Here is a 57,671-nt window from a genome sequence, read left to right on the forward strand (position 1 = left end):
CAGGGCGCGGCAGCGTGCGGCGACGGCTCGGGCCCACGGCCTGCCGGTGGCCGACGCCCACTCGTCGTACCAGGTGGCGGCGTCCTCGGCGAACGAGTGCCTGCCCAGCCGGGCAGCGGCCTCGACCAGGTCGGGCAGGCTGGCGAGGGAGTACAGCCGGTGCGCGCCCGCCGCCACGTCGGCCAACCGGTCCAGCACGGCCTCGTGCCGGCCGAGGCCGAGGTCCAGCAGCGCCGACGCGCACGCGGCCCGCACCGACTGCGGCGTGTCACCGGTCATCGTCGCCACCAGTTCGTCCAGGCGGTCCTCGTCGCCCTCGATGGCGGCCAGTTCGGCGAGCACGCTCGACAGGAAGCCGACGCTGAACTCCTGGCCGATGTCGGCGGCGATGCGCAGGCCTTCCTCGGCGGTGGCCCGCGCGTCCCGGTGCCGGCCGAGGTGCAGGCGGCCCCGGGCCAGGTAGGCGAGGGCGCGGGGCAGCACGCCGAGGGCGCCTTGCGCGCGGGACTGCCGTTCCAGGTCGAACGCCCAGGTGTAGGCGGCCTGGTCGTCGCCGAGGACGAGGTGCCACCACGCGGTGACGGCGTTGCCCGGTCCGCCCACGTACGGGGAGTCCAGCAGTGCGCGCAACGCGGTGATGCCGCCGGGGACGTCGTCGCCCTCCAGGCCCAGGGCGGCTTTGGCCAGGGTGCGGGTGTCGTCGGCGCCCGGCAGGCCTTCCGCGCGTGCCGCGATGGCTCTCAACACCTCGAAGTCACGGCCCGCCCACGCGTTGTTGGCGGCGTTGAACAGCAGCTCACCGGCCAGGTCACGATCGGTGTGCTCGGCGCACGAGACGGCGCGGGCCAACTGCGCCGCGGCCTGCGTGGACCGTCCCTGCTCGCTGGCCAGCCGCGCCTGGATGCGGGCGACCCTGGCGCCGTCCACCGGGTTGCCGACCAGCTCCCAGGCCTGGTCGGCGAGCACGACCGCGCGGTCGAACTGGCCCGCCGCACCCGCCGCGCCCGCGGCCGCCGCCAGCCGGTGGCCGCGTTCGACCGGGTCCGGGGTGAGTTCGGCGGCACGGTGGTAGGCGGAGGCGACGGCGAGGTAGCCGCCCCGGCTGCGGGCGTCGTCGGCGGTGCGGGCGAGGGCTCGGGCGACGTCCTCGTCGGGTGCGGTGGTGGCAGCGGCCAGGTGCCAGGCGCTGCGGTGGGCGTCGTCCAGGACTTCGGCCAGGGCTTCGGCCAGCGCCCGGTGCACGGCGAGGCGGTCCTTGAGGGGCGCGCTCTGGTAGGCGGCGGCGCGGATCAGGGGGTGGCGGAAGGTCAGCCTGCCGTCGTCGGAACGCAGGAGTTGGCGTTGTTCGGCGACTTCGAGGTCGTCCACGGACGCGCCCAGCAGGCCCGCCGCGTGGAACACCACGCCCGGGTCGCCGGTGTCGTCGGCGGCGGCGACCAGGAGGAGGGTGCGGGTGCGTTCGGGGAGGGTGCCGATGCGATCGGCGAAGGTCTGCTGGATGCGGCTGTGGGTGGGGAGGGCGGCGACGCGGTAGGCGTGCGCGGCCGGCAGGTGGCCTTCGCGTTGGGCGGCGGGGAGTTCCAGCAGCGCCAACGGGTTGCCGCGCGCTTCGTGGGCGATCTGGTCGCGGACGTAGCGCGGCAGGTCGGCGGCGTGTTCTTCGAGGAGGGCGGCGGCGTGCTCGGGGGCGAGGCCGGTGAGGCGCAGTTCGGGCAGGCCGGGTGCGGGGAACGGCGGTGCGTGCAGGTCGCGGGCGGCGAAGATCATCGCGATGCCCTCGGCCTGGAGGCGGCGTGCGGCGAAGACGAGGGCGTGCGCGGAGGCCGGGTCCAGCCAGTGCGCGTCGTCGACCAGGCAGAGGACGGGGCTCTGCTCGGCCAGGTCGGCGAGGAGGGTGAGCACGGCCAGGCCGACGAGGTGGTGGTCGCCACCGTCTGGCGGGGCCAGGCCGAGGGCGGCGCGCAGGGCGGACGCCTGGTTGGGCGATAGGGCGTCGACGCGGTCCACGACGGTGCCGAGGAGCAGGTTCAACCCGGCGAACGGCATGACCGACTCGGACTCCACCGCCGTACCGCGCAGAATCCGGAACCGCACCGCCAAGTCCGCGCCACCGCCACCGCTGTCACCTCGACCACCGCCGGCACGGCTGCCGCCGCGACCACCACCGGCGCCGAACGCGGAGGTGGTGGACGCGCCAGTCCCGGCCGATCCGCCAGTCCCGCTGCCCCTGGTGCCGATCGCGCCGCCAGTCCCGCTGCCGCCGGTGTCGGTCGCGCTCGGGTTGTTGCCCGGGGCGCCGGGCGATCGCTTCGCAGAGGTCCCCGCCAGGGGGTCCCCTGCTTTCATTGTGCCGAAGGGGTCTGACAATTCCGGCGTTCGCGAGGCGCGGTCGGGTGAGGCCGAGGTCGACAAGCCCAGGTCAGGCGAGGACCAAGGCGGCGAGGCAAGGGGCGGCGAGGAGAGAGCCGGCGCGGACGGGGGCGGTGAGGTGGCGCGGGTGGCGGCGTAGGTCAGCAGGGCGGACTTGCCGATGCCCGCCTCGCCGCGCACCACGAGCACGCCGCTGCGGCCGGTGCGGGCGGTGGAGAGGAGTTCATCCACCAAGGCCTGTTCGGCGGACCTCCCGTGCAGCATGTCCCCGACCCTAGCCGGCGTCCGGGAGCAGGACGACCTTGCCGACCGTGTGCCTGCTCTCCATCGCCTCGTGCGCCCGCGCGGCCTCGGACAGCGGGAACGGGTGGATGAACGGGGTCAGCCGGTGGGTGGCCGCCTCACGCAGGGCACGCGCCTCCAGAGCACGCAGCCCGCCCGAGCGCTTGGCCACCTGCGGACCGACCGCGACCGTCGCGGTCAACGCGCGGGCGAACAGGTCCTCCGAGGTCAGCCGCACCAGCTCACCCGACGACGACCCGAACATCACCAGCCGGCCGCCCGGCGCGAGCAGGTCCACCGCACCCCGCCCCAGCACGCCGCCGACGCCGTCCAGCACCGCGGTCACCTCCCGGCCGCCCAACTGCCCCAGCACCTCCCCCTGCCACCCTTCCTCCAGGTAGTCGACGGCGATCGCGGCACCCGCGCGCAGCACCGCCTGCCGCTTCTCCCGGCACCCCGCCAGCCCCACCACCAGCGCACCGGCCCGGGACGCCGCCTGCACCACCATCGTGCCGACACCTCCGGCGGCGGCGGTGACGACGACCACGTCGTCCGGGGCCGGCGCCGCCGCGTCCACCACGCCCAACGCCGTGCTGCCGGTGCAGATCATCGCCACCGCCGCCGCGAAGCCGAGCCCGTCCGGGATCACGTGCAGCGCGCCGACCTCCCGCACCGCCAGCTCGGCGTACCCGCCGCCGGCCAGACCGAGCTGCGTCACCACCCGCTCCCCCAGCCACGACTCGGCCACACCGGAACCGACCGCGTCGACCACACCGGCCACCTCGGACCCCGGCACGGTGGGCAGGTCCGGCAACGGCACCCACTCGGAGATGCCGCGCCGGATCACCGAGTCCACCAGGTGCACGCCCGCCGCACGCACCGCGATCCGCACCTGACCGGGCCCCGGCGACGGGTCCTCGACCTCCTCGCAGCGCAGCGCCGAGCCGAACGCGTGCAGCCGCACGGCGAGCACGTCAGGCCCCGTAAGGCTGCTTGGCGCGGGCCTCCTTGAGCGCCGTGCCCCACCAGACCAGCTGGTCCAGCATGGTCGTGGCGGCGTTGTTGACAGCCTCGGCCTCGACCGGCGCGCCCTCGTCGTCGAACCGCGACCAGGCGCCGTGGAAGCTGACCGTGTCCCGCACGGTCACGGCGTGCAGCTCGGCGAAGACCTGCCGCAACTGCTCGACCGCCCGCAGCCCGCCGCCGACGCCGCCGTAGGAGACGAACCCGACCGGCTTGGCCTGCCACTCGGTGAAGTGCCAGTCGATGGCGCTCTTCAGCGGCGCGGGGAAGCTGTGGTTGTACTCGGGCGTGACGACGACGAACGCGTCCGCGTCACGCAGGCGCGGCGAGACCAGCGCGACCTCCGGCGCCGGGTCCTCGCCGAAGCCGTGCAGCCGGTCGGGCAGGTCCAGGTCGTCCAGGTCGAGCACGTCCACGCTCAGGTCGTCGCGCTGCTTGGCGCGGTCGGTGAACCAGTTCGCCACGACCGGCGCGAACCGGCCCTTGCGGGTGCTGCCGACGATGATCGCTAGCTTGATCACGGGTGTTCCCTCCCTCGGTGTGTCGGTGACGACGCTAGGAGCGGGCGGAGGGCACGGGCATCTGTCACGTGACTGGTCGTCCATCAGTCGCAGGAGGTGCGGGACGACCGGTCACCTGACGGATTCGACCGGTCCGCGTGCGGCCGTAGCTTCGCCGGCATGACACGGGAAGCGCAGGTCAGGACGCGTTGGGCGCCGGTGGTGGCGTTGGCGGTGGCGATGTTGGTGGTCACCACCGAGATGACGGTCGCGGCGGTGGTGCTGCCCAGTCTGGGCAGCGAGTTGGACGTGGGGCCGGCGGCCACGGCGTGGGTGCTGCTGGCCTACACGCTGCCCATGGCGGCGGTGGCGATCCCGGCCGGGCGGTGGGTCGACCGGGCGGACGTGCGGTCGGCGTTCCTGCTGTCGTTGATCGGTGTCGCGGTGGCGAGCGTGCTCACGGCGGTCGCGCCCGCGTTCTGGGTGCTGCTGGTGGGACGGGTGCTGCAAGGCGTGGCCGGGTCGCTGGTGCTGGCCGGGTACATGCCGATCGTGGTCGCGGCGGTGCGGCCGGAGCAGCGCGGGCGGGCCATCGGGTACGTCATCACGATCATGACGGTCGGCGGGCTGGCCGGTGCGCCGCTGGGCGGGTTGGTGGCCGGTGCGTTCGGGTGGCGTGCGGTGTTCCTGATGAAGCTGCCGGTGCTGGCGTTCGCGTTGTGGCTGGGGTGGCGGTCGCTGCGCGGTGACGGGCGCGGGCTGCCGCTGCCGGACCGGGGGCTGGTGCTGGAGGCGGTGCTGCTGGGCGGTGCGGTCACGTCGGTGCTGCTGGCGTTCGAGGACCGGGTGTGGCTGCTCGGGATCGGGTTGGTGCCGGCGGTGTGGTGGGGGCGGCTGCCCGCGTCACGGCCGGTGCTCACGGTGGTGCGGCGGCGGTTGTTCGGGCTGCCGCTGCTGACGTTGTCGCTGGTGTCGACGTTGGCCGGGGTGATGTTCTTCCTGGTGCCCTACCACGTGGCGGACGTGCTGGGCGGTTCGCCGGAGGACGTCGGGGTGGCGCTGCTGGTGTTCGTGGCCGGGGTGGCGGCGCTGGCGCTGGTGTCGGGTTCGCTGACCGACCGGTACGGGCCGTGGCTGGTGGCGATGGCCGGGTCGGTGGTGAGCGCGCTCGGGTTGGGGTTGCTCATGCTGCCGGTGACGGGGTTGGTCGACCTGTGCTGGCGGCTCGGCGTGCTCGGTGTCGGCCAGGGCCTGTTCAACACGGCGATGAACACGCTGGTCATGGCCGGTGCGCCGGAAGGGATGGAAGGTGCGGCGGGCGGGTTGAGCGCGACCGCGCGGATGGTCGGCGCGACGGTGGGTCCCGCGGTGGCGGCGTTGGCGGCGGGCTTGGCGGGCGGTGGTGAGGCCGGGTTCCGCACGGGTGTCGCGGTGTTGGCGGCGGTGGCCGTGGCGGGGGTCGTGGCGCTGGCGGCGGGTAGGCAGCGCTAGGCGAGCAGGGCCAGGACTTCGTCGGCGTCCTCGACGCGGCCCTGGGCGCGGAACAGGGTGAGTGCTCGTTGCCGTGCGTCGCGTGCTTCGTCGTGCCGGCCCACGGCGGCGAGCACGTCGCCGAAGTGCCGCAGCACGCTGGCCTCCTCGTAGGAGTTGTCCAGCTGCCGGTACAGCTTCAACGCGTGCCGGTAGTGCTCGACCGCGTCCGCGTCACGCCCGTGGTGGTGGGCGATGTAGCCGAGGCTGTCCGAAGTGGCCGCTTCACCTTCGACGTGGCCGAGTTCCCCGCTGAGCGCCAACGCTTCCCGGCAGTGCTCCTCGGCACGCACGTAGTCGCCGAGCCGCGCCATCCGGAAGCCGACGTCGTTGAGCGCCTCCGCCACGCGCACCGGGATGTCCAACGCGCGGAACAGCTCCAGCTGCGCCTGCGCGTGCTCCAACGCGCCGGCGACGTCACCCCGGCGTTCCATCGCCCATGCCATGGCGCGGTGCGCGGCGGCCTTGCCGTAGTCGTCCTCCACCAGCTCCAACGACCGGCGCAAGTGGTGGTCGCCCTCGTCGTAACGGCCGACGTCGGCCAGCGCCATGCCGAGGAACTTGTGCGCGGAAACCTGCTTGAACCGGTCCTGGAGGGCGTCGGCGGCCACCAGCGCGGCACCCCAGACCTCGATGTCCTCGGCCGCGTGACCGCGGCGCAGGTGGTAGTTCGTCAACGCCCACGCCAGGTGCCAGGCGACGTCGTGCCAGCGGTGGGCGCCGGCCAGCCGTTGGGCGGCCAGCAGCGACTCGTGCTCGGCGTCGAACCAGTCCATCGCGGCGGTGACGTCGGCCAATGGCGCCGGGTCGCCGTCCGGTGGGGTGATCGGCGGGCGGTGCGGCTCGATCAGCCGGTCACCGTTGTGCGCGGTGGCGGCGAAGTACCCGATGAACGCCTTGAGGTTCGCGTCGGCGTGCGCGGGCCCGACCTCGGCGGCGTAGAGGCGGACGAGGTCGTGCATCCGGTAGCGGCCAACCCGGTGCTGCTGCACCAGGTGCGCGGCTTCGAGTTCGCGGAGCAGCCGGCGCGTGTCGGCCCGGCCGGTGAGGGCGGTGATCGCCTTCAGGCTCAGGTCCGGCGCGGAGGTCAGGCCGATCAGCCCGAACAGCTCCTCCGCCTCGGGGCTGAGCACCCGTAACGAGCAGGCGAACACCGTGCGGAGGTCGGCGCTGAGGTCGTCCAGCGCGTCGAGCCGCTGGTCCTTCAGCTCCTCGGTGAGCGCGGACAGCGGCAGGTCCGGCTGCGTCACGGCACGGGCCGCGATGATGCTCAACGCCAGCGGCAGGCCGCCGCACAGCTCCAGCAGCTCGCGGGTGACGTCCGGCTCCGCCTCGACCCGTTCCGCGCCGAGGCGGGAGACGAGGAACGCGCGGGACTCGTGCTCGTCCAGCACGTCCAGCACGACCGAACGCGCGCCGTGCGCGGTGAGCAGGCCGAGCAGCTGCAACCGGCTGGTGATCAGCACGGTGCAGTGCGCGCCACCCGGCAGCAGGGGCGTGACCTGGGTCGTGTCACGGGCGTTGTCCAGCACGACGAGCATCCGCTTGTCGGCGACCAGGCTGCGGTAGAGGGCGGCCTGGGCGTCGAGGTCGGCGGGCGGGTCGCCGACACCGAGGGCTTCGAGGAAGCCGCGCAGCGCGTTCTGCGGCGTGACGGGGTCGCCGACCGGGTCGAAGCCGCGCAGGTTGACGTAGAGCTGGCCGTCCGGGAACTCGTCCGCGTGCTGGTGCGCCCAGTGCAGCGCCAACGCCGTCTTGCCGATACCGCCCGCACCGCCGATCGCGGTGATCACGACGGTCGACGACGGCTCGGTGAGATCGGCGATCTCCTTCTCCCGCCCGGTGAACCACCGTTGCGGCGCGGGCAGCTGCCGCGGCACGGCCTTCGTGGTCTCCGGCGGTGCTTGCTGACCTAGAAGTCGCAGGTAGAGGTCTTGCAGCGGGGTGCCGGGGTCGGTGCCCAGCTCGTCGGCGAGGGTGCGGCGCAACGCGTCGTAGTGCCGCAGCGCCTCCGACGACCGGCCGCTGCGGTGCAGGGCGAGCATCAACTGGCCGGCGAGGCGTTCGTCCAGCGGGTGCGCCTGCGTCGCGTCGCGGAGGGCGGGCAGCAGGGCGGCGTGGTCGCCGAGCCGGATCGCCACGTCGTTGCGGTCGAGTTCGACGGCCGCCCGTTCGGCCTGCAACGACTCCCTGACCTGGGCGAACCACGGCGAGTCCAGCCCGTCCAACACCTCGCCGCGCCACAGCCGCAACGCCCGGTCGTACAGCTCGGCGGCCTGGTCGTCCGGCGCGGTGCGCGCCCGCTTGGCCAGGGCGCGGAACTCGACCAGGTCGATCCGGTCGGTCTCCAGCAGGTAGCCGCCCGGACGGCGCCGGATGTCGATCCCGGCCGACCGCAGCTTGGACACGTACCCGTACAGGGTTTCCTTCGCCCGCAACGGCGGCCGATCGCCCCAGACGCGGTCGACGAGCCGTTCCGCGGGCACCGGCCGACCGGCTTCCAGCAACAACGCCGCCAGCACGCCGCGCCGGCGGGTGTGGCCGATGTCGAGGTCGGCGCCGCCGACGCGGGCCCGGACACCACCGAGCAGCCCGAAGTCCACGCCCACCCCCCTCGACCAGCCGGTTCAAGGTTCATCCTAGGTTCGCTCACGTTCGCCCGAGCAGGGTGTCCCCATGACCGCGGATAGGTGAAGTGACCCGGCGGAGTGCCCCACACCCCCCGCCGGTTTCGAGGGGTCGACGTCCCGACCGGTGCTCCCCCTGCCGGTCGGGACGCCGCGGCGTGTCCGCCCCTTTCGAGAGGACGCGGTCACCTCACGCTCACGAGGACGGTCGACCTGGGGGCGGCCGTCCTCGTGTCCCGGTGCAGTGGCGTGGCGGCCGAAGTGGCGTGGAAGCCGGTTGGAAGCGCGGTTGCCTAGCCTGCGCCGGTGAGCAGACTTCTGGGGTTGGTGCTGGTCCTGGCGTTGATCACGCCGGTGCCCGCGTGGGGCGGTGGCGTGCCGGGTTCGCCGTCGTCCATCGGTGTCGAGCACGTCTTGTTCAAGGCCGGTACCGGCGGGTACGGGTGTTATCGGATCCCCGCGCTGGTGCGGACGGCGGCGGACACGCTGCTGGCGTTCGCGGAGGCCAGGGAGTCGCCGTCGTGCGCGGACCGCGGTGACATCGACATCGTCGTGCGGCGGTCGACCAACGACGGGCGGACGTGGGGACCCGCCCGGGTGGTGTTGAGCGGGGTGCCCGACGACTTGGAGAAGCCGTTCACCAGGGGCAACCCGGCGCCGGTGGTGGACCGGGAGACCGGGCGGGTGTTCCTGCTGTCCACGTCGAACGAGGCACTGCCCGGCGGCGTGCGGCTGCCGTGGGTCCAGCACAGCGACGACGACGGGGTGACCTGGTCGGCGGCACGGCAGATCCCCGCGTCGTTCGACGGGACCACGCGCGGCTGGTTCGCCACCGGGCCGTCGCACGGCGTGCAGCTGCGCAGCGGGCGGCTGGTCGTGGGCGCGCACCAGGCCGTGGGCAACGTCGTGCGGGCCGGCGTCCTCTACAGCTCCGACCACGGTGAGACCTGGCAGGCGAGCCAGACGCCCGACTCGTTCGTCGAGGGCGAGGTCACGCCCGGCGAGATGTCCGTGGCCGAGCTGCCCAACGGCGACGTGCTGGTGCTGGGCCGCAACGACATCGCCACCGGGCACCACCGCACCCGCGCCATCAGCACGGACGGCGGCACGACGGTGTCCGCCTCCACCCCGATCCCGAGCCTGGTCACGCCGGCCGTGCAGGGCGCGGTGCTGGCGCTGCGCAACGGGATCCTGCTGTTCTCCGGACCGTCCGACCCGCAGGACCGCGAGCTCATGCGCATCCGGTACTCGACCGACGGTGGCGTCACGTGGGGCGCGGGCGGCCTGATCCACGCGAGCCGGGCCGGCTACTCGGACCTGGCCGAGCTGTCCACCGGCGAGATCGGGTTGCTGTACGAGGGCGGCCAGTCGTTCTCGGCGGACGAGATCCGGTTCAACCGGTTCACCACGCAGCAGGCGCAGGTCCCCGGCGGCACGAACCCGTCCGCGGACGCGACACCGACCGCCGGCCCCACGTCACCGGACACGACGGCGCACGCCAACGACGCCTACGTGCGCGGAACCGTGAACGCGGGCCTGACCGGCCAGGCCGACGTGCCGTACTCGCGGTCGCTGGACGTCGGCGCGCAGGACTTCACCGTCGAGACCTCGTTCCGGCACGGCGGGTCGACCGCCGCCCAGGCGTTGTTCTGGGGGTTCGGCCAGGGCGTGGAGGTGCCGCAGGTGTGGGCGCGGATCCAGTCCGGACGCCTGGTCGCCTGGGTGAGGGGAACGACCAGCGGTGCCACCGTGTCGTTGGACGGCGCCTACGCCGACAACGCCTGGCACAAGCTGACGCTGGCCCGCGTCGGCGACCGGGTCACCCTCACCGTGGACGGCGTGTCGGCGTCGGCGACGGGGGTGGTCGGCGCGGTGGCGAAGACGCGCACCGGGCTGCGGCTGGGGTCGCGGCTGGACGGCGCGGACCCGTTCTCCGGGGTGCTGAAGGACTTCGTCGTGCGCAAGGCGGGCGTCGCGGTGCTGAACCTGCCGTTCCAGGTGGTGGACGGCGCGGTGGCGCCCACCCGCACGAAGGTCGCGCTGACCGACGACCTCACCGGGCACTGCCTGGCCGGCACGTTGCTCGGCGGGCACCGGCCGTTGGTGCCGGGCAAGACCGGGACGGCCCTGGACGTCGACGCCACGCGGCCGGGGGTGGAGGTGCCGTACTCGCCGGCGCTGGACCCCGGTGCGGGTGACTTCGCGTTCTCGTTGTGGTTCCAGCGCCAGGGCACGGTGAACCAGGCGCTGCTGTGGGCGTACGGGGCGACGACGGGCAAGCCGTCGGTGTGGGTGCGGGCACAGCCCGGCTCGGACCGGCTGTTCGGGTGGGTCGAGACCGATGCCGGGCACGTGTCCGTGGCGGTGACCGACACGTCGTCGGCGACGGCGTTCGGTGACGGCGCCTGGCACCAGCTGACGCTGCGCCGGGTCGGTGACCGGGTGGAGATGAGCGTCGACGGCGGCACCCCGGCCGTGGCGACCGGGTTGACCGGGTCGGTGTCCAGCACGCTCGGTGTGCGCGTCGGGTCGAAGCCGGACGGGACCGACGTGCTGGACGGGCGGCTGGACGACGTCCGGCTGACCGTGGGCACGCGGGCGACGCTGTGGTGGGGCTTCGAGCACCAGAACACGCAGGCGCACGACGTCGTCCGCACCCCGCCCGGCCCGGCGACGGCCGACGTGTCCGCGCACTGCCACCACTCGGCGGTGCAGGGCGGTGCGGTCACGACCACCGGCGTGAGCGGGCGCGGCTTGGCGTTCGACGGCGTGGACGACTCGGTGGTCGTGCCCTACCAGGCGTTGGACGGCGACTTCTCGATCGACTTCCGGATGCGGTACGTCGCGGGCACGACCGACCAGGTCCTGGTGTGGGCCTACGACGTCGGTGCGACGGAGCGCTCGCTGTGGTTGCGCGCGCAGCCGGGCCAGGGCCGACTGCTGGCCCGGGTGCAGACCGATGCGGGGCCGACGTCGGTCACGTCGGTGGGCGCGTTCGGGGACGGCCAGTGGCACCACGTCGTGCTGCGCCGGGTCGGCGGGACGCTGGAACTGCTGGTCGACGGCACGGTTCGCGGCAGTGCGGCGATCAAGGGCTCGCTCACGTACGGCGACACGTTCGCGGTGGACGGCCTGCGGCTGGGCGCGAGGCCGGACGGCGCCGACCGGTTCAAGGGCACGCTGGACGAGTTCCGGGTCCAGCGCGGTGGCACGACGATCACCCACCTGCCGTTCGAGGTGGTGACACCGGGACCGTTCGCCCGGGGGTGATCAGGCGGGCCGGGCTTCGAGGGCGGCGAGGCCCTCGGTCAGCTTGCCGAGCAGCTGGCCGAGGGCCTCGCCGAGCACGAGCGTCACGCCGTTGGTCACGCCGAGGACTTCGCTGCACTCGCCGACGAACACCTCGCCCTGGTCGTCCGGCAGCAGTTCGACGCGAGTGTCTGGGCCGAGTTCTTGAAGCGCAGCAAGTGAGAACGGGCCGGGGCGTGGGTGCCCCGGCCCGTTCTCCTGTCAGCGGCTAGATCCTGCGGTCCACGAACCTCGGGGTGCCGTTCGGGCTGCGGAAGGTGACCAGCCACGATTCGCCGTTGGCGTTGGCGAAGGGGACGGCGGTCGGGTCGGTGGCCGAGGGGTCCGAGATGCCCTCGATCAGCCAGGCCCAGTCGCCCCAGGTGTTGGAGCCGACCGAGGTCTCCCAGACGCGGTGGATCTCATTGTCGGTTCCCCGGACCACGACGGCGACTCGGCCCAGGGCCGGGTCGAGGACGGCGGACGGCGCACCTGCCGGGGCGACGGTGCCGGTGCCGACGTCGGTCCAGTCGCCCGGCCACGTGCCGGCGGCGTCCTGGAGCTTGGTGACGATCGTGCCCGCCGCGCCCCGCACGAAGACCTGCAGCTGGTAGCCCGGCCGGACGACCACGGCGGGCGCACCGGACGAGCCGGCACCGCCCAGGTTGGTCCACGGGGACACCGAACCGTCGTGGTAGAACTGCACGCTCTTCACCACACCGGCACCGTCGAGACCGAAGATCCGGACACCGTCGCGGACCGTGACCACGGTCAGGGCGCCGACCAGGTTCTGGTCGCCCAGGTTCCGCCAGAACGGCACGGTGCCCTTCTGCTGGTACACCCACAGCTTGCCGTCGACGTCGACGGCGAACTGGGCCGGCGTCCCGTCGGCCAGCTTCGCCACGGTCGGCGCGGCGGCCATCGAACCGCCGAAGTCCCTCCACGCGCCCCACGTCACCGCGCCGGCCGCCGTCTGGGTCACCGCCCACACGTCGCCGTCACGGCGCTGCGCCGTCACCTGGATGCGACCGTCCGACAGCTGCGCGATCGCGGGCTGCCCGGTGAACGCCTCGTTGCCCGAGATCACCGTCCACTGGATCGAGCCGAAGTTGTCCACATCGGACTGGTGGCCGTAGACGACCCGGCCCGCGTTGTCGGTGTAGGCGTACTCCAGCGTGCCGACGCGCGCACCGGCGACCGGGGCGGCCTGGAACACCGTCGTGCGGCTGTTCTGCACCGTCGCCACCGCGGGCAGCGGCTCGGCGAACCAGCCCTGGAGGTCCACGATCACGTGCATGGTGTCGGAGCTGCCGTTGCGGATGCGGATCTTGCCGTCCGTGCCCGGCTTGAGCACGATCGAGTTGGTCCGGCGGCTGATGCCGTGGTCCATCATCGTCAGCCCCGGCTCGGGCTCGCCCAGCGGCCACGCCTTGACGTAACCGGCGGCCTCCGAGGTGGTCGTGATCGACAGCAACGCGCCCGCGATCCCGCGGGTCGGCAGCCCGAACGTGCCGCCGACCTGCACGTCGAGGCTGCCGTTCGCGGCCACCGGCAGGCCCGCGCCCGCGGTGCGGGTGTTGATCAGACGGCCGTCGTTGGCCCGGAAGCCGCTGCCGGTGGTGGCGGAGCCGGTGAAGTAGCCCTCGACGTTCAGCATGAAGTGCGCGGCGGCGGTGCCCTTGTTGGTGAAGGTCACCTTGCCGTCCGCGCTCAGCTGCACGACCGCGGCCTGCTGCGTGGTGCCGGTCATGTAGTTCAGCACCGGCCGGGTGGCCAGGCCCGAGGGCGCGTAGGCCATCCAGCCCTTCGCCGACGCGCCCGGCACGGCCAGGTTCACGTACGCGGCGGACGCGCCGGCCGGGATGAGCCCGCCGGTCAGCGTCACGGTCCGGGTGCCGCCCGCCGGGATCGTCCCGGTGGACACGCCGAGACCGCTGCGCGTGTCGATCGTGCGGGTGTGCGCCACCGGCACGAACCCGCCGCCGTTGGTGCCCTGCGCGGACTTGAAGTAGCCGTGCACCTCGACCACGATGTGCGCCTTGCCCGCCGCCTGGTACACCGCGAGCTTGCCGTTCGCGCCGACCTTCACCGCGACGAACGCGGACAGGTCCTCACCCGGCCGGGCGGTGACGGCGGTGCCGTCCGCGCTGCGGGGCGTGCCGTCCGGCCACAGCTCCAGCCACGTCTCCGCGGTCGGCGCGAGCACCACCACCCGCGCCATGACCGAACCGACACCGCTGGTCGGCACGCCGCCGATGCCGAGCACCGGGAACGTCGTGGTGGTCTCCGCACCGCGCTGGCCGGTCACCCCGCCCGTGCCGTCACGGGTGTCCAGCACGTGCGCGTGCCCGTTCAGCGAGACGTAGTCCCCGCCGCCGCCGGACGAATCCGCCTGGGCCGGTGGCGCGACCACCATCGCGAGCACTGCGGCGGCGACCGCCAGCAAGCCCACGCCGGATCTCTTGGACAACTCGTTTCCCCTCACTCGGAACTACCGGTGGCTCTTGTTGGTCTTGGTGGCGTCGTGCGACATGTCCCAGGCGCAGTTGGAGGCCATGATCAACGCGGCGGTGAGGCCGATCGCGGTCTGGTCGAGGGCGTAGCCGATGCCCGCCGCGGAGAGCGGCCTGCCGACGCACTTGCGGAGCGCTCGGTGCCCGTTGGTGATCATGTAGATGCTGGTCCGCTTGACCTCGACGCGCGCCTTGCGCGCCACGGTCTTGCCGATGTTCGCCACACCGCGGCCGACCGCCTGCACGCCGCGCCCGACCGCACGGGCGCCGTTCGCCACCGCCTTCGCACCGCCGACCACGCCGTTCTTCACCGCGGTGGCGCCCGCGCGCACCTTGGCCAGCGCCTTGCCGCACTTGCCCGTGTTGTGCACGAGCACGTCCGCGGCACCGGTCACGACGTGGAAGGTGTGCACGGTGTCGACGGTCAGGTTGTGCACGGTCCGCTGTTCCGACCAGTACCGGACACCGACGACCGTGCCTTCCGAGAGCTTCTGCCCGGCCACCAGGTCACCGGCCTCGACCCACTCGCCGCCCGCCCAGAACGGGTGACCGTCGGTGGCGGTGAGGGTGGACGTGCGGCCCTCGGCCTCCACCGTCACCTCGACCATCTGCTTGACGCCGGTGCCGGTGATCAGGTCGGTCACGGTGAAGGCGCCGGTCCGCCCGGTCGTCGGATCGGTCGCCGCGACCTGGTCGCCGACCCGGACGTCCGCGATGGGCTTGGTCGAGCCGTCGCCCATGCGCACCGCCGTGTCACCGGTGAAGCTGTTCGACGCGACCAGCGCGCACGCCGCGCCCACGATCTCGTCGCCGTGCTTGGCGCCCATCCGCACGCCCTTGGCCGCACGCACCGCGCCGACGCCGTACGGGCCGGCGAACAGCGACAGCGCCGACACCCCGGCCCAGATGCAGCTCTCCGTGTCGCCCTCGGTGACGCACCGCTTGCCGTCGTTGTAGCCGCTGATCTCGGCGAGGCCGTTGAGCAGGGCCTTGCCCTCGGCCTTCCAGCCCTGCCACTTCGGCCACTTCCACGCGAAGCCACCGCCACCGGCGCCGGACTTGCTCGCCGCGGACGTGTTGCTCACCGGGTTGCCGGCCTTCTGCACGGCCGCGTCGTAGATCTTGTCCGTGCCGCGCTTGGCGTCGGCCACCACGTCGCGGTTCGCGCCGACCTGGTTCGCGGGCAGCTTCGGGTTGGAGGACACCGTCTTCGGCATGTTCGTCACCGGCGCGTGCGCCGCGCCCGACACGGTCCTGGGCGTGTGCCGCGCCGAGTACTGCGCCGCCGCCTTGGCCTGCGCGGTCACCCGCCGCTTGCGCTCGTACTCCGCCCGCCGGGCCGCCTCGGCGCGTTCCGCCGCGGTGGGCCCGCCGCCGCCACCCCTCTTGTAGCAGTTGCCGCAACTGCCGCTGCCACCCGGACCCGAGTACGCCGGGCCGCGCGCGTAGTCCGGGTAGGTGCCGCCCGCGCCCGGCGACTTCTTCCGCTTCGTGCCCGACAGGTTGTCCGCCTGCCGGCGGATCAGCCACGACAGGTCGGAGGCGTAGTCGCAGAAGATGATGCACTCGTAGGTCTCGACCCACTGGGACGGACCGTCGTCATCGTCGTCGAACCAGTCCCACGGCCACGACCAGTGCCCGTCCGGGTCGACCTGGCCGACCGGGTCGCCCGCGCCGTAGGTGTAGCGGTTGGCGCGGATGCCGTCGCCGCCCTGGAACGGGATGTCGTCACGCGAGTCGAACACGCCCGTCGACGGGTCGTACCAGCGCGCGCCCATGTCGACCTGGCCGGTGGTCGGGTCGGTCCAGTCGCCCTGGTAACCCAGCGGCCCGGTGTCGCCGGTCTTCGCGGTGACCTTGCCGAACGCGTCGTAGGACGTCCGGTCGGCCAGCGCCTGACCGTCCGGGGCGATGCCGCCGATCACGTCACCGTGGCCGTTGGTCACCGGCACGCGGGACGTCCCGCCCTTCTTGGTGGCCAGCACCTCGTCACCGGGGCCGCGGGCGAACGTGGCGGTGCCGTCCGACACCACCTGGTCGTCCAGGCCCGCGTAGGTGAACGCGGCGCCGTTGCGGGTGGCGACCCGGTCCAGGCCGTCGTAGGTGTAGGTCTGGCCGGTGGCGCCCACCATCCGGTCGAACGCGTCGAACGCGAACGGCTCGGTGTGCCCGGAGCTGGTGCGGCTCGCCATCGTGCCGCGCGGGCTGTAGGTGTAGGTGTAGTCGCCGTCCGACAGCAGCCGGTTGCGCTCGTCGTAGGTCGCGGTCTTGGCGCCCGCCTTGGTGCGGTTGCCCGCCGGGTCCCACTCGTACGCCGTGGTGACGCCGCCGGTCGTCGCCGACTTGAGCCTGCCCGCGGTGTCGTAGGTGTAGCCGGTCTCGACGCCGTTCTCGGTCTTGCTCGTGACGAGGTCCAGCTCATCGCGATTGTATGCAGTAGACGAAATGCTCTGCCCGGCCGAACCCGCGAGGATATCTGTATACAGTCTACCGTAGTCATCATACGAGAGCGTCCTGGTGCGACCCGCGCCGTAGCCGATCGTCTTGAGCGCACCGGCCGCGTCGTAGCCGTAGGTCTGGGTGACGCCCGCCAGTCCTTCGGCGACTGTATGCAATCGACCCTTGAGGTAGGTGTAGGTGGACGTGCCGGCGGCGTCACGGCGGGTGGTCTGGTTGCCGTCGCCGTCGTAGCCGAACTCCGCCGTGCCACCGGGGCCGGCCGTGGTGAGCAGGTTGCCGCGGTCGTCGTAGGTGTAGGTGTCGGCGCCGACGCGGGTCACCTGGCCGAGCAGGTCGTAGACGACGTCCCGGCCCGTGGTGGGCTTCTCGGCGCCGCTGCCGGTCTCGGTGGTGAGCTGGTCGGCCGCGTCGTAGGTCCGGGTCCGCACCACGCCACCGGGCGCGGTCAGCTTCACCTCGTTGCCGTTCGCGTCGTACTCCGACGTCCACGCGCGGTCGGTCGGGTGCGCCGCGGTCGCGGGCTCGATCACCTTCTCCGGCAGACCCCACGCGTTGTACGTGGTGATCGTGCGGTGCCCGCGCGGATCGGTGTAGCGGGTCAGGTTGCCCGCCGCGTCGTAGCCGAACTCCTGTACCACACCTTCCGGCTCGACCTGCCTGACCAGCCTGTTCCCGGCGTCGAACTCGAACGTGGTGGTGTTGAGCTTGGCGTCGGTGACGGACGTGCGGTTGCCCGCCGCGTCGTAACCGGACTTCGTGGTGCGCAGGACCGTGCCGTCCGGCTTCAGCTCCGACTGCGCCACCTGGTCGCCGAACAGGTCGAACGCCAGGCGGGTGGTGCGGCCGAGGCCATCGGTGACCCGCACCGGGTTGCCCGCCGCGTCGTAGCCGTGGTGCGTGGCCACGCCCGCCGGGTCGGTCTCCTTGACCAGCCGGCCGAGCGTGTCGTAGGCGAATGCCGAGGCGGCGCCCGAAGGTGCCACGGTCGAGATCACGTTGCCCAGGTCGTCGTAGCGCTGCCACGCGGTGAACGTGCCGGTGGTGGGCTTGCGCTCGTACTGGGTGGAGGTGATCTCGCGGTCGAGGTCGTCGTAGGTCGACTCGGTCCGCGCGCCGTCCGGGCCGGTCGTGGACAGCACCTGCCCGGACCGGGTGTAGGTGAAGCGCCAGATCGCGCGGCCGGTGTGCGCGGGCTCGTCCCAGGTGACCAGGCGGTCCAGCTGGTCGTAGGCGAACCTGGTGGCGTGGCCGCGGGCGTTGACGACCTCCTTCACGTTGCCGTTGCCGTCGTAGGACGCGGTCACCCTCGGCGTGACGCCCTGATAGGTCGGCGACATCGTGGCCACCACCCGGCCGAGGCGGTCGTACTCGGTGGTCGACACGTGGCCCAGCTCGTCGGCCGACGCCACGACCTCGTCGAACGTGTTGTAGCCGGTCTTCGTGGTCGGCTTCACCGTCGTCGGCGCGCCGCCGTCACGTTCCACCGCCACCGCCGCGCCCGTGGCCGTGACCTGGCGGCCCAGCTCGTCGAACCCGTACGTGGTGGTGTTCAGCCGGGGGTCGGTGACCGAGGTCTGGTGCCCGCGCTGGTCGTAGGTGAACTTGCTGACCCGGTTGGTGGTGCCGTCGGTGACGGTCTCCTCGACCACGTTGCCCACGTCGTCGTGCCGGTAGGTCACCGTCTCCGGGGTCTCGGAGACCTCCCACGGCACGTTGGACGCCTTGCCGCCGGTGACCGCACGGGTCACGTTGTCGCCGCCGTCGTAGGAGTAGGTGGTGGTGCGGCGCAGGCCGGTCGGGTCGACCACGACCGTCGCCACCCGGCCGAGCCGGTCGTGGGTGTGCTCGGTGACGGACTTGCCGTTGGCGGTGACCGAGCGGGTCAGGTTGCCCGCGCCGTCGTAGGTGTTGTCCGCCAGCACGAAGTCGCGCTTGCCGCCATCGGGGTTGTCGAAGTCCTTGAGCACCTTGCGGCGCAGCAGGCCGTCACCCCAGTACTGGAACTCGGTGCGGCGGCCCATCGCGTCGGTCTCGCTGGCCAACCGGCCCGCGAAGTCGTAGGACAGCGACTTGACCAGCAGGTGCCCGTTGGCCGGCGCGGGCGCGCCCGCCGGGTCGCTGCGCCAGTCCCGCAACCGCACCTCGGCCAGGGCGCCGCGGCTGGTGTAGGCGAAGTCGACCCGGTTGCCGTTCGGGTCGGTCTGCGAGGTCAGGTGGCCGAACGCGTCGTACTCGTACGACGTCTCGTTGCCCTCGGCGTCGACCTCGCGGGTCACCCGGTTGTGCTGGTCGTGCTCGTACGTGGTGACGCGCGGCTCGTCGTTGCCCTGGGTGTCGGCCTCCTCGACCCGGGTGAGGTTGCCGTCCACGTCGTAGGTGTTCGTGGACCGCCGCTGGTGCTTCTCGCCGGTGACCGCGTCGGTGGTGAGCGGGCCGGTGGTGGTCTGCGGCCGTGACATGGCGTCGTAGGTGAACGTGGTGACGACGCCGGCGGGGAAGCTGTCGGAGACCTCCTTGACCGACGCGCGGCGGCCCAGGTTGTCGTAGGTGTACTCGATGACCAGCCCGCTCGGCTGGGTCACCCGGGCCAGGTCGCCGTTGTTGTAGTAGGCGTACCGGGTCGTCTTGCCCCGCGCGTCCACAGTGGACGCGAGCAGCGCGGCGGGCGGTGCGCCGCCGTTGACGGCCGCCTCGGCGCCGTTGGTGTAGGTGTGCTTGACGAAGCTGCCGTCCGGCGCGGTCTCCTGCAGCACCTGGCCGGTCGGGTGGTAGCTGAACGAGGTCCGGTAGGCGGGGTCGGTCGCGCTCGCCGACCGGCCGTCCCGCGTCTCCAGCGGCAGGAAGTTGCGCGGGTCGTGCTCGTCGGTGACGGTCGTCGGGTACGTCTGGTGGCTGGTGTGGCACTGGGTCGCCGTGCGGCAGGTCTTCTGCGACGTGATGTTGCCGCGCGCGTCGTAGCCGAGCGTGACCGTGTCGCCGTTCTCGTCGGTGACGACGCTGAGCTGGCCGTTGTCGTCGTAGGAGTACGAGCGGATGCTCATGCCCTCGGCGCCGTAGCGGACGAACACCGGGCCGCCGGAGCTGTTCGGGATCGTGGTGCAGAACGACGGGTCGTTCGGGTCGGGCTTGCTGCACGTCTCCGCAGGCGGTGTGGGTGTGGTCGTCGGCTCGCCGGGCCGGTCCTCGGGACGTGCCTCCAGGCCGAGCGGTTGGCCCAGGCGCAGCAGCCAGCCGCCCAGCGCGTCGTACTCGTACAGGCTCGGCCGGTTCGCCGGGTCCAGCACCTCGACCGTGCGGCGCAGGTCGTCGTCACCGCCGTAGACCGCGGGCGGGCCGATCCGCCACGTGCCGCCGTCGTCGTCGGTCTGCTCCTTCACCCGGTCGCGGGTGGTGTCGTAGGCGATCGAGGTGGCCACCTTGCCGCTGGGCAGGGTGATCTTCGACAGCAGGTCGGCCTGGTTGTCGGCGTTGCGGTGCGCGGTCGTCGACTGCGGCCCGACCGGGCCGGAGTAGACGGCGACCTCGTCGATCACGCCCGCGAAGTGCCGCTGCGGCGTGGTGCCCCAGGCGGGCCACGTGCCGGTGGCGTAGGCGGCGCCGATCTGGTTGAACGTCAGCTTCTCGTGGTCGACCTGCCTGCCGGTCAGCTCGCCGACCTTCGCGCCGTCGAGGAACAGCGCCTGCGTGGTGCCCATCGAGCTGAGCACGACGTGGTGCCACCTGCCGTCGTTGACCAGGGTGCCGCTGGTGATCGGGGCGACCGCGCCGACGCCGAACTGGCCGCGCAGCTTGCCGTCCGTGCCGACGTACAGGATCGGGACGCCGGTGGTGGACGCGCTGCCGAGCGCCTTGTCCTGGTAGCCGAGCAGCGGACCGCCCGAGCCGGTGACCGAGGACTTGAACCACAGCTCCACCGCGCCGTCACGGCTCTTCTTCAACGTGCCCTTGGGCAGCTCGACCGCCGACGTGGTGCCGTTGAAGGACGCGGCGGTGTCGGTGGCGTTGATGCCCGGCGTGTTGAGGGTGACGTTGCGGTAGGTGCCGGTGTCCTTGCCGAGGTTGATCGACACCTCGCTGGCGGCGGCCGTGCCCTCGGGTTCGCCGAGCCGCCAGTACGACTCGGGGCGCGAGTCCAGCACGGTGGTGCGGTAGTGCGAACCGGCCGCGTACTCGTAGGTGGTGCAGGCGGTGCCCGCGCAGGCCTTGGTGAGCAGGTCGCCGGTGTAGGTGTAGTTCCACGTGGTCTGGTCGGCCTTGACCGCGGTGACGTGGTTGCCGGTCCAGGTGAACGTGACGAACCGGCCGGCGGTGTTGGTCTGGCTGTTGGACACCTGGGCCTTGAGCAGCTTGCCGGTGGTGGTGTCGTAGGTCAGCACGACCGCGCGGTTGGCGCTGTCGGTGATCCGGTTGAGCCTGCCGTTGAGGGAGAACTGGTAGGTGGTGCCGGACAGGTCGAGCAGGCGCCACGCGGTCGCGTCGACGGTGAGCTTGGCCTGGCGGCCGAACGGCGCGGCGAACGTGCCGTCCGCGTTGCGGCCGAACCGGACCTGCTGCCCGTCCGGGTAGGTGATCACGACGTTGCCGGAGCCGTCGTCGTCCGGGACGAGCTTCATGTCGTACCGGGTCGACCAGCCGGCGCCGAACAGGCCGTCACGGCGCGGGTCCAGGCTGTTGTACGTGCGCACGACGCGCAGCTCCGGGCCGACCGTGGTGACCGAGGCGTCCACGGCGGCGGTGGAGTAGTTGCCCGTCTGCGGGTCGAACTCCTGGTCCTTCGTGCCGTACGGGCCGCCCGCCAGGCGAGAGGTGATCTCCGGCTGCGGCACGCTGGTCAGGATCGTGGAGTACGGCGAGATGATCTCGTTGGTGGCGTCCTTGACGTACGCGCGCCAGTCGTAGGCCTTGCTCCACTTCAGCGTGCCCGCGGGGACGGTCCAGGCGGTCTTGGCCTGGTAGCCCGAGTTCACGCAGTTGACCGGCTTGTTCGCGGCGTCACGCTCGCAGACCTCGAACTTGAACTGCACGGTGACGCTCGGCGGCGCGTCGACGTCCAGCGCGCGGGCCCACAGCTGCGGGGTGAGGGTGGGCGTCTGGTAGCCGTTCGGCGGGTACAGCTCCTGGACCACCGGCGGGATGTCGAAGACCTCCAGCACGATCCGGCCGGGCGGCACCTGGTGGTCGGTGAACACCGGGCCGCCGGTCTTGACCATGGTGAAGTCGAGGAAGTACTTGCCCGGCGGGAGCGCCTTGACGGTGGCGTCGAGGGTGACGCGCTGGTTGCGGCTGACCGTGGCGGTGAGGTTGGCCGAGCGCTGCTGGACGACCGACGCGCCGGTCTTGGCGTGGTAGGCGCGGTAGGCCAGGTAGTAGTCGCCGGGTGCCCAGGCCGAGGCGCTCTTGTTGGTGACCGCGATCTTGACCTTGCCGTCCTGGTTCTGCAGGACTGGCGGGTTCGGCACCGGGTTGGCCAGCGCGTACGTCGCGTTGTACGGGCTGTGCGTGACGTAGAGGCGGGGCGGGTTGGCGGTGGCGGGGCCGGTGAACTTCTTGCCCGAGCCGTCGCCGCTCGCGCGCAGCGAGATGCCGTGGTTGGCCTGCTCCCCGTTCACCCACTTCTGCACCAGGGCGCGCCCGCCGCCGCCGAGGTTGATCAGCTCGCCCGCGGTGGGGCACGCGGAGGACGACTGGCCGAACGCGATGTGGCCGTGGGCGAAGGAGCGTTCGGCGAGCTGGCGGCCCGTGGCCGGGCCCGGGAAGTCGACGTCGTCGCTGGACGCCCAGCTCTGCGTGACCGGGTGCACGGTGACGGCGCGGGGACGGCACGAGTCGGCGTCGTAGTTCACCAGCCAGAGCTGCGCGCCGAAGATCGTGTGGTGGCGGAGCTTGTCGACCAGGCTGCCGAACCGCAGGTAGGAGGCGGCGTTGGGGCCGACCACGAGCGTGTTGCCGCCGGGGGACGACGACGTGCCGTTGACGTACAGGCTGCTGTCGGCGGCTTCACCGGTGACCGGGAGTTGGACGGTGGGGTCGACCGCGACCGGGTAGGCGGCTTGGTCCAGCCAGCCCCGGTCGAGCGTGAGCTGGAGGGCTTGGCGGCCGTGGTGGCTGGTCAGGGTGTAGGTGACGGCGGTGGAGCGGTTGCCGTTCGCGTCGACCATGTCGCCGGGCGGGATCACCGCCCTGGTCGTGTTCGACCTGTCCTTGAGCAGCACCTGGTTGTGCTCGACGTGCGCGGTGAGGTTCTTGAGCGTGAGGGGGAACGTGAAGGTGGTGGCGCCGGGGCGGGTGAGGACCAGGGTCTCCTTCACGCCGCCCGGCTGCGACTCCAACTCCAGGTCCACGCCGGGCTGGACCTCGGTGTAGGCGGCCGTGCTGCCGTTCGCGGCGCCGTCGACCTTCTGGGCACCGGCCAGGCCGTAGGAGACTTCGTGGTCGGCGTCGACCCGCAGCGTGGTCAGGTGTTCGGCGTCGGCCCGGCGGGCCACCCGGACGTCCACCTGGTCGGCGGCGTTGTGCCAGCCCTGGTCGTCCGGGACGAGCCGCGGCTCGATCGGCTTCCACCGGTCGCCGTCGCGGTAGTTGACGGGACCGGCGGAGAACTCGGTGGTCTCGGTGCCGTCCGGGTTCGTGTAGACCTTCTCGTACTTGGTGCGCGCCTCGGGCTTCTCCTGGCTCTTGCCCTCTTCGAAGCCCTTGGCCTCGGTGACCGGCGGCGCCTCGACCGACGCGGTGTTGTGCGGCCGGACGTCCCACTCGACCTTCGGGTAGCGGGATCTCAGCGACTCGGGGACGGTGTTGTTCCCGGGTACGCCTTCGAGGTGGTCGGGGTCGGCCTGCGCCTCACCCCACCGCTGCCCCGGCCCCGGCACCAGCGCGGTGTCCGCCGCGTAGGTCTCCGACCGCCCCCAGCCGTTGACCGCGTCACCGCCGCTGGTCGCGGTGACCGCCAGCACCGCCGCGACCGCGACCACCTTCGCCGGACCCGACGCCCACAGCGCTCCGAGCAGCCCGGCTTTGCGCACACGCGACGACATACCGCTCCCCCAGTCGACTCAGCAGGCCGACGGGGACGCTAAGCACCCTCACTTCCACCCGACTTCCGTTCCACTTCCACCCCCGAGTCGAACGCTCAAGCCCCGCGTGTCGAACGCTCAGGCCCACCGAGTCGAACGCTCAGGTCCCCCGGGTTCAACGTTCACGACCGGCGGGTGCCGTCCTGGAGGCAGAACTCAGCGGTCCTGGAGGTTCGACACGCGGGACCTGGAGGTTCGACTCGCGGCTTCGGCTTCGGCGAGTTGCCAGGGTGAGGACCAGCGGCGGGCCAGGGAGACGGCTTGGTGGTGGTGGGACGCGGCCTCGCGGTGGTGGCCGGCGGCCGACTCGGCGTTGCCCAGGGCGATCAGCGCGCCCACCTCGGTCTCCCGGTTCTCCTCGCGGCGGGCCACGGCCAGGGCCTCGGTGGCGGCGCACCGCGCGCGGTCGACCTCGCCGGCGTCGGTGTCGACCAGGCTCAGGCCGATCAACGCCGACGCCTCGCCGTAGCGGTTGCCCAGGTGCCGGTGCAGCGCGCACGCCGCCATCAGGTGCTCACGCGCCCCCGCCAGGTCGCCGTACGACCGCAGCACGTGCCCGAGGTTCACCCGCGCCACGGCCTCGCCCCACTGCGAGCCGTCCTCGGTGCCGATGGCCAGCGCGCGGCTCAGGTGCTCCAGCGCCTGGTCCGGGCGGCCGGACTGGCGTTCGGCGAAACCCAGGTTGTTCAACGCCATCATCCGGTCGGTCCGCGTCCCCGCTTCCAACGACCGGGTGAACAGTTCACTCGCCTCGGTGAACCGGCCGGACGCCAGCAGCGCGATACCGAGACTGTTCGCGGTCGCCGCCTCGCCCTCCGGCCAGTCGGCCTCGCGGTGCGCCAGCAGCGCCGCCTCCAGGTGCCGGATCGCCTCGTCCCGCCGCCCGAGATGCACGCACGCCGCGCCGATGCCCTGCCGCATCAACGCCTCCACCCGCGGCACCCCGCGCGCCGCCTCCAGCACCGGGAACGCGACGTCCAGCCACTCCGCCCGCAGCCCACGGTGCAGGAACACCGACCGGATCGCGTCCGCCAGGTACCACGCCGCCGGGTGCGGGCCGTGCACGGCGGCGTGCCGCAGCACGGCGGTCAGGTTGGCGTGCTCCGCCTCCAACCACGCCACGGCCTCGGCGGACGACGCGAAGTCCACTTCGGACGCCGGGTCCGCGTGCCGGGGCAGCCGCAGCGGGTGGCGGCTGAAGTGCCGGTCCACCGCGTCCGCCGCCGCCAGGTGGAACTCCACCAACCGCTCCCACGCCCCGTCCTCGCCGCCCAACGTCCGCGCGTAGTCGCGCACCAGGTCGTGGAACCGGAACCGGCCCGGCCCGTGCCGCTCCACGAGGTGCGCGGCGGCCAACCGGTGCAGCCGCCGACCTGCCTCGGCCACCGGCACGTCCAGCAGCGCCGCCGCCACCCGCGGCGTGAAGTCGGCACCTGGCACCAGGCCCAGCAGCCGGAACAGGCGTTGCGAGCACGGCTCCAGCGCCGCGTACGACACGGCGAACGCCCTGGTCAACGGGCTCTCGTCGGCACCGTCCACGGTCAGCCCGGTCAACGGGTCGGCCCGCAGCGTGGCCACCAGGTCGTCGACCCGGTGCGCCGAGCCCTCCGGCCCGAGGTTCGCGGCGGCGACGCGCAACGCCAGCGGCAGGTGGCCGCACAGGCGGGCCAGCTCGTCCAGCGAGTCGGACGACTCGACGCCCAGCACGCCGGTGAGCAGGGCCCGGGAGTCGGCGGCGGGCAGCACGGCCAGCGGCAGCGACCGCGCGCCGGTCCGCGCGACCAGGTCGCCCAGCCGGTGCCGACTGGTCACCAGCACCATCCCGGACGGCGGCAGCAGCGGCCCGACCTGGTCGGCGTCACGCGCGTTGTCCAGCAACACCAGCACGTCCCGGTCCGCCAGCACCGTCCGGTACAGCGCGGCCAGCTCGTCCACCCCGGACGGCAGCCGCTGCTGCCCCAACGCCCGCAGCAGCTGCGCCAGCGCCGCGGCGGGCGGCACGGGCTCGTGGTCGGCGTCGAACCCGCGCAGGTCCACGTACAGCTGCCCGTCCGGGAACCGGTCCCGCGCCCGGCGCGCCCAGTGCACGGCCAGCGCGGTCTTCCCGACCCCCGCCGCACCCGTGATCACCCAGATCCCGGCGTCGTCCAACCGGGCCAGCTCCGCGTGCCGCCCGGTGAACCCGCGCACGTCGTGCGGCAGCTGGGCGGGACGCACCACCGGCGCGGGCGCCGGCTCGTCACCCGCCGGCGCGTCGCCCTGCAACACCTGGACGTGCAGCTCCTGCAGCTCGCGCCCCGGCTCGATGCCCAGCTCGTCGGTGAACCGCCGCCGCGTCTGCGCGTACACCGCCAACGCCTCGGACGTGCGGCCCGACCGGTGCAGGGCGAGCATCAACGCGGCCTGCAGCCGTTCCCGGAACGGGTACTCGCCGCAGGCCCGGCGCAGCTCGCCGATCACGTCCGCGTGCCGCCCGGCGCGCAGCTCGGCGTCGAACAGGTCCTCCACGGCGGCCAGCCGCCGTTCGTCCAGCAACCGGCTCTCCCGGTCCTGCAACGCCTCCGTCACCCCGCCGAGCACGGGGCCCTCCCACAGCGCCAGCGCGTCCCGCAGCCGGGCCGCGCCCGCGTCCAGCCGTCCTTCGGCCAGGTCGACCCGGGCCGCCGCGACCGCGTCGCCGAACACCTGCACGTCCAGCTGGCCGGGTGCCACCTCGATCAGGTAGCCGGGCGAGCGGCGCACGATCGCGGACCGGCCGAGGAGCTTGCGCAGCTCCCAGACCCGCACCTGGAGCTGGCCGCGCGCGCTGATCGGCGGCTCACCGTCCCAGACGAGCCCGATCAGCTGTTCCTCGGAGACCACGCGGTTGGCGTTGAGCAGCAGCGCGGCCAGCACGGCGCGTTGCTTGGGCCCGCCGAGCCGGACCGGCTCGCCGTCGAGGTGCGCCGCGACCGGGCCCAACAACCGGTAGCGAACTCCCCCCTCGACCACGGACGTCATCCTGCCACCGAATTCCGCGAATTCAGGAGGGAAAAGTCTCGTAAATCACCTCGACCCGTTGTTCTATATTCAGACGGATTTCATTAAGTTGCAAGTCACCTGTTGTTCACCAGAACGCGGGTGGACGCCGTGCCGAGACCTGTGGGCCCGCGCAGCGCTTGCGGCGCGAACGCGATCTCCCCGCCGCCGAAGTGCTTGGCCAGGTCCGCGTCGTGGTAGCGGACGACCTCCCGGTGCCAGTTGAGGATCCCGGCCAGCCAGTCCTCGAGCTCGGCGGCGTGCGCGGTGAGCGCCTGGCGCACCTCCGGCCCGAGGTCGTATTCCTCGAACAACGCGGGCAACTCGACCGCGACCGAGTGCCGGAACTGCTTGAGCCGGGCGTTCGCCAGGTCGGTGGCGATGCCGAACGCCCGGTCCAGGTCCACGTCGAGGAAATTGCGCACGACGAGCACCAGGTTGTGCACCTCGCCCTCGAACTGGATCTCCTTGCGGTACGAGAAGAGGTCGTTGAGGATCGTGGCGTAGTCCATCGCCGAGTTCTCGATGTTGCGGATCGCACGGGTCCGGTAGATCTCGTCGGGCACCAGCCGCCCGTGCCCGAACCGGGCCAGGCTCATGGTCAGGTCCGAGCCGAACGTCCGGCGCCGCATCTCGACGTAGTCGACCGGGTCCGGCACCCGGTTCTCGTGCTGGTTCTTCAGCTCCCACAGCCAGCTGTCGAGCATCAGCTCCACGGCGTGCCGCAGCTGCCGCCGGTTCTCCGGCGGCATCGGGCCCGTGGTGCGCTGCCAGACGTCGGCCAGCCCGCGCTCCAACGGGGTCACTGGGGACGGCGGAGTGCCGTCCAGCGGCATCATCTGCTTGAGCCGGTCGGTGGCGGCCTTCGCGACGGCCAGGTCGGGTGTCCGGCCGAACACCACCGGGTAGTAGTCGTCGCCGTAGGTGCCCCAGGTCAACCACAGCGCGTTGATCTCCAGCTCCTCCGCCGTGGCATCCGGGGCGATGCCCGCCGAGCACAGCGCGAGGTCGATGTCGCGCAGCCTGCTCTCGGTCCAGACGCGCGGCACGTCGTCGAAGATGCCCATGGCGCGGGCCCAGTCGACGCTCTTCTCCCGCGCGTCCGCCCAGTGCGGGCTCAGCCGCAGCTCGAACGGCATGTCCAGCGCCGGTTCCGGCATGGGCGGTACCTCTTCGAACGGCACGTGGCTGAAGCTGCGCAGGCGTTGCGGCGCGGTGGCGACGAACGCGCGGACGGCGCTCGTGCCCAGCCCGGTCGGGCCGCCGAGCACCGGGTTCGCGGTCACCGCGCCCTCGTTCATGTAGCGGCTGGAGCGGGCGTGCCACTCGTGGCCGCCGGACTGCCAGTCCTGCAGGCCCTTCACGTACGCCAGCACGGCGAGCCTGCCCGCCGGGTCGACGGCGTGCTCGTCCAGCAGCAGCGGCACCTCGGTGACGGCGGTGTGCTCGAACTGGTGCAGGCGGGAGGTGAGCAGGTCGTTGACCGCCTCGGCGGCCTCCTGGGTCGGGATGTCCAGGAACTTCTCCAGCACCAGCACGCCGTTGCTCAGCTCGCCCTCGTCCAGCACCTCGCGCTCGTAGGAGAACAGGTCGTTGCGGAGGTGCACGGCGTCGGCGAACGTGTCGCGCAGGACGCCGATCGGCCGGCTCAGGGCGATCCGGGCGGGCACCTCCAGGCCGGTGACGTGCTCGACCAGGTTCGCCGACCACGGCGCGCCACCCACCTTGCGGCGCATCTCGATGTACTCGATCGGGTTGCTGAGCCTGCCCTCGGAGATGTTCAGCAGCTCCCACATGGACTCGTCCAGCAGGTGCTTGGTGTTGTCCGCGAACCGGCGGCGCCAGTCCGCCGAGTGGCTGCCGACGGTGCGCTGCCACAGGTCCGCCAGGCCCTTCTCGACCGGGTTCGTCGGCTCCTCGGTGATCGCGCCGTCGACCGGCATGAACAGCGGCAGCCGGTCCAGGTAGGCCTTCGCGCCCGCCACGTCCGGGTGACGCTTGTAGAGCTCGACGAAGTGGTCGTCGAAGTAGAAGACCCACACGTACCAGTCGGTGACCAGGTCGAGGTCGTCCGGCGAGGCGTCCGGGTGGGTGTAGGCGCAGAGCAGGGCGTAGTCGTGCGAGTCGAGGTCGCGCTCGGTCCAGATCACCGTGCCGTGCTGCGGCACGTCGATCATGTCCATCTCGTACGCCCAGGTCTTCGTGTGCGCCCGCGCCCGTTCCAGGTTGGGGTTCAGCCGCGCCGGGTGGGGCAGGTAGAAATCCGGCAGCTGGAACGGCTGCGCCATCGGCTCGCACCTCTCGTCGGGTCACCTGCTGGGTGTACCGGGTGTACGCAACCAGTGCCGGGGTGTGACGGCCAAGAGTTCCCGGTGCTGATCCACACGTTCGGGCACCCGGGTCCGCCCGACCGGCTCAACGCGGTACTGCTTTGGGTGGTCGCCGGGTGGGCGGGCGAGGCGGCGAGCGGTGAAACCGCCACGCAGGCTGCACACTGGACGACGTGCCCCGCTTGGAGCCGTTCGACGTGGACTTCTTCGACTCGGCACCGCAGCGCCACAGCTACGTGCTGGACCTGCCGGTGTCACCCGAACGTGTGTGGCGTGGGCTGGCCGCCTCCAACCCGCTGTGGTGGTGCCGGCTGCTCTCGTCGGTCGAGTACACCTCGCCTCGCCCGTTCGGGGTGGGTACGACGCGGACCGCTGCGGTGCTGGGCGTGCTGCGGCTGCGCGAGGTCTTCATCCGCTGGGAGGAGGGGCGGCGGCAGTCGTTCGCGGTGGACTCGGCCAACCTGCCGGTCTTCCGGCGGTTCGGCGAGGACTACCTGGTGGAGCGGTCGGGCGAGGGCTGCCGGCTGACGTGGACGTTCGCCTACGAGCCGGCGTTCAAGGTGGGCGGCCGGCTCAACGCCGTCGTGTTCGGCTCGCTGGTCGCCGACACGAAGCGGCACTTCAGCGCCTGAACGTGCTTGCGGAGTGTTACTCACTAGGCCGAGAAGTGCAGTAGATCACGCCCAGATGGGTGATTCACGGGATTAGGTTAGGCTCCCCTCATGTCCAAGGGAGACGCGCTGCTCGCCGGTGAGGAACTGGTTCTCGCGCACCACGACCGCGCGGTGGTGCACGGTGTCTCGCTCGGGCTCCGCGCGGGCACCGTGACGGCGCTCGTCGGGCCCAACGGGTCCGGCAAGTCGACCGTCCTGCGGTCCCTGGCGCGACTGCACCGGCCGCGCGAGGGGAACGTCCGGGTGGGCGGGCGGTCGGTCTGGGGGCACTCCGCGTTGTCCGGCAAGGAGTTCGCCCGCAACGTCACCCTGCTCACCCAGCAGCGGCCGACGCCGTCCGGCGTGTCGGTGCGCGACGTCGTCTCCTACGGCCGGTACCCGTACCGGACCGGGTGGCGCGGGGTCGACCTGGAGGGCGGCGCGGCGATCCAGCGCGCCATGGACCTGACCGGCGTGACCCCGATGGCCGACCGGGGCGTGGACGAGCTGTCCGGCGGCGAGCTGCAGCGCGTGTGGCTGGCGTCGTGCCTGGCGCAGCAGACCTCCGTGCTGCTGCTGGACGAGCCGACCAACCACCTCGACCTGCGCTACCAGGTCGAAGTCCTCGACGTGGTGCGCGACCTGGCGGACGACCACGACGTGGCGGTCGGCGTCGTGCTGCACGACCTCGACCACGCGGCGATGATCGCCGACGAGGTCGTGCTGCTGAGCGAGGGCCGGGTCGTCGCGGCGGGCGGGGTCCGCGACGTCCTCACCGGCGAGCACCTGACCCGGGCCTACGGCGTCACGGTGCACGTCGCCGACGACCCGGTGACCGGCGCGATCCACTGCCGCCCGCTGGGCAGGCACACCCCGCGACCGGCCTGACCCCTTCCCCCTTCACCCCTGAGAGGTACCAGCGATGCGCTTGCTTGCCCCTGCCCTCGTGACGGCGGCCGTGCTGCTGTCCGCGTGCGGCACGACCGAGACGCCGACGTCCACGCCGACCGAGTCCGCCGGCGGGCCGGTCACCGTGACCGACTCGCGCGGCAAGGAGGTCAAGCTCGACTCCCCGGCCAAGAAGGTCGTCACGCTGGAGTGGGCCGAGACCGAGACCGTCGCCTCCCTGGGTGTCATGCCGGTGGGTGTCGCGGACGCCGCCGGTTACAAGACGTGGGACGCGGTGGTGCCGCTGACCGGCGACGTGAAGGACGTCGGCAAGCGCAACGAGCCCAGCGTCGACTCCATCGTCGCGCTCGACCCCGACCTGGTGATCATGGCCAAGGGGCGGGACGAGACGCTGGTCGGCCAGCTGGAGAAGTACGTCCCCGTGATCGTCACCAAGGCCAGCGACGCCTCCCGCAACCTCGACCGGCTGCGCGAGGACACCAAGATGATCGCCCAGGCGATCGGCAAGGCCGCCGAGGGCGACAAGCTGCTGTTCGAACTGGACACCGCACTGGCCGACGGCAAGAAGGCGGTCGAGGCCGAGGGCGCGACCGGCACGCCGTTCGTCATGGCCGACGGCTGGCTGCAGGGCAGCACCGTCAACATCCGCCCGTTCGGCAAGGGCTCGCTGGTCTCCGACACCGCCGAGGCGGTCGGCCTGAAGAACGCGTGGACCGGCGAGGTCGACCCGCAGTGGGGCCTGGGCGCCACCGACGTCGAGGGCCTGACCGCGCTCACCGACCCGAAGACGATGCTGTTCTACAGCGCCTCCGAGGACGACGTGTTCACCACCGGCCTCGCCGCCAACCCGGTGTGGCAGCGCCTGCCGTTCGTGGTGAACAAGAAGGTCGTCAAGCTGGAGCCGGGCACGTGGACGTTCGGCGGGCCGAAGTCGGTCATCAAGGTCGCCGAGCAGTTCGTGAAGGCTGCCACCGCCTGATGATGCGCACCGCCGTCGTGACGGCGGGGATCGTGGCGCTCATCGCCGTGCTCTCCGCCGTCCACCTCACCCAGGGCACCGCGTCGACCGGTGTGCTCGACGTGCTCCAAGCCCTGGTGGGCAACGGGGACGCGCAGACCCTCGCCGTGCTGGAGGGTTCGCGCGTGCCGCGCCTGCTGGCCGCGTTGCTGCTCGGTGTCGCCCTGGGCGTCGCCGGTGCGGGGATGCAGTCGGTGGCGCGCAACCCGTTGGCCTCACCGGACACGCTCGCCGTGAACGCGGGCTCGCACCTGGCCGTGGTCTCGATCGCGGCGTTCGGGCTGAGCCTGCCCACCCTGCCCGCGGGCGGGGCGGCGTTCGTCGGCGGCCTCGCCGCGTCGGTGATCGTGCTGGGGCTGTCCGGCGGCGGTTCGACCAGCCCCCGGCTCGTGCTCGTCGGCTCGGCGGTCATGTTGACGCTGCAGTCGGCGACCATCCTGCTGCTGCTGATGTACGAGCAGGAGACCACGGGCCTGTTCGCCTGGGGCTCCGGCTCGCTGACCGTGAGCGACCTGAACGCGACCGCCCAGATGACCCCGGTCGTGCTCGTGGCGGTCGCCGCGCTGATCGTCATGGGCCGGTCTCTCGACATCCTGGCCCTGGGCGACGACAACGCCACCGTCCTCGGCCTGAAGGTGCGCCGGACCCGCGTGGGCGCCGTCCTGCTGACCGTCGCCCTGACCGCCGCGGCCGTCACGGTGGCCGGCCCGATCGGTTTCGTCGGCCTGAGCGCCCCCGTGATCACCCGCCTGCTCACGCCTTTCGTCCCGGGCCTGGGCAAGCACCGGGCACTGCTTCCGGTGTCCGGCCTCGTCGGCGTCGTGATCGTCCTCGGCGCCGACGTGCTGCTGCGCGCCATCATGGGCTCCGCCGCCGCCGTCCGCGTCCCGACCGGCGTCATGACCACCATCGTCGGCGCCGTAGTGCTGATCTGGCTGGCCCGCCGCGGACGGTCCAGCGGCACACCGCGCCAAGCCCCAGCGGGCCGCGTCGGCGTCGCCACCTCCTCCCGCCGCCTGGTGATCACCTCGACCGTCCTGGCCGTCCTGCTGATCGCCGCACCGACCACCGGCCTCATGCTCGGCGACCGGTTGGTATTGCTGGGCGACCTGGCCAACTGGTTCGCGGGCCGCACGGGCACCGCGCTGACCTTCGTGGTCGACCAACGCCTACCCCGCGTGCTGGCGGCCCTGGTGGCGGGTGCCGCCCTCGCCGTCGCCGGCTGCGGCATCCAGTCGGTGAGCCGCAACCCCTTGGCCGAACCGGGTCTCCTGGGCATCACCGCCGGTGCAGGCCTGGGCGCGATCACCCTGATCACGGCCGTGCCGATGGCCGGCGCCTGGCACATCGCGGGTGCCGCCGGCGCCGGCGCGATGGTCGCCTTCGCGCTGGTCTACGGCCTGGCCTGGCGGTCGGGCCTGGACTCGGACCGACTGGTCGTCATCGGGATCGCGATGTGGTCGGCCGGAATGGCACTGATCACGCTGCTGATCGTGACCTCCGACCCGTGGAACACGGCCAAGGCACTGACCTGGATGTCCGGCTCCACCTACGGGCGCACCCTCGAACAGGTCCTCCCCACCGCCCTGGCCCTGGCCCTGCTGACCCCGATCCTGTGGGCCCGACACCGCGAACTTGACCTGCACAGCCTCGACGAAGACACACCACGCGTGCTCGGCATGCGAGTCGAACGCTCCCGCCTGGTCATCCTCGTGGCAGCGGGCGTCCTCGCCGCCACCGCCGTGTCGGCCATCGGCGTCGTGGCATTCGTCGGCCTGGTCGCCCCACACCTGGCCCGATCCTTGGTCGGCGGCCGCCACAGCCGCGTCCTCCCGGTCGCCGCAGCGGTCGGCGCGGTACTCGTGAGCGCGGCGGACACGGTGGGCCGAACCGTCATCGCACCAGCGCAGGTACCCGCGGGCCTGGTGATCGCCCTGATCGGCACCCCGTACTTCGTCCTCGTGCTCTGGCGAACCCGCGAAATGCGCACCTGACCACCACCCCGACAACCACGCCACACGCCTCCCCGCCGCCGGCCGGCCGTTTTCTCCGGCTAACGTGAGTAATGCGATTCAGGTTGTCACCGGTTGCATCCTTCACCCAGAAGAATGACACGATGCAGGAGCCCGCACCGGGCACCGGACGCAGTCGATAACCGCCGTTCGCCGGGTTCGACACCTCGGGGCCCTCACCGACGCAGAGACCGGAGTGCACGAGCCGAATCGGCGGTACCGGGCGCAGAATCGGCGGCGTCCCGGACTTCCGGCGGTGCCAACCCTTCCACTCCGGTACCTCCCCCGAGGCCGGCCGCCGGCATGGCACAACGGCTCAACGCATGTGTTCAACCCAAGTGCTCGCGCAGCAGATACCCGGTCTGTTCGTCCAGCTCAACCGCCGCCCGCGCGAGCAACGCCCGCAGCACCGGTGACTCCTCCACCCCCACCTCCAACGGCGCGACGGTCCGCCGCCGCCACGGCACCGACTCCAGGGCACGTGACATCCGCACGGCGTCCGCCCGACCGCGCCGCGCCAACCGCTCATCCTCCCCAACCACCACCGTCAACGCCGCACGCAGCTCGGCCACCGGCCCGATCCGCCGCGCCAACCGGTACCCGGCCAGCCGCACGGCTCGCCGTTCGTCGGCCAGCAGTTCCCACGGCAACTCCTCCGGCACCGACCGCACCGCCACGGTCGCCTCACGCACCACCGCCGACGACGGGTCGCGCAGCATCGGCCGCACCCGGTCGTCCGGCACCTGCTCCAGCAACCGCAGCGCCCGCACCGCCCGTGCCCTGATCGTCGCCGACGGGTGCGCCAACAGCTCCACCAGGTGCCGCCCGTCGCCACCCACCTCGGCGAACCCGTCGATCGCACCCGCCGTCACGCGCGACCGGTAGTAGGCCGGCACGTCCACGCCTTCCCGTGACGCCACCGCCCGTGCCAACGCGCGCACCAGCGACGACGTGTCGTCCAAGTACGCCACCACTTCCGCGTCACGCCCCGCCCGCACCAGCCCGGTCAACGCCTGCACCCGCACCTCGGCGTGCGGCGACGCGGCCAACCGCCGCAGCACCTCCACCCGCCCGGTCCACACGCAGTCCCGTGCCGCCGCTTCCGCCGCCGCGGACCGCAACCGCACGTCGGGAGCCGTCAACGCGACCGACACCTTCCGGTCCAACCGCCACGTCCCCACGCCGAACGCGAACGCGCGCACCTCCCGGTCCGGCGACTCCAGCAACGACTCCAACGGCGCACGGGCGTCCACCGCGGTGGCGAGGAGTTGCTTGCGCACGAACGACCCCCGCAACCACCGCTCGACCCGCAGACCCACCCCCAGCGCGGCGGGAAGGTACCGGGCGGGATCGTCGTGCAGCAGTTCGGCCAGTCCCGCACCGGCCGCGGCACGCACCTCGCGCACCCAGTCGCCGGACCGCAGCACCAGGAACGGCACCAGCTCGGGCAGCGGTCGGGCGATGACCTCCCGGACCGCCCGTTCCCGGATCCGCCCGTCGCCGTGCGTGGTCGCGAGCGCGATGCCCAACGGCGACGCGATCCCCTCGCCGAACCGGGAAAGGCTCCTCGACACCTCGGGCCGCCTGGTCCACTTCCACCACAGCGCCCGCCGGGCCACGGCGTCCAGCCGGATCAGCTCACGTGGCCGACGCGCCAGGGTCGCCAACGCCGCCGAGCCCGCCGCCTCGTCGCCCGACGCGTCGATCCCGGCGAGCAACAACAACACCGGCTCGACTTCGTCCCACCCCACGCGGTGCGGCTGGTCGAGCAGCCGTTCCAGTTCTTCCACCACCGCATCGTGACGCACCCGAGCCCCACCGGCCGCCCGATTTCCGGGTCATAACCAGACGGCATGGGCACAGGTCTTGGACACCACACCCGTCCGCTGCCGACGATCGGAGCCATGGACGACGGGCAGAGCGTGCGCAGGCGGACGTTGTTGGCAGGCGCCGGAACGGCGGGTCTGGTCGCCGCGAGCATCGGCGTGGCCCGGGCACAACCCGACCACGGACAGCCCGCTCCGGGTGACCTGCGGGCCAGGTCGCCCTGGTCACCGGCGCGGCGCGGGGCATCGGCCGGGCCACGTGCCTGGCGCCGGCCCGGGCGGGCGCGGGCGCGGTGGAGCAGTTGATCACCCCTCGAACGGCATCTGGAGTGCACATGACCGAACACCTGTCCCGGGCCGACGTGCTGCGCGGCCTGGGTGCGACGGCGGTGGGCGTGGTGGCGGGCTCACTGCTCGGCACCGGCACCGCGTCCGCCACGGTCGACCACCCGAACGTGAAGCTGATCAAGGACTACTACGCGGCCTACGCCTCCGGTGACGTGGCCGCCCTGCGCCGGTTCTTCGCCGACGACATCCGCTGGACGATCCCCGGCCACCACCCGCTGTCCGGCACGAAGGTCGGCATCGACGAGGTGCTGGCGTTCTTCGCCGAACTCGCCGAAGCCGGCTTCCGCGCCGAGCCGATCTTCCTGGCCGCGGACGGCGACTGGGTGGTCGACCTGCACCGCGGCTGGAGCACCCGGCCGGCGGGCCTGGACATCACGTGGGCGCTCGCGTTCCGGATCCGCGCGCGGCGGATCGTGGAGGCGGTCAACTTCGCCGCCGACCAGCACGCGGCCGACCGGTTCTTCTGGCAGGCCTACCCGTTGGCCCCCATCCCGAACCGGCTGGCCGCGCGCTGACCGGCACCGGTCGCGCGGGGGTCAGTCCCGCCCGCGCGACCAGGTCGCCGGGTCGACCGCGGTCTGCTCGCCGGTGGCCAGGTCCTTCACCTCGTGCGGCCGACCGTCCTCGAACGGCGGGAACCACACGAACGGCACACCCTTGCGCGAGGCGTACCGGACCTGCTTGGCGACCTTGTCCTCCTGGTGGTACAGCTCGACGTTGAAACCCCTGTCCCGCAACGCCTTCGCCGTCCCGGTCGCGACCTGCCGCCGGTCCTTCGGCAGCACGACCAGCACGTCGGCGGGCGTGCTCGGGCCGGTGCCGAGCAGCCCGGCGGACAGCATCTTGGCGAAGATCCGCGAGAACCCGATCGACATGCCCACGCCGGGCAGCCTGCGCCGGATGAACGACCCGGCCAGGTCGTCGTACCGGCCGCCGGAGCAGATCGCGCCGTACTCCGGCCAGTCCGCGAACTTCCCCTCGTAGACGGTGCCGGTGTAGTAGTCCAGGCCGCGTGCGATGGAGAAGTCGACGACGACTTCGGGCAGGTCGGACAGCTCCCGCAGCACGAAGTCCAGCTCCGCCAGGCCTTCGTCCAGCAGGGCCGACCGCACGCCCAGCCGTCGCACCGCCTCGACGTCCCGCAACCGCGCCAGCTCCAGCACGGCGTCGACCTGCCCCGGTTCGAGCCGGTCGGCCAGCAGGCCCGCGACACCGTCCGCGCCGATCTTGTCGATCTTGTCCACGGCGCGGATGACGTCGACCGGGTCGGCGATGCCCAGACCTTCGTAGAAGCCCTGCAACACCTTGCGGTTGTTCACGTTGATGGTCCACGCGGGCAGGTCCAGCGAGGTCAGCACCTCGTGCACGATGCGCGGCAGCTCGGCGTCGAAGTGCAGCGGCACGTCGTCCACGTTGATCACGTCGAGGTCGCACTGGGTGAACTCGCGGAACCGCCCGTCCTGCGGCCGTTCGCCGCGCCACACCCGCTGCACCTGGTACCGCTTGAACGGGAACACCAGCTCGTTGAAGTGCTGCGCCGCGTACCGCGCGAGCGGCACGGTCAGGTCGAAGTGCAGTCCGAGCTGCCCTTCCTCCTCGCCCTGAGCCCGCCCGAGCGCGTAGACCTCCTTCGAGGTCTCCCCCTTGGCCACCAGCACTTCCATGCGCTCGACCGAGGGCGTCTCGATGGAGCAGAACCCGTACCGCTCGAACGCCGCGCGGATCCGGTCCAGCCACCGCAGCTCGACCAGGCGCACATGGGGCAGCCACTCGGGGAAGCCGCCGACGGGCACCGGTCTCACCAGGGGCTGATCGCTCATGACCGGAAGTGCACCGGATTCCGCCCCACCACGCCAACCGGATTTCCGATCGGGTGTACGTCGGTCCGCGTACGCGGGAGGACCGCTCCCGGGCCGACGCGGGTACCGGCGCGCGACCGCCACGATGGGCCGACGTCCGAGGTCAGGGGGTCAGGTCATGGGAGAGATCACGCGCCGGGTCGTGCTCGGCGGGATGGCGGGTGCGGCGGCGCTGACGGCCACGCCGTCACGGGGGAACGCGGCTGGAGCGGCTGAGATCCGGGGCCCGGCGGCTGACGACGACGTCGCCGGCACCATGAACCTCACCGCGGCCGACGCCGTGCTCCAGCGGATCGCCGATGCCTTCCCCCAGACCGCGCTGAACGGCCTGCGCGGGCAGTTCGAATCCTCGGCCACGCACAGCGAGCTCGACTGGACCAGCACCACCTACCGCGCCACCCGGCCGCTGCTCTACCAGTTCGACGTGTCCGCCGTGATGTGCCGGTGGCTGGACGACGTCGGGCTGAACCACAGCAACTGGGCGCGGTTCCGGGTCGCGCCGACACCCGTGCCGGTGAACGCGGTGGTCCGGCCGGACGGCACCCGTGACCTGGGGTCCGGCCGGCACCGGCTGACACGGCGACTGGGCCGGGACGTCGTGGTGGGCGGCCACTCGGCGGATGTCGCGCCGAGTGGCCGCCCACGGTCGACTATGCCGGGCGGGCGACGATCCGGGGAACCGTCTGCAACGCGGTCATGATGTCGTCCACGGCCGCGCCCAGCTTGGCGTACTTCTCGGTGTAGAGCACCGGGAAGACGCCGGGGCGGTTGGCGGGCCGGTAGGTGTCGACGTAGTCCGTGCCCAGGTTGGAGAACACGACCACGATGTAGTGGCGCCTGCCGTTGCCGGGCAGGGCCTTCACGATGCCCGCGTCGCTGCCGGTCGTGTCGACCCAGCCGGTCTTGTGGCCGAACGTCACCTCGGCCACCGCGTCGCACGGCCGCACGTCGCTGTCGTACACGGCGTCGCCGACCTTCATCGTGCCATCGGGCTGGACCCAGCGCGGCGGCGTCCGCTGCGCGATGCCCTGCACCGGGTAGGCGCGACCGCAGTGGTTCGTGGTGGACAGCATCTCGTTGTGGCCCTGGCCGGCCAGCGACTTGAGGAACTGGACCCGGGACGCCAGGCTCAGCTCGTCACGGGTGACGACCTTGCCCGCGTCGGTCGTCCACAGCGTGCCGGTGGCGCCGTTGACCAGCAGGAGCAGCTTCGCGGTGTCGATGCTGCTCATGTTCGACCCGATCCACCGGCCGCCGTTCTCCGGGTTGGTGCCGGTGACCATCAGCGTGGGCATGCCCAGCTCGACGAACGTGCGGTTGATCTCGTCCCACGCGCCGAGGTCGTGGATCATCTTGATCAGCGCGCAGGTCGACTCGTTCTGCGACTTGGTGATCATCTCGTCGAAGTGCTGCCGGATCACCTTGCTGGACGCGGCACCGCACACCGGGTGCGGCGTCACCGGCACGTAGTCGTAGACCGCGTTCAGGTCCACCCGGCCCTGGTCGGCCAGCCGCAGCACGCCGAAGCCCACCATCAGCTTGAGCACCGACGCCGGGTACGGCGAGGAGAAGTCGATGGGCGCGCCCTCCCGGCCGGCGAGCACGTCGCGGGTGCCCCGGCCGCCGTTGACGTCCCACTCGGTGTCGTCCCACCAGCGGTAGCGCACCTTGTCGGTGGACAGCTCGCGCCGGTCCAGCGGCACCACGACGCCGTTCGGGTACTGCGGGCTGAGCAGCACGTCGGCCATCGCGCTCGGCCGCCCGAAGCGGTCCAGCTCGATCACCGCGATGTCCAGGTTCGGCGTCTGGTGCAGCGGCCTGGCCGCGGCGGCGTCGAGCCGGGCGGTGCCCGCCTCGGCGGCGGACAGCGGGTCGTACTTCTCCGGCGCACCGGCCTTGGACGCCGCGACCCGCTCCGGCGGGGTCAGGTCGAGCACGTCCCGGAAGTCCTGCGCCACCACGGCCTGGCGCAGTTGCTCGGCCAGCAGGGTGTTGACGTCCTGCGCGACCGCCCCCGCGGTCGTCACCGCGGTCACCGAGCTGACCAGCGCCGCGGTCGCCGTGAGGGCGGTGGCGGCGAGCAGCCTGCGTCGGAAGGATCTCATTGCGCTCCCCCATGAAGTGATCCGTTTGCGCCGCCGACCGTAGTGCATCCGCCGCTGTGGTGCGGTACCTCGTATTCTAGCGCTAGAATAGGCCTGTGGACCTGACCCCCGCCGAACTCACGCTCCTCGGCCTGCTCGTGGAAGCACCACGTCACGGCTACGAGCTGGAGGAGGTCATCACGGCCCGCGGCCTGCGCGAGTGGACCGAGATCGGGTTCAGCTCGATCTACTACCTGCTCGGCAGGCTCCGCGACCGCGGGCTCATCGCCGAGGCTGGGTCGGACGGGCCGGCGCGCGGCAAGGCGCGCAAGGTGTTCGCCCCGACCCCGGACGGCGTCCGCGCCTGCGCGCGAGCCGCCGAGGAGGCCGTCGCCACGCTCCGGCCGGTGTTCCCGCCGGTGCTCGTCGGCCTGGCGAACCAACCGGTGATCCCGCCGGAGCGGCTGCGCGCCGCGCTGGCACGGCGGGCGGAGGCGTTGGCGGCCAAGATCGCCGAGGTGCGGGCCGCCGCACGGCCGGACGCACCGCCGTTCGTCCGCGTGATCTTCGACTACTCGCTCGGCCAGCTCGAAGCCGAACAGCGGTGGCTCGCCGCGTACCGAGGAGAACCCGATGCCCCACGACGTGAAGCGTGAGCTGAAAGAGCTGTACGCGCCGAAGAACCGCCAGTGGGCGCTGGTGGACGTGCCCACCCAGCGGTTCCTGGCGGTCGACGGCGCCGGGGACCCGAACACGTCGCCGGACTACACGCGTGCCGTCGAGGCGTTGTACTCGGTCGCGTACACGGTGAAGTTCGCGAGCAAGCGCGCCGGCCGGGACTTCGTGGTCGGCCCGCTCGAAGGCCTGTGGTGGGCCGACGACCCGAGCGTGTTCACCGCGCGGGCCAAGGAGTCGTGGCACTGGCGGATGCTGATCAGCTTGCCGGACTGGGTGACCACCGACCAGGTGACCGACGCCGTCGCCACCGCGTCGGCGAAGAAGAAGCAGCCCACGATCGCCGACGTCCGCCACGAAACCCTGGCGGAGGGCACTTGCGCGCAGGTGCTGCACATCGGCTCGTACGACGACGAAACCCCGCTGCTCGCCGAACTCCACGACGAGTACGTGCCGGGCAACGGCCTGACCCTGGCCGGCCCGCACCACGAGGTCTACCTCGGCGACCCGCGCCGGACCGACCCGGCGAAGCTGAGAACCGTGCTGCGCCAACCGGTCCGGCGGCTCGGCTGAACCGGTCGCGGCACTAGCGGAACGCGGTCAGGAACTGGTCGCGGAAGGTGTTCATGGGCCGCACGGGTGCCTGAGGGCCCGGTTCGAGGCCGTCCGTCCAGCCCCAGTCGGCGGTTCTGGCCCGGACGGCGGGGTCGCGGGACACGATGGTGATCGGCACGTCGCGGCCCGCGTCGGGGCCGGTCACGAACGGCGCGGGCTGGTGGTCGCCGAGGAAGACCAGCACCAGGTCGTCGTCACCGTAGGTCTCGACGTAGGACACCAGGGTGTTCACCGAGTACTCGACCGTGCGCGCGTAGTCGGCCCGCACCAGCGCCGGGTCGCGGCCGAGCATCGCCTCCGCCGGTGCCTCGCCCGAGGTCATGGAGTGGTAGATCGAGCCGTCGCCCAGGTTCTGCCAGCCGATGGTGGTCGGTGCGGGTGACCACGGGGCGTGGCTGGAGAGCAGCGGGATGACCGCCATGACGGGGTCGTCGCCGCGCTCGAACTGCTCGAACCTCGCCAGGGTGAACTCGTCGGGCGCGGTGGCGTAGCCGAATCGCGGGCCTCGGTAGCCGAGGTCGTCGAACGCGTAGATCCGGTCGTAGCCGAAGAACTCGCCTTCCGGCCACGCCTTCGTGATCCCCGGCATGACGCCGACCGAACGCCAGCCCGCACGGCGGAACGCGCCGCCGAGCGTCAACCGGTCGCCGGCCAGCAGGGTGCGGTAGCGCTGCTGGTTGTCGATCCACAGCCCGGACAGCAGGGTGGCCTGGGCCAGCCAACTGCCACCGCCGGAGGTAGGGGAGGTCAGGAACGCGCTGCGCGAGGCGTAACCGGCATCGGCCAGGCGTTCGGTGCCCGCGTCGAGCGCGGCGGTCACGTGGGGCGCGATGTCGGGGTGTTCCACGGCGGAACGGCCGTAGCTCTCCACGAAGGCCACGATGACGTCCTTGCCCCGCAACGCGGTCAGCAGCTCGTCGGTGGCGAACGGGTCGACGGCCGACTCCGCGGCGAACTCGGCGCGGTCGCGCAGGCTGTCCTGGACCCGGACGGCCTGGTCGTGGACGAACGTCGTCGTGTCGTGGGAGGCCAGGGCGGGTGCGGCGAAGGTGCAGGCGGTGAGGACGGCGACCGCGCGGGTCACGGCGAGGCGGTGGCGGCCGACCGCCCGGGTCAGCCGTGCGGCGGAACGTGCCGTCAGGTAGACGATCACGGCCGTCAGCAGCACGGCGGCGACGACGGTCGCGACGGCGGCGAACCGGCCCGCGGTCACGTTCACGTAGTCCACCGCGGGCACCAGCAGCGGCCAGTCGAGCACCAGGTCGAACGGCCGGTGCAGCACCGCGTCGAAGCCCAGGTCCAGGATCTTGACCACGAGCAGGCCGCCGAGCACCGCGCCGCCCACCGCGGCTGCCGGGTCGCGCGCCCGTTCCGGCAGCACCGGCACCAGCACGACGGCGAGCAGCGCCTCGACCGGCAGGCGCAGGAACGTCGCCGGTGCCAGCGAGTCGACGTCGGCGGGCATGAGCAGGGCGAGCAGGACGAGTGCCCAGGCTGCGAAGGTCATGCGGTCCTCTCTGCTCGCTTTGCCCGGTACAACGTGCGCCGGCGGCGGCCCGGTTCAGCGATGGCCCACTCGGCGACGGCGACGTTGATCACCCAGCCGAGGCCGAGCAGGAGCGTCCTGGTCAACCCGGTGGCCGGGCCGACGAGCACGACCCACGCGATGGTGACCAGCGCCTGGGTGCCCGCGCCCTGGGCGAGCGCGTAGCCGCGGATCATCCACGCGCGGTGGCGGGGCAGGTCGCGGCGGCGGATCGCGAGGAAGCCGAGGACCAGCGCGAGGGTGGTGACCGAGCCGGTGACCAGGCGGAACGCGGCCAGGAGGTCGCCGTCACCTTCCGGGTAGGGGTAGAAGAGGGTCATCCACAGGCCGGTGAGGGACATGAGGAGGCCCGCGGGGATGAGGACCCGGCCGAGGTAGCGGTGCGTGCGGGGCTTGCGCCGGCGGAACCCGGGCGAGAACTGGAAGGCGCCGCCGAGGCAGTACGCGACGGCGCCGAAGATGTGCAGCACCACCGGCACGGGCGCGGCGAAGAACCTCGCGTTCTCCGGGGTGACCTCGCCACCGGCCAGGTCGGTGAGGCGCAGGGCGCCGCCCGCCACCGGGATGAGGGTGAGCGCGACCAGCGCGGTGGGGAGGAGCCAGCTGCGGGAGGAGGTCATGGTGGAGGCCCTTCTTGACGTCCGGGTGCCGGTCCGAGTCTGCGGACCGGCGCGGCGCGGGACATCGGGAGAAAGGCCGGGGCCGGGCGGTACTCCTGACCGGCGGCGGCTAGTACTTCCGGCCGGTCTCGTAGGCCCACAGGGCGATCTCGACCCGGTTGCGGGCGCCCAGCTTCGTCATCAGGCTCGCGACGTGCGTCTTGACCGTGCTCAGGGTGATGTGCAGCTCGTCGGCGATCTCGCGGTTGGTGCGTCCCCGCGCCACGGTCGCCAGGACCTGCTCTTCGCGGTCCGTGAGCGGTTCGAGGGGTTGCGCGGGTGACGCCGCGGGTTCGGCGGTGGCGAAGGTCTTGAGCAGCCGGGCGGTGATGCTCGGTGCGATCAGCGCGTCGCCCTCGGCGGCGGCGTGCACGGCCTGGGTGAGCAGCGCCGGTCCGGCGTCCTTGAGCAGGAAGCCGACGGCACCGGCGCGGAGCGCGGCGTAGACGTACTCGTCCAGGTCGAACGTGGTGATGACGACGACCGCGAGCGGGTCGGCCACGTCCGGTCCGGCCAGGAGCCGGGTGGCTTCGATGCCGTCCACACCGGGCATGCGGATGTCGAACAGGCACACGTCGGGGCGCAGCCGCCGGGCGAGCTCCACGGCCCGCCGACCGTCCGCCGCCGCGCCGACCACCTCGATGCCGGGTTGGGCGTCGAGGATCATGGTGAGGCCGGTGCGCACGATCTCCTGGTCGTCGGCCACGACCACGCGGACGCTCACGCGGCCGATCCCGTCCGGGGCAGGGTGGCGGTCACGGTCCAGCCGCGGTCGCGGCCGGGACCCGCGGCGCAGGTGCCGCCGAGCAGGTCGACGCGCTCGAACATGCCGATCAGGCCGTAGCCCGGGGTGGTCTGCGCGGAACCCTCGCCGTCGTCGCTCACGCGCAGGTGCACCGAGGTGTCGTCGGCGGCGACGCGGACCTCGATGCGGGTGGCGTGCCGGGCGTGCCGCTGCGCGTTGGTGACGGCTTCCTGGGCCAAGCGGTAGACCGCCGCGTCGATCGACGGGTGCACGCCGTCCAGGTCGCCGGTGATGCCCACCTCGACCGCCGGGCCGGAGCGGTGCGCCGCCGCGAGCTGGTCGAGGTCGGCGATGCGCGGGCTCGGTGCGAGGTCGACCGATTCGCCGCGCCGCAGGACGCGCACCATCGCGCGCATCTCGGTGAGCGCGCGGGTGGCCTCGGCCTCGATCAGGCGCAACGCGTCGGTCGCGGCGTCCGGTTGCGCCACGGCGAGGCCCGCCTGGGCGCGGATCGCGATCGCGGACACGTGGTGGGCGACCGTGTCGTGCAGGTCTCTGGCCAGCCGTTCCCGTTCCAGCAGCTTGACCCGGTCGAGCTCACGGGTGCGCAACCGGGACCGGTAGCGCATGGCGACACCGAGGGCGGTGGCCGCGAACAGCACGGTCAGCCCGCCGATCGCGTCGACGAGGGGCAGGTCGCGCAGGACCATGGACAGGCCCGCGGAGCCGGTCACCAGGGCCAGGCCGAGGACGGCCTCGCGCCCCGAACCCCACCGGACCACGGCGTACACCAGGATCAGGATGAACGCCGCCGTGTGGGGCTCGTCGCGGTCGTGGCCGGTGACCAGCGACACCAGGCCCGTGACGCCGAAGGCGACGACGAGCACGAGCAGCGGTCGGGTGCGCCGCCACAGCACCGCGGGCACCAGGCCCACCACCACGGCCGCCCACAGCCACCGCCACGGGAAGTCCGTCCGGAGGGCCGCTTCCAGCACCGCGAGCGATACGAGCACGCCGACGAGCGCCCAGTCACGCCACACCCGCGGCGGCGGCTGGTGTGGCCGGGGTTCACCCCAGGTGGCGCGGAGGACTGGCAGCACCCGCTGATCGTACGAGCGCCGGGCCCGCGTCGGATCGGCCTAAAGTACGACGGACCCCGGTCTGGTGGGCGTCGGTACGGTGGGCTCGTGACCCGCCCGTACGTCCTGCTCAGCGTGGCCGTCAGCGTGGACGGCTACATCGACGACCGCGGCGCGCGACGGTTCCCGCTGTCCAACGCCGAGGACTTCGACCACGTCGACCAGGTGCGCGCGGAGTCCGGCGCGATCCTCGTCGGCGCGGCGACGATCCGCCGCGACAACCCGCGCCTGCTGGTCAAGCACGCGCACCGCCGTGCCGCCAGGGTGGCGCAGGGCCGTCCCGAGTACCCGGTGAAGGTGACCGTGACCGGGAGCGGCGACCTCGACCCGGCGCTCGCGTTCTGGCACCACGGCGGCGACAAGCTCGTCTACACGTCTTCGGCCGGGCACCGGCGTGCCGTCGCGGCCGTCGGCGACCTGGCGGACGTGGTGTCGCTCGGCCCGACCGTCGACTTCGGCGCATTGCTGGACGACCTCGGCGCGCGCGGCGTGGACCGGCTCATGGTGGAGGGAGGCGGCACGATCCACACCGCGTTCCTGTCCGCCGGGTTGGCCGACGAGATCCGGATGGCGGTGGCACCGATGCTGATCGGGCAGGCCGCCGCGCCCCGGTTCGTCAACCCGGCCGAGTTCCCGGGCGGGCCGGCCCGCCGCTTCCACCTGGAGGACGTGACCAAGCTGGGTGACGTCGCCGTGCTGCGCTACTTCCCGAAGGCCTGAAGCAACGCCCGGATCGTGTCCCGGCGGAACCACGCCACGACGGCGGCGAGGACGAGCAGTATCGCGGGCAGCACCGCGCCGTCCGGGTCACCCAGGACGAACAGCTCTGTCGCGACCGCTCCCGTCATCACGCCGACCAGGCCCAGCGCGGCGAGCCCGCACAGGCGTGGCACGAGCAGGCCGAGCGCGCCGGCGAGCTCCAGCACCCCTGTCACGTAGCGGAGCCACTGGCCGGAGCCGATCTTGTCGAACTTGCCGACGAAGTCGTCGCCGAGGAGCGACACCCCGCTGTAGACGAAGTACGCGGCGAGCAGCACCTGCAACAGCCAGAGGGCGATGTTGCCGACGTTGGGGCCGACGTTGGCTCGAGCTGCGTCAGACATGGCTGATTCCTTGATCGTTGTCCGGATGGCTTGGAAGATCAAAAACGTCCTTGGTCATTCACGACACGGGAGCATTGCGCCACAACCACTCCACGTCCCGGCCGAACGACCAGACGAGCGACACCAGCGCCAGTCCGACCAGGACGGACGGGTGAGGCGGCAGGCCTGACGCGGCGACCACCAGCGCGATCCCCTGCACCGCGGCCACTACCTTCCGCGCGTAGCTCGGCGGCAGCGCGCCCCGCAGTCGGGCCAGCACCCAGGACGCCACCACGAACGCGTACCGCAACGCGCCCATGACCAGTACCCACGGCCCGAGGCTCAAGGCCACGTGCACGCTCAGCACCAGGATCAGGAACGCGTCGACCTCCATGTCGAACCGCGCGCCCAGCGCCGACGCCGTGCCCGTACGACGGGCTACCTGCCCGTCCACGAAGTCCAGCGCCAGCGCGACGGCGGCGAGCGCCACGAGCAGCGCCGTCTCCCGGCTGCCGTCGGCCACCAGCGCGGTGACCGCGCCGACCAGCAAGCCCCTGGCCGACGTGACCCGGTCGGCGGGACCCAGCACCCCGCGCGCCGACCGCTGCACCGCGCCGCTGAGCAACGCCTGCGTGGCCATCGCGTACGCGATGCCCGCCAGCCACCCGGCCGTGCCCAACCCGACCGTGCCCTCCAGCACGCCGAGCAGGATCACCTGGAGGCCGGCCCACGCGGACGGTTCGGTGGTGGTGGCCGCGCTGTGCTGAAGTGTGGTCATCGTGCCCCTCGTCGTCCGGAGGTTGTACAGATGACACGCTCTGCGAGGGCCCTCTGGTTCACCGCATCGGGAAAAAGTGAGATCCGGACCGTGCCGGTGGCCGAGCCGGGACCCGACGACGTGCTGGTGCGCACCCTGTACTCGGGGATCAGCCGGGGCACGGAGAGCCTGGTCCTGCGTGGTGGGGTGCCGGAGAGCCAGCACGACGTGATGCGGGCGCCGTTCCAGGACGGCGAGTTCCCGTGGCCGGTGAAGTACGGCTACCTCAACGTCGGCGTGGTGGAGCGCGGACCGCTGCTCGGCCGCACGGTGTTCTGCCTCTATCCACACCAGACGCACTACGTGGTGCCCGCCGACGCGGTGACGCCGGTGCCGGACTCGGTGCCCGCCGCGCGGGCGGTGCTGGCCGGGACGGTGGAGACGGCGGTGAACGCCCTGTGGGACGCCCGGCCGTTGATCGGTGACCGGATCGCGGTCGTCGGCGGCGGGATGGTGGGGTGCGGCGTGGCCGCCCTGCTGGCCCGGTTCCCGGGCGTGCGGCTGCAACTGGTGGACGCCGACCCGGGACGCGCGCCGGTGGCCGCCGCGCTCGGCGTGGACTTCGCGTTGCCCGAGGAGGCCGCGGGCGGCTGCGACCTGGTCGTGCACGCGAGCGCGTCCGAGGAAGGGCTGGCCCGGTCGTTGGCGCTGCTCGCACCGGAAGGCCAGGTGGTGGAGCTGAGCTGGTACGGCGACCGGCGGGTCTCGGTGCCGTTGGGCGAGTTCTTCCACTCGCGGCGGCTGCGGTTGCGCAGCAGCCAGGTGGGCGTGGTCGCGCGGCCGGACCGCACGTACGGCGAGCGGATGGCGTTGGCGCTGGACCTGCTCGCCGACCCGGCGTTCGACGCGCTGATCACCGGGGAGAGCCGGTTCGAGGACCTGCCGTCCGTGCTGGCCGGCACGCTGCCGCCGCTGTGCCACCGCGTTGACTACGGTGCCGGGCATGTACCTGCCTGACACCACCGAGGACGTGCGGACGCGGGCGGCGACCGTGGCGGTGCTGCCGGTCGGCAGCCACGAGCAGCACGGCCCGTACCTGCCGCTGGCCACGGACACGGTCGTCGCCTGCACGATCGCGCGGGCGATCGCCGACGCCCACCCGGTCCAGCTGCTGCCGCCGATCACGATCTCCTGCTCGCAGGAGCACGCCGCCTGGCCCGGCACGGTGAGCATCTCGGCGCGCACGCTGTACGCGGTGGTGCGGGACGTGGCGGACTCGTTGCGGCGGGCCGGGGTGCCGCACCTGGTGCTGGTCAGCGGGCACGGCGGGAACTACGTGCTGGCGAACGTCGTGCAGGAGTCGGAGGGGATGGCGCTGTTCCCGGGCAGCGGCGACTGGGCCGCGGCACGGGACGCCGCCGGGATCGGGACGACGTCCCGCAGCGACATGCACGCCGGTGAGCTGGAGACGTCGATCCTCCTGCACGCACACCCCGAGCTGGTGCGGCCCGGTTACGAGACGAGCGACCACCTGGCCGACGACCGGCCGCACCTGCTCACGCTGGGGCTCGCGCCGTACACGTCGTCGGGGGTGGTGGGGCGGCCGTCGCTGGCGTCAGCCGACAAGGGTCGGGACGTGCTCGCGGCGCTGGTCGAGTCGTTCGGGCCGTACCTGGCGGTGCTCTGAGGGCCACCGGACCAGGGTGAAGATGCCGGGCAGGCTGCTGATCAGCGCCAACACGCCGTAGACGACGCCGGTGGTGAGCCCTTGCGCGGCACCGAGCCCGGCCGCGCCGAACGCCACCGCCAGGAACGCCTCCCGCGGCCCGAAGCCACCGACGTTCAGCGGCACGGCCATGACCAGCAGCGCGAGCACGGCCAGCGGGACGAGACTGGTGATCGGCGCCCCGGTACCCGCCGCCCGTGCCGCGACCACGAACAGCGCCACGTGCCCGGCCAGCACCGCGGTGGAGAGCAGGGTGACCTTCGGCAGGACTTCGCGGTTGAGCAGACCGGTGCGTGCGTCGGCCCACGTCGTCCGCACGGCCCGGCGGACTCTCGGGGACAGCCCGGCCAGCGGCAGGAGGGCGACCGGCAGCACGCCGAGACCCGGCAGGTCGATCGGCAGGGAGCCGGTGCACAGGACGGCGACACCGAGGACGACCAGCACCACCTGACCGGCGGCGCGTTCGAACACCACCGCCCGGACTCCGCGCGCCACATCACCGCTCTGCCGCCCGTGGCTCACGGCCCGGTGCACGTCACCCAGCACACCGGCGGGCAGGACGGCGTTGAGCAGGAGCCCGCGGTAGTAGTCGGAGACGGCGGTGCCGAGGGTGAGCGGCAACCCGAGCCGGCGGGCGATCAGGCACCACCGCCAAGCACTCGCCACCGTGGTCACCAGCCCGATCCCCAACGCGGCGGCCACCGCCCGACCGTCGACCGCCCGAAGACCCGCCACGAACGCCTCGGCACCCCACTGCCGCCCCAACGCCACCAGGATGCCCACCGCACCCACCAACCGCAGCCACGGCCAAGCCCGCCTCACCGCGGCACCGCCAGGAGGTCGGTGTGGTGCACCACCACACCCGGCCCGTGTTCGAGCTTCCGCCGCAGGTACCCGGGTGCTTCGGCGGCCAGGCGGGGTTCCTGCTCGACCGCCGCCTCCACCCACCCGCGCAGCCACTCCCCCGCCAGGGCGGCCTGCTCCGGGCCGAGCCGCCACGGGCTGGGGCTCGTCGTCACCTCGGCACCCCGCCGTCCGAACGCCTCCACCGCGGCAGGCACGGCGTCCGGGCCCAGCAGTCGCCGACCGTCGACGACCCGCCGCTGGTGGGCGTTGAACGCGGCCTCGAACTCCGCGTCCAGCGGCTCGGGCTCGGCGAACTCCACCCGACCCGCCACCGACAGCGTGAACAGCGCCGGGCAGCCCGCGTCCGCGCACGCGCCTGCCAACCCGTCCACCTCCTCCGCCGTCAGCAGGTCCAGCAGCGCCGACGCGGTGACCAGCGACGTACCGGCCAGGTCGGCGGCGGTGAGACGGGTCAGGTCGCCCTCGTGCGTCTCGATCGTCACCCCGCTCATGGTCGCCGCCGCGATGCTGAGCAGCCGGGGGTCGCGGTCGTGCAGCACCCAGTGCTGCGGACCACCCAGCCGTCCGGCGAGCCACCGTCCCAACGATCCCGTCCCACACCCGAGATCACGCACCACGAGGGGTGTCCGGTTCAGATCGATCTCCCGGAGCCGGTCGACCAGGTCGTGCGCGCGGGCCTCCGCGTCGGCCTTCTCGCGCAGGGACAGCCATTCCGGTGCGAAGGTGCTCATGGCCGCAGACTAGCCAGCACACCCGCCAGACCGGCCGCCGTCTCGTCCCAAGTGGACAGCTCACCGCGCCGCCGCGCGGCCCGACCGCGCAGGTCACGCCGCCACTCGTCATCGGTCAGCCACCGCCGCAAAGCCCGGCCGAACGCCGCCACGTCGCCCGGCGGCAGCAGCACCCCGCCCGCACCGAGCGCGTCCGGCACGGCGCTCGCCACCACCGGCACGCCCCGCGCCAACGCCTCGGTCACCACCATCCCGTACGTCTCGGCCAACGACGCCAGCACGACCAGGTCCGCCGTCGCGTACGCGCGATCGAGCGCCGGACCGTGCAGTGGCCCGGTCAGCTCGACGCGCCCGGCGAGCCCGTGCCGGGTGATCAGCTCCCCGACCGGCCACCGCTGCGACCCGACGAACGCGCACGTCCACGGCAGGTCCGCGACCGAAGCCAGCGCGCGCACCAGCACGTCGTGCCCCTTGCGGGGCGTGATGGAAGCGACGCAGAGCAACCGGGACGCACCGTCCGTGCCGGTGGCCATCGGCGCGGGGTCGGTGCCGGGTGGGACGACGTGGACCTGTGCCAACCCGTGGTGCTCCGCGAGCCGCCGTGCCGCCGAAGGACTGGTCGCGACGACGGCGCGGGCGGCACGCAGGCACTCCCGTTCGGCGGCGTCGAGCCGCGAGGCCACGGCGGGCGGCAGACCCGTCTCGTCGGCCAGCGGCAGGTGCACCAACACCGCCAACCGCAACCGGTCCGCGTGCGGCACGACGACGTCCGGCACACCGCACGCCACCAGCCCGTCGAGCAGCACGACCGCGTCGTCCTCGATCCCGCGCAACGCCAGGTCCAGCGCCGCGCGGGCGCCGGAACCGGGTTGCGGCCAGGCACCGGGCACCACGACCTCGCGCACGGCGAGCCGTCGAGCCACCTGCCGGTCGTAGGCGTTGCCGCCGCTGGGCGACGCCGGGTCGTCCACGCCGCCGGGCAGGACGAAGTGGACCGTCACAGCGGGCGTTCGTAGCTCGCCCACGCGACGTGCGACTCGTGCAGCGTGACCTCGATCCCGGTCAGACCGCGCGCACCCTCGCCGAGCGAACCCGCGTGCACGGCGTCCGCGAGCTGGTCCGCGATGTGCTTGGCCAGGAACTCGGTCGACGTGTTGACCCCGGCGAACGCGGGCACGTCGTCCAGGTTGCGGTAGTTGAGGTCGGCGAGGACGGCGCGCAGCCGTTCGGTCGCGAGTCCGATGTCGACCACGATGTTGTCGGCGTCGAGTTCGTCCCGTTTGAACCGGGCGTCGACCACGAACGTTGCCCCGTGCAGGCGTTGTGCCGGACCGAACACCTCGCCGCGGAAGCTGTGGGCGACCATGACGTGATCGCGGACGGTGATGCTGAACAGGGTGACCTCCGCCGAGTGAGCGAGTTACCGTGCAACTCCCGGCCGAGCGTAGTGAACTCCGCGCCGGCTGTCGGGTGACGAGGGAGCCGGATGCGCGAAGAAGCGTTCAACGACGAGGACGTGGCGGAGTCCGAGCTGGTCACGCGCCGCGGCACGTTCCGCGCGGTGGCGTTCCGCGCCGACGGGCACGAGCACATGGCGCTGGTCTACGGCCGAACGGGCTCGCGGGAGGACGTGCTCGTGCGCGTGCACTCGGAGTGCATGACCGGCGACCTCTTCGGCGCGATGCGCTGCGAGTGCGGCGACCAGCTGGACGCGGCGCTGGACCGGATCGTCGCCGAGGGCGGCGGCATCCTGGTCTACCTGCGCGGCCACGAGGGGCGCGGCATCGGCCTGGTGGCGAAGGTGCGCACCCACGTGCTCCAGGACGAGCAGGGCCTGGACACGCTCGACTCCGCGACCACGCTCGGCCTGCCGGTCGACGTCCGCGACTACTCCCCCGCCGCGCGCATCCTCAAGCACCTCGGCGTCGCGTCCGTGCGGTTGATGTCGAACAACCCGGACAAGGTCCGGGCGCTGGAGGCGGACGGCATCGCGGTCACGGCCCGCGTGCCGCACCTGATGCGGCCCAACCCGCACAACATCGGCTACCTCACCGCGAAGCGCGACCGGCTCGGCCACGACCTGCCGCAGGTGGACCAGCCGGCCCGGTCGGAATACCCCACCGCGCGGTAAGCCGACCGCTCCCGAACCGTGCACGGGGCGTGTGGTGACGCCTGCCGGCGGGGCGCGCGGGTATGGCCAGCCATACCGCGGAGATCCGAGGTCGCACGGTGGGTTCGCGGACGGCGCGGCGGCAGGGTTCCCGGCATGGTGCTGAGGGCGGGAACGCGGGTGGCGACGACGACAGCGGACGTCGTGTGGTTGGACGACGTGACCAAGGTGTACGCGGGACGGGTGCGGGCGCTCGACGGCGTGACGGTCGGGTTCGCGCGGGGGTCGTTCACGGCGGTGATGGGGCCATCGGGATCGGGCAAGTCGACGTTGCTGCACTGCGCGGCCGCGTTGGACCTGCCCACCGGCGGACGCGTCGTGTTGGCCGGGCAGGAAGTCGGCGCGTTGCGCGAACCGAAGTTGACCGCGGTGCGCCGGCGGCACGTCGGGTTCGTGTTCCAGTCGTTCAACCTGGTCGACGCGTTGTCGGTGTGGGACAACGTGCTGCTGCCGCAGCGGTTCGCGGGCGTGCGGCCGGACAAGGCGTGGGCACGGGAGGTGCTGGAGCGGGTCGGGCTCGGTGGCCGGGAACGGTCGAGGCCGGGTGAGCTGTCCGGTGGGCAGCAGCAGCGGGTGGCGTTGGCGCGGGCGTTGGCGGGACGACCGGAGGTGATCTTCGGTGACGAGCCGACCGGCGCGCTGGACCTGTCGACCGGGCGCGAGGTGCTGGGGTTGCTGCGCGGGTTCGTGGACGCCCACGCGGCGACCGTCGTGATGGTCACGCACGACCCGGCTGCGGCGGCGTGGGCGGATCGGGTGGTGTTCCTGGCCGACGGACGGCTCGCCGGCGAGCTGGCCGCACCGACCGCGCAGCAGGTCGCGGCACGGATGACGGAGCTGACCCGATGACGCTGAGGCTGGCGGTCGCCAGCGTGCGACGACGGCTGGGCGCGTTCGTCGGCACGTTCCTGACCGCGTTCCTCGCCGTCGCGCTGATCTCGGGCAGCGGGTCGCTGCTGTACTCGGTGCTGACCGCGGGGCCGGGTGCCGACCGGTTCGCGGGCGTGGACGTCGTGGTCGCGGAGAAGCGGTCGGTGGAGCTGACGACCAGGCACGACAAGGGCGACGAGGTCAAGGAGAAGACCAAGACCGAGCGGTTGACCGGTGCGGTGCCGCTACCGGCCGACCTGGTCGCGGCCGTCGCGGCGACGACCGGCGTCGGTGAAGTGGTGGCCGACTCCGCGTTCCCGGTGGCGTTGGACCTCGAAGGCGTGCCGGTGCGTGCGCCGGAACGTGCCGCGGTCGTCGCGCACGGCTGGGCCTCCGCCCCCTTGACGCCGTACGTCCTGCGCGACGGCACCGCTCCTGCCACCAACGAGGTCGCGGTAGGCGCCGAGCTGGGGTTGACCACCGGCCAGACCGTGGGGCTGACCACGAGAACGGGCACGCGTGACGCGCGGGTATCCGGTGTGGTGACCGGCGGCGTGCCGGGACAAGCGGCGATCTTCGTGGCCGACCGGCAAGTCGGCGAGTGGTCCGGGCTGACCGGCCCCACGGCCATCGCCGTGCAGGTCGTGCCCGGCTTCTCCCCGGACGACGTGGTCTCCGCCCTCGCCGGACTCGGCGCGGGCGTCTTCACCGGCGACGAGAAGGTGCACGGCGACCTCCCGGGCGCGGTGCCGGACTACGTCGGAGCCGTCTCGATCTTCGGGTTCCTGTTGGGCATCACGGGTTTCGCGGCGGTGTTCGTGCTCACCGGCACGGTGTCGCTGGCGGTGCGCCAACGGCTGCGGGAACTGGCCCTGCTGCGCACGGCCGGTGCGACCCCGCGCCAGTTGCGCCGCCTCCTGGCCACGGAGATCACGCTGGTCACGGTGGTGGCGACGGTGCCGGCACTGCCGATCGGCGTGGTGGTGGCGCACGTGGTGGCCGGGCGGTTCCGCGAGCTGGGCGCGGTGCCGGCGCAGTTCACCGTGGCGGTGAACCCGGTGGTGCTGATCGCGTCGGCCGTGCTGGGTCTGCTGGTGACCCGGCTGGCCACGGCCGTGGCCGCACGGCGGGCGGTGCGCATCTCGCCGACGCAGGCGTTGCGCGAGACGGTGACCGACGCACGGGCCGGCCGGGTGCCGAGGGTCGTGGCGGCGGTCGTGTTGACGGCGGGCGCCGTGGCGGTGCTGGGGATCGTGCCGCTGGGCGGGCCGCTCGGCATGGGGATGGGTTTCGTGTCGTGCGCGCTGCTGCTCTGCGCTGCCGCCACGCTCGGACCGATCCTGGTGGGCGGCGTCACGGCGGTCGTGTCGCGGCTCGTCGGGTCGACCGGGGTGCTCGGCCGGGTGGCCGGTGCGATGACCCGGGTCGAGAGCCGTCGGGTGGTGGGGGTGGCGATCCCGTTGACGCTGATGTTCGCGATCAACGCGACCATGCTGGTCAACGGCGACATCCTCGGCGCGGTGACGGCCGAGCAGGAGGCGACGCGCGTCGCACCGGCGACGACTCGCGTCACCGCGTCGAACGCACCCGGCCTGCCGTTGGCCGTCGCGGAACGGGTGGCGGCGCTGCCGTCCGTCACGGGCTCGGCGCTCACCCTCGGCACGCGGGTCGTGGTCGACCAGGACGGCAAGCCGGAGGACTACCCGGCCCAAGGACTGCGGTCGGCCGGTGAGCGCGCGCTCGACCTGGGCGTCACGGCGGGGAACCTGGGCGACGTGGACGGCGGGTCGGTGGCCGTGAGCGCGCCACTGGCCGGGCAGCGCGGCTGGCGGCTCGGCGACCGGCCGACGTTCTGGCTGGCGGACGGCACGCGGGTGGCGTTGCGCGTGGTGGCGGTGTTCGAGCACTGGCGCGGGTTCGGCGACCTGGTGCTGGACGCGGGCCTGGTCGCGGCGCACGACCCGCGGGGGCTGGTCGGCTCGGTCCACCTGCGTGGCGAGCCGGACCTGGCGGGGTTCCCGGTGGTGGCGGCGTCGAACGCCGTGCCGGAGGCGGAGAACCAGCAGGCGGCGTGGGAGTTGATGGTGGCGGTGTCCCTCGGCTTCACGGCGATCGCGGTGGTCAACACGTTCGCCGTCGCCACGGGGGCGCGGCGGCGGGAGTTCGCCGGGTTGCGGTTGGCCGGTGCGACGGCACGGCAGGTGCACCGGCTGCTCGACCGGGAAGCGGTCATCACGGTCGCGGTCGCGCTGGTGCTCGGGTGCGTGATCAGCGGGATCGTGGTCGGGGCGTTCAGCGTGGCGCAGGACGGGCGGTGGCGGATGTTCGCCGATCCCGTGCGGTACCTCGGGATGGTGGCGGGGGTGGGGTTGCTCGGGCTGGTGGCCGGTGCGGTCCCGGCACGCTTGGTGGTCCGGTTCCGCGCCCTGCCTCAGCTAGGTTGACCAGGTGTTTCCCCGAGCGGCCAGGGCGCTGGCCCACCTGCTGGCCGGCCTGGTGACCGGACCCGCCTCGTTCGTGTGGGCGGTGCTGACCACGCTGGCCTGCGGCCTGCTGTCGTTCACCTACCTGGGGCCGCCGGTGTTCCTGGCGGTGACGTGGGTCAGCCGGTGGATCGCCCGGCTGGAGCGGTGGCGGGCCGGGTGGGTGTTGCGGCGCGTGATCGCCGACCCGTACGGGCCGGTGACGGGCACCAACCTGTGGGCGCGGGGGCGTTCGGTGATCCGCGAGCCGGGGACGTGGCGTGACCTGGCGTGGCTGCTGGCGGGGTTCCCGGTCGGGTTGGTGACCGGGGTGGTGGGCGTGGTCGCCGGGGTCGTCGAGCTGGGGGTGCTCCTCGCGCCGGCATGGCTGTGGGCCGTGCCGAACCCGCGCCTGTACCCGGTGGCGGACTGGCTGTTCAACACCGTCGGCGGTCGGTTCACGATGTCGTTGGCGGGTCTGGTGGCGCTGTGGCCGGTGTTGTGGCTGGTGGCGGCCGTGGCACGGGTGCAGGCGTCGATCGCGGCGCGGTTGCTGGACGCCGGGCCGCGGGCGCGGTTGCGGCAGCAGGTCAGCGCGCTGCGGGAGACGCGGCTGCGGGTGGTCGACGCGCAGGCCGCCGAGTTGCAGCGGATCGAGCGGGACCTGCACGACGGCGCGCAGGCCCGGATCGTGGCGGCGGGCATGACGCTGGCGCTGGCCGACCGGAAGCTGCGGGCGGCGGGGTTGGCGGAGGACCCGGCGCGGGCGGACGTGATGAGCGCTCGGCGGCAGTTGGACGACGCCCTGGCCGAGCTGCGGCGGCTGGTGCGCGGGATCTACCCGCCGATCCTGACCGACCGGGGGCTGGTGGCGGCGCTGACGGCGTTGGCGGGTGACGCGCCGTTGACGGTCGTGGTGGAGGCGTCGGACCTGGGCGAGCTGCCGGCGGCGGTCGAGTCGGCGGCGTACTTCGTGGTGGCGGAGGCGTTGGCGAACACCGTGAAGCACGCCGCCGCGGACGAGTGCGTGGTGACGGTGCGCCGGTCGGGTGACGTGCTGGCGCTTGCCGTGCGGGACGACGGGCGCGGCGGCGCGGACCCGTCCGGCTCCGGGTTGGACGGGCTGCGGCGCCGGGTCGAGGCGTTGGACGGCACGATGGAGGTCACCAGTCCACCCGGTGGGCCCACCACCGTCCGAGCGGAGTTCCCGTGCGCATCGTGATCGCCGAAGACCTGCTGCTGCTCCGCGACGGCCTGGTGCGGATGCTGACCGACACCGGGCACACCGTGGTCGCGGCCGTGGACAACGCGCCGGACCTGGAACGCGCCGTGCTGGAGCACCGACCGGATCTGTCCATTGTGGACGTCAGATTGCCGCCGGGTTTCCGGGACGAGGGGCTGCGCGCCGCGTTGTCGGTGCGCGAGCAGGACCCGAAGGCGCCGATCCTGATCCTGTCGCAGTACGTCGAGCGCACGTACGCGACCGAACTCCTGGCAGACGGCAACGGCGCGATCGGCTACCTGCTCAAGGACCGCGTGACGGCGCTGGACGAGTTCCTCGACGCGCTGGAACGCGTGGCCGCCGGCGGCACCGCGATGGACCCGGAGGTGATCCGCCAGCTGTTCGCGCGCAACACCCGCGACCAGCGGATCACCACCCTGACCGCACGGGAGCGCGAGGTCCTGGCGCTGGTGGCGCAGGGCCTGTCCAACTCGGCCATCTGCGCCGAACTCGTCCTCGCGCCGCCGTCGGTGGAGAAGCACATCAGCAACATCCTGACCAAGCTGGACCTGCCACCGGCCGACAACACCCACCGCCGCGTCCGGGCGGTACTGGCCTATCTCAACCAGTGAACTGACCCGATCGGGCGCCACCCCATTAGGGTCAACGGGTGCCTATCGCA

The 57,671-nt window shown here is 72.6% G+C and carries 41 protein-coding genes (2 of these 41 cut by a window edge); 19 read left to right on the forward strand and 22 right to left on the reverse strand.

Features of this window, described 5'->3' with window-relative positions; genetic code table 11:
* The 3 genes in view from B0I31_RS11530 to B0I31_RS11545 are tightly spaced (at most 10 nt apart) and all read right to left on the reverse strand, a layout consistent with a single transcriptional unit that may run on beyond the window.
* Window positions 1-2,634 carry the 5' portion of a helix-turn-helix transcriptional regulator gene (locus tag B0I31_RS11530; RefSeq protein ID WP_245949811.1) on the reverse strand. The gene continues 441 nt to the left of window position 1, outside the view, so 2,634 of the gene's 3,075 nt are visible here — the first part of the coding sequence; its start codon is at window positions 2,632-2,634; its stop codon lies off the left edge, out of view.
* A gap of 10 nt (window positions 2,635-2,644) precedes the next feature.
* Window positions 2,645-3,625 (reverse strand): zinc-binding dehydrogenase, encoded by a 981-nt coding sequence (locus B0I31_RS11540; protein ID WP_106615285.1) that lies wholly within the window; start codon window positions 3,623-3,625, stop codon window positions 2,645-2,647.
* A 1-nt stretch (window position 3,626) separates the two neighbouring features.
* Window positions 3,627-4,196 (reverse strand): NADPH-dependent FMN reductase, encoded by a 570-nt coding sequence (locus B0I31_RS11545; protein ID WP_245949812.1) that lies wholly within the window; start codon window positions 4,194-4,196, stop codon window positions 3,627-3,629.
* Window positions 4,197-4,355: 159 nt separating this feature from the next.
* Between B0I31_RS11545 and B0I31_RS11550 the strand changes: the two genes are divergently transcribed.
* Window positions 4,356-5,666, forward strand: coding sequence for an MFS transporter (locus B0I31_RS11550; protein WP_106615453.1), 1,311 nt, complete (start codon window positions 4,356-4,358; stop codon window positions 5,664-5,666).
* Here the strand turns inward: B0I31_RS11550 and B0I31_RS11555 are convergent.
* Entirely contained in the window at window positions 5,663-8,308 is a 2,646-nt protein-coding gene (locus B0I31_RS11555) for an AfsR/SARP family transcriptional regulator (protein WP_245949813.1), read from the reverse strand. The genes B0I31_RS11550 and B0I31_RS11555 overlap by 4 nt on opposite strands.
* Window positions 8,309-8,638: 330 nt before the next feature.
* On the opposite strand from B0I31_RS11555, the gene B0I31_RS11560 reads away from it, so the two are divergent.
* The gene (locus B0I31_RS11560) at window positions 8,639-11,602 is read left to right on the forward strand and encodes a LamG-like jellyroll fold domain-containing protein (protein ID WP_106615288.1); all 2,964 of its coding nucleotides are present in this window, start codon (window positions 8,639-8,641) and stop codon (window positions 11,600-11,602) included.
* On the opposite strand, the gene B0I31_RS42540 is transcribed toward B0I31_RS11560, so the two are convergent.
* The 5 genes from B0I31_RS42540 to B0I31_RS11580 all read right to left on the reverse strand — a co-directional run bounded on the left by B0I31_RS42540 (window position 11,603) and on the right by B0I31_RS11580 (window position 28,972).
* Window positions 11,603-11,734, reverse strand: a complete 132-nt coding sequence (locus B0I31_RS42540) for a hypothetical protein (RefSeq protein ID WP_281262288.1) — start codon at window positions 11,732-11,734, stop codon at window positions 11,603-11,605.
* Between the two features lie 115 nt (window positions 11,735-11,849).
* Window positions 11,850-14,090, reverse strand: a complete 2,241-nt coding sequence (locus B0I31_RS11565; protein ID WP_146173817.1) for a DUF8189 domain-containing protein — start codon at window positions 14,088-14,090, stop codon at window positions 11,850-11,852.
* Between the two features lie 21 nt (window positions 14,091-14,111).
* Window positions 14,112-23,627, reverse strand: a complete 9,516-nt coding sequence (locus tag B0I31_RS11570) for an RHS repeat-associated core domain-containing protein (RefSeq protein ID WP_106615290.1) — start codon at window positions 23,625-23,627, stop codon at window positions 14,112-14,114.
* A gap of 195 nt (window positions 23,628-23,822) precedes the next feature.
* Window positions 23,823-26,657 carry an AfsR/SARP family transcriptional regulator gene (locus B0I31_RS11575; protein ID WP_181320107.1) on the reverse strand — a complete coding sequence of 945 codons (2,835 nt, stop codon included), beginning with the start codon at window positions 26,655-26,657 and terminating at the stop codon, window positions 23,823-23,825.
* A gap of 104 nt (window positions 26,658-26,761) precedes the next feature.
* Entirely contained in the window at window positions 26,762-28,972 is a 2,211-nt protein-coding gene (locus tag B0I31_RS11580; RefSeq protein ID WP_106615292.1) for a terpene synthase family protein, read from the reverse strand.
* 215 nt (window positions 28,973-29,187) lie between these two features.
* Between B0I31_RS11580 and B0I31_RS11585 the strand changes: the two genes are divergently transcribed.
* From B0I31_RS11585 to B0I31_RS11600, 4 genes are all read left to right on the forward strand, one after another.
* A complete protein-coding gene (locus B0I31_RS11585) occupies window positions 29,188-29,646 on the forward strand; it encodes an SRPBCC family protein (RefSeq protein ID WP_219910661.1) in 459 nt (152 codons plus the stop codon).
* 90 nt (window positions 29,647-29,736) lie between these two features.
* A complete protein-coding gene (locus tag B0I31_RS11590; RefSeq protein WP_106615294.1) occupies window positions 29,737-30,555 on the forward strand; it encodes an ABC transporter ATP-binding protein in 819 nt (272 codons plus the stop codon).
* A gap of 34 nt (window positions 30,556-30,589) precedes the next feature.
* Window positions 30,590-31,555: an ABC transporter substrate-binding protein gene (locus B0I31_RS11595; protein ID WP_106615295.1), complete on the forward strand. Its 966-nt coding sequence runs from the start codon at window positions 30,590-30,592 to the stop codon at window positions 31,553-31,555.
* Entirely contained in the window at window positions 31,555-33,588 is a 2,034-nt protein-coding gene (locus B0I31_RS11600; RefSeq protein ID WP_106615296.1) for an iron ABC transporter permease, read from the forward strand. The genes B0I31_RS11595 and B0I31_RS11600 overlap by 1 nt, the downstream gene beginning before the upstream one ends.
* Before the next feature lie 347 nt (window positions 33,589-33,935).
* Here the strand turns inward: B0I31_RS11600 and B0I31_RS42545 are convergent, their stop codons facing one another.
* Window positions 33,936-35,396, reverse strand: a complete 1,461-nt coding sequence (locus tag B0I31_RS42545; protein WP_219910662.1) for a hypothetical protein — start codon at window positions 35,394-35,396, stop codon at window positions 33,936-33,938.
* Window positions 35,397-35,767: 371 nt separating this feature from the next.
* On the opposite strand from B0I31_RS42545, the gene B0I31_RS11610 reads away from it, so the two are divergent.
* Complete coding sequence (locus B0I31_RS11610) at window positions 35,768-36,295, forward strand: nuclear transport factor 2 family protein (protein WP_106615297.1); 528 nt, start codon at window positions 35,768-35,770, stop codon at window positions 36,293-36,295.
* 21 nt (window positions 36,296-36,316) lie between these two features.
* Here the strand turns inward: B0I31_RS11610 and hisS are convergent, their stop codons facing one another.
* Window positions 36,317-37,600 carry a histidine--tRNA ligase gene (hisS, locus tag B0I31_RS11615; protein ID WP_106615298.1) on the reverse strand — a complete coding sequence of 428 codons (1,284 nt, stop codon included), beginning with the start codon at window positions 37,598-37,600 and terminating at the stop codon, window positions 36,317-36,319.
* Between the two features lie 157 nt (window positions 37,601-37,757).
* Here hisS and B0I31_RS11620 point away from each other — a divergent pair, with 157 nt between their 5' ends.
* Window positions 37,758-38,339 (forward strand): hypothetical protein, encoded by a 582-nt coding sequence (locus B0I31_RS11620; RefSeq protein ID WP_106615299.1) that lies wholly within the window; start codon window positions 37,758-37,760, stop codon window positions 38,337-38,339.
* Here the strand turns inward: B0I31_RS11620 and B0I31_RS11625 are convergent.
* A complete protein-coding gene (locus B0I31_RS11625; RefSeq protein ID WP_106615300.1) occupies window positions 38,290-39,744 on the reverse strand; it encodes a serine hydrolase in 1,455 nt (484 codons plus the stop codon). The two genes, B0I31_RS11620 and B0I31_RS11625, sit on opposite strands and share 50 nt — an antisense overlap.
* 101 nt (window positions 39,745-39,845) lie before the next feature.
* Between B0I31_RS11625 and B0I31_RS11630 the strand changes: the two genes are divergently transcribed.
* Window positions 39,846-40,379 (forward strand): helix-turn-helix transcriptional regulator, encoded by a 534-nt coding sequence (locus B0I31_RS11630; RefSeq protein WP_106615454.1) that lies wholly within the window; start codon window positions 39,846-39,848, stop codon window positions 40,377-40,379.
* On the forward strand, window positions 40,357-40,971 hold the full coding sequence (locus tag B0I31_RS11635; protein ID WP_106615301.1) for a GyrI-like domain-containing protein: 615 nt from the start codon (window positions 40,357-40,359) through the stop codon (window positions 40,969-40,971). The genes B0I31_RS11630 and B0I31_RS11635 overlap by 23 nt, the downstream gene beginning before the upstream one ends.
* Before the next feature lie 13 nt (window positions 40,972-40,984).
* On the opposite strand, the gene B0I31_RS11640 is transcribed toward B0I31_RS11635, so the two are convergent.
* From B0I31_RS11640 to B0I31_RS11655, 4 genes are all read right to left on the reverse strand, one after another.
* On the reverse strand, window positions 40,985-42,520 hold the full coding sequence (locus B0I31_RS11640; RefSeq protein ID WP_106615302.1) for a sulfatase-like hydrolase/transferase: 1,536 nt from the start codon (window positions 42,518-42,520) through the stop codon (window positions 40,985-40,987).
* The gene (locus B0I31_RS11645; RefSeq protein ID WP_106615303.1) at window positions 42,517-43,179 is read right to left on the reverse strand and encodes a DUF2306 domain-containing protein; all 663 of its coding nucleotides are present in this window, start codon (window positions 43,177-43,179) and stop codon (window positions 42,517-42,519) included. Before B0I31_RS11645 ends, B0I31_RS11640 begins: the two co-directional genes overlap by 4 nt.
* Before the next feature lie 109 nt (window positions 43,180-43,288).
* Window positions 43,289-43,942 carry a response regulator gene (locus B0I31_RS11650; protein WP_106615304.1) on the reverse strand — a complete coding sequence of 218 codons (654 nt, stop codon included), beginning with the start codon at window positions 43,940-43,942 and terminating at the stop codon, window positions 43,289-43,291.
* Window positions 43,939-45,063: a sensor histidine kinase gene (locus B0I31_RS11655; RefSeq protein WP_106615305.1), complete on the reverse strand. Its 1,125-nt coding sequence runs from the start codon at window positions 45,061-45,063 to the stop codon at window positions 43,939-43,941. Before B0I31_RS11655 ends, B0I31_RS11650 begins: the two co-directional genes overlap by 4 nt.
* An 87-nt stretch (window positions 45,064-45,150) precedes the next feature.
* On the opposite strand from B0I31_RS11655, the gene B0I31_RS11660 reads away from it, so the two are divergent.
* Window positions 45,151-45,822 carry a RibD family protein gene (locus B0I31_RS11660; RefSeq protein ID WP_106615306.1) on the forward strand — a complete coding sequence of 224 codons (672 nt, stop codon included), beginning with the start codon at window positions 45,151-45,153 and terminating at the stop codon, window positions 45,820-45,822.
* Here the strand turns inward: B0I31_RS11660 and B0I31_RS11665 are convergent.
* The gene (locus B0I31_RS11665; RefSeq protein ID WP_106615307.1) at window positions 45,804-46,205 is read right to left on the reverse strand and encodes a DoxX family protein; all 402 of its coding nucleotides are present in this window, start codon (window positions 46,203-46,205) and stop codon (window positions 45,804-45,806) included. The two genes, B0I31_RS11660 and B0I31_RS11665, sit on opposite strands and share 19 nt — an antisense overlap.
* 58 nt (window positions 46,206-46,263) lie before the next feature.
* Entirely contained in the window at window positions 46,264-46,962 is a 699-nt protein-coding gene (locus tag B0I31_RS11670; RefSeq protein WP_106615308.1) for a CDP-alcohol phosphatidyltransferase family protein, read from the reverse strand.
* Between the two features lie 30 nt (window positions 46,963-46,992).
* Here B0I31_RS11670 and B0I31_RS11675 point away from each other — a divergent pair, with 30 nt between their 5' ends.
* Both B0I31_RS11675 and B0I31_RS11680 read left to right on the forward strand, forming a co-directional pair.
* Complete coding sequence (locus tag B0I31_RS11675) at window positions 46,993-47,958, forward strand: zinc-dependent alcohol dehydrogenase (protein WP_106615309.1); 966 nt, start codon at window positions 46,993-46,995, stop codon at window positions 47,956-47,958.
* A complete protein-coding gene (locus B0I31_RS11680) occupies window positions 47,945-48,628 on the forward strand; it encodes a creatininase family protein (protein WP_106615310.1) in 684 nt (227 codons plus the stop codon). The genes B0I31_RS11675 and B0I31_RS11680 overlap by 14 nt, the downstream gene beginning before the upstream one ends.
* Here the strand turns inward: B0I31_RS11680 and B0I31_RS11685 are convergent.
* From B0I31_RS11685 to B0I31_RS11700, 4 genes are read right to left on the reverse strand one after another with little or no spacing between them, the layout of a single operon-like run.
* A complete protein-coding gene (locus B0I31_RS11685; protein WP_106615311.1) occupies window positions 48,557-49,489 on the reverse strand; it encodes a lysylphosphatidylglycerol synthase transmembrane domain-containing protein in 933 nt (310 codons plus the stop codon). The two genes, B0I31_RS11680 and B0I31_RS11685, sit on opposite strands and share 72 nt — an antisense overlap.
* A complete protein-coding gene (locus B0I31_RS11690) occupies window positions 49,486-50,265 on the reverse strand; it encodes a class I SAM-dependent methyltransferase (protein ID WP_106615312.1) in 780 nt (259 codons plus the stop codon). The genes B0I31_RS11685 and B0I31_RS11690 overlap by 4 nt, the downstream gene beginning before the upstream one ends.
* Window positions 50,262-51,266 carry a glycosyltransferase family 4 protein gene (locus B0I31_RS11695; protein WP_106615313.1) on the reverse strand — a complete coding sequence of 335 codons (1,005 nt, stop codon included), beginning with the start codon at window positions 51,264-51,266 and terminating at the stop codon, window positions 50,262-50,264. Before B0I31_RS11695 ends, B0I31_RS11690 begins: the two co-directional genes overlap by 4 nt.
* Entirely contained in the window at window positions 51,263-51,661 is a 399-nt protein-coding gene (locus B0I31_RS11700) for a 6-pyruvoyl trahydropterin synthase family protein (RefSeq protein WP_106615314.1), read from the reverse strand. The genes B0I31_RS11695 and B0I31_RS11700 overlap by 4 nt, the downstream gene beginning before the upstream one ends.
* Before the next feature lie 90 nt (window positions 51,662-51,751).
* Between B0I31_RS11700 and B0I31_RS11705 the strand changes: the two genes are divergently transcribed.
* The 6 genes from B0I31_RS11705 to B0I31_RS41175 form a co-directional block, all read left to right on the forward strand.
* Window positions 51,752-52,396 carry a GTP cyclohydrolase II gene (locus tag B0I31_RS11705; RefSeq protein WP_106615315.1) on the forward strand — a complete coding sequence of 215 codons (645 nt, stop codon included), beginning with the start codon at window positions 51,752-51,754 and terminating at the stop codon, window positions 52,394-52,396.
* Window positions 52,397-52,531: 135 nt separating this feature from the next.
* On the forward strand, window positions 52,532-53,284 hold the full coding sequence (locus B0I31_RS11710; protein ID WP_106615316.1) for an ABC transporter ATP-binding protein: 753 nt from the start codon (window positions 52,532-52,534) through the stop codon (window positions 53,282-53,284).
* Complete coding sequence (locus B0I31_RS42550; RefSeq protein ID WP_106615317.1) at window positions 53,281-55,749, forward strand: FtsX-like permease family protein; 2,469 nt, start codon at window positions 53,281-53,283, stop codon at window positions 55,747-55,749. Before B0I31_RS11710 ends, B0I31_RS42550 begins: the two co-directional genes overlap by 4 nt.
* 4 nt (window positions 55,750-55,753) lie before the next feature.
* Window positions 55,754-56,989 carry a sensor histidine kinase gene (locus tag B0I31_RS11720; RefSeq protein ID WP_106615318.1) on the forward strand — a complete coding sequence of 412 codons (1,236 nt, stop codon included), beginning with the start codon at window positions 55,754-55,756 and terminating at the stop codon, window positions 56,987-56,989.
* On the forward strand, window positions 56,977-57,621 hold the full coding sequence (locus B0I31_RS11725) for a response regulator transcription factor (RefSeq protein WP_106615319.1): 645 nt from the start codon (window positions 56,977-56,979) through the stop codon (window positions 57,619-57,621). Before B0I31_RS11720 ends, B0I31_RS11725 begins: the two co-directional genes overlap by 13 nt.
* 38 nt (window positions 57,622-57,659) lie before the next feature.
* Window positions 57,660-57,671, forward strand: partial view of a hypothetical protein gene (locus B0I31_RS41175; protein ID WP_219910663.1) — the beginning only. The gene runs 1,242 nt beyond the window's last position; the window shows 12 of its 1,254 coding nt (coding positions 1-12); the start codon lies at window positions 57,660-57,662; the stop codon falls past the right edge of the window.

Origin of the sequence: Saccharothrix carnea (genome assembly GCF_003014735.1) — a bacterium.
GTDB classification, from domain to species: Bacteria; Actinomycetota; Actinomycetes; order Mycobacteriales; family Pseudonocardiaceae; genus Actinosynnema; species Actinosynnema carneum.

Bases quoted from the DNA above. Each gene is read 5' to 3' on its own strand.
- B0I31_RS11610 (WP_106615297.1), top strand. From the start codon at position 35,768: ATGACCGAACACCTGTCCCGGGCCGACGTGCTGCGCGGCCTGGGTGCG.
- hisS (WP_106615298.1), bottom strand. From the start codon at position 37,600: ATGAGCGATCAGCCCCTGGTGAGACCGGTGCCCGTCGGCGGCTTCCCC.
- B0I31_RS11550 (WP_106615453.1), top strand. From the start codon at position 4,356: ATGACACGGGAAGCGCAGGTCAGGACGCGTTGGGCGCCGGTGGTGGCG.
- B0I31_RS11665 (WP_106615307.1), bottom strand. From the start codon at position 46,205: ATGTCTGACGCAGCTCGAGCCAACGTCGGCCCCAACGTCGGCAACATC.
- B0I31_RS11590 (WP_106615294.1), top strand. From the start codon at position 29,737: ATGTCCAAGGGAGACGCGCTGCTCGCCGGTGAGGAACTGGTTCTCGCG.
- B0I31_RS11600 (WP_106615296.1), top strand. From the start codon at position 31,555: ATGATGCGCACCGCCGTCGTGACGGCGGGGATCGTGGCGCTCATCGCC.
- B0I31_RS11625 (WP_106615300.1), bottom strand. From the start codon at position 39,744: ATGAGATCCTTCCGACGCAGGCTGCTCGCCGCCACCGCCCTCACGGCG.
- B0I31_RS11595 (WP_106615295.1), top strand. From the start codon at position 30,590: ATGCGCTTGCTTGCCCCTGCCCTCGTGACGGCGGCCGTGCTGCTGTCC.
- B0I31_RS11620 (WP_106615299.1), top strand. From the start codon at position 37,758: ATGGGAGAGATCACGCGCCGGGTCGTGCTCGGCGGGATGGCGGGTGCG.
- B0I31_RS11690 (WP_106615312.1), bottom strand. From the start codon at position 50,265: ATGAGCACCTTCGCACCGGAATGGCTGTCCCTGCGCGAGAAGGCCGAC.
- B0I31_RS11635 (WP_106615301.1), top strand. From the start codon at position 40,357: ATGCCCCACGACGTGAAGCGTGAGCTGAAAGAGCTGTACGCGCCGAAG.
- B0I31_RS42550 (WP_106615317.1), top strand. From the start codon at position 53,281: ATGACGCTGAGGCTGGCGGTCGCCAGCGTGCGACGACGGCTGGGCGCG.
- B0I31_RS11710 (WP_106615316.1), top strand. From the start codon at position 52,532: ATGGTGCTGAGGGCGGGAACGCGGGTGGCGACGACGACAGCGGACGTC.
- B0I31_RS11580 (WP_106615292.1), bottom strand. From the start codon at position 28,972: ATGGCGCAGCCGTTCCAGCTGCCGGATTTCTACCTGCCCCACCCGGCG.
- B0I31_RS11675 (WP_106615309.1), top strand. From the start codon at position 46,993: ATGACACGCTCTGCGAGGGCCCTCTGGTTCACCGCATCGGGAAAAAGT.
- B0I31_RS11680 (WP_106615310.1), top strand. From the start codon at position 47,945: ATGTACCTGCCTGACACCACCGAGGACGTGCGGACGCGGGCGGCGACC.
- B0I31_RS11645 (WP_106615303.1), bottom strand. From the start codon at position 43,179: ATGACCTCCTCCCGCAGCTGGCTCCTCCCCACCGCGCTGGTCGCGCTC.
- B0I31_RS11570 (WP_106615290.1), bottom strand. From the start codon at position 23,627: ATGTCGTCGCGTGTGCGCAAAGCCGGGCTGCTCGGAGCGCTGTGGGCG.
- B0I31_RS11640 (WP_106615302.1), bottom strand. From the start codon at position 42,520: ATGACCTTCGCAGCCTGGGCACTCGTCCTGCTCGCCCTGCTCATGCCC.
- B0I31_RS11670 (WP_106615308.1), bottom strand. From the start codon at position 46,962: ATGACCACACTTCAGCACAGCGCGGCCACCACCACCGAACCGTCCGCG.
- B0I31_RS11705 (WP_106615315.1), top strand. From the start codon at position 51,752: ATGCGCGAAGAAGCGTTCAACGACGAGGACGTGGCGGAGTCCGAGCTG.